Here is a 56,611-nt window from a genome sequence, read left to right as displayed (position 1 = left end):
CTCGCAACCTGCTGCCAAGCGGCATGCGCAGCATGCCCACCTACAAGAAGTTCAACCCGTCCCAGGCACCGATCATGGTGTTGTCGCTGACCTCGGACGTGCTGCAGAAGGGCCAGCTGTACGACCTGGCCGATACCATCCTGGCGCAGAGCCTGGCCCAGGTCATCGGGGTAGGGGAGGTGCAGATCGGTGGCAGCTCGTTGCCGGCGGTGCGCATCGCGGTCGAGCCGCAACTGCTCAACCAGTACAGCCTGTCGCTGGACGAGGTGCGTACGGCTGTGGCCAATGCCAACCAGCGCCGGCCCATGGGCTTCGTCGAAGACAGCGAGCGCAACTGGCAGGTGCGTGCCAATGACCAGCTGGAAACCGCCAAGGACTACGAACCGATCGTGATCCGCCAGCAAAATGGCACGATCCTGCGCCTGTCCGATGTGGCGACCATCACCGACAGCGTCGAGAACCGTTACAACAGCGGCTTCTTCAACGACCAGAGCGCAGTGCTGCTGGTGGTCAACCGCCAGACCGGCGCCAACATCATCGAGACGGTCGACCAGATCAAGGCACAGTTGCCGGCCCTGCAGTCGTTGCTGCCGGCCAACGTCCAGCTGAACGTGGCCATGGACCGCTCGCCCGTGATCAAGGCCACCCTCAAGGAGGCCGAGCACACCCTGCTGATCGCTGTGGTGCTGGTGATCCTGGTGGTCTACCTGTTCCTCGGCAACCTGCGCGCCTCGTTGATCCCGAGCCTGGCCGTGCCGGTCTCGCTGGTCGGCACCTTCGCGGTGATGTACCTGTGTGGTTTTTCATTGAACAACCTGTCGCTGATGGCGCTGATCCTCGCCACCGGCCTGGTGGTGGACGACGCCATCGTGGTGCTGGAGAACATCTCCAGGCATATCGAGAACGGCGAGCCACCGATGCGTGCGGCGTTTCTCGGTGCCAAGGAAGTGGGTTTCACCTTGCTGTCGATGAACGTCTCGCTGGTGGCGGTGTTCGTCTCCATCCTGTTCATGGGTGGCATCGTGCGCAGCCTGTTCCAGGAGTTTTCCATCACCCTGGCGGCGGCGATCATCGTCTCGCTGGTCGTGTCGCTGACCCTCACGCCCATGCTCTGCGCCCGCTGGCTCAAGCCGCAGCGCGCCGAGCCGACCCGCCTGCAGCGTTGGAGCGACCACCTGCACCAGCGCATGGTCGGCGTCTATGACACCAGCCTGGGTTGGGCCCTGCGCCACAAACGCCTGACCCTGTTGAGCCTGCTGGCGACCATTGGCCTGAACATCGCCCTGTACGTGGTGGTACCCAAGACCCTCATGCCGCAGCAGGATACCGGCCAGTTGATGGGCTTCATCCGTGGCGACGACGGCCTGTCGTTCAGCGTGATGCAGCCGAAGATGGAAATCTACCGTCGCGCCTTGCTCGCCGATCGGGCGGTGCAGAGCGTGGCCGGCTTCATTGGCGGTAACAGCGGCACCAACAATGCGATGGTGCTGGTGCGCCTGAAGCCGATCAGCGAGCGCAAGCTCGACGCGCAGAAGGTCATCGAGCGGTTGCGCAGGGATCTGCCCAAGGTCCCTGGTGGGCGCCTGTTCCTGATGGCCGACCAGGACCTGCAACTCGGTGGCGGAGGCCGTGACCAGACCTCCTCGCAATACCTCTACACCCTGCAGAGCGGCGACCTGGCGGCGCTGCGCGAGTGGTTCCCCAAGGTGGTCGCGGCGATGCGCGCACTGCCTGAGCTGACTGCCATCGATGCCCGCGACGGCTCCGGCACCCAGCAGGTGACTTTGGTGGTCGATCGCGACCAGGCCAAGCGCTTGGGCATCGACATGGACATGGTCACCACGGTGTTGAACAACGCTTACAGCCAGCGGCAGATCTCGACCATCTACGACAGCCTCAACCAGTACCAGGTGGTGCTGGAGATCAACCCCAAGTACGCCTGGGACCCAAGCACCCTGGAGCAGGTGCAGGTCATCACCAGTGACGGCGCGCGGGTGCCGCTGTCGACCATCGCCCATTACCAGAACAGCCTGGCCAACGACCGGGTCAGCCACGAGGGCCAGTTCGCCTCGGAAGACATCGCCTTCGATGTCGCCGAGGGCTACAGCACCGACCAGGCCATTGCCGCGGTGGAACGTGCGGTGGCCAAGGTCGGCCTGCCCGAGGAAGTGATCGCCAGGCTCGGCGGCACCGCCAATGCCTTCGCCAAGACCCAGGAAGGGCAGCCGTTCATGATTCTCGGTGCGCTGGTGCTGGTGTACCTGGTGCTGGGCATTCTCTACGAAAGCTACATCCATCCGCTGACGATTCTTTCTACCTTGCCCTCGGCCGGGGTCGGCGCCTTGCTGGCGCTGTACGTCACGGGTGGCGAGTTCAGCCTGATCTCGCTGCTGGGCCTGTTCCTGCTGATTGGCGTGGTGAAGAAGAACGCCATCCTGATGATCGACCTCGCCCTGCAACTGGAGCGCCACCAGGGCATGACGCCGGAAGAGTCGATCCGCCGCGCTTGCCTGTTGCGCCTGCGGCCGATCCTGATGACCACCCTGGCCGCCATCCTCGGCGCCTTGCCGCTGCTGCTCAGTCGCGCCGAGGGCGCGGAGATGCGCCAGCCGCTGGGCCTGACCATCATCGGCGGGCTGGTCGTAAGCCAGGTCCTGACCCTTTACACGACGCCGGTGGTGTACCTGTACCTCGACCGCCTGCGCCACCGTTTCAACCGTTGGCGCGGCGTGCGCACCGACGCCGCCCTGGAAACTCCGCTATGACTTTTGCCCAGACTCCACTTCACCGTGCCCTGCAGCTGCTGACCCGAGGGCGAGGCTCGCGCCTGCTCGGTGCCGGCCTGTGCGTGGCGCTGCTCAGTGCCTGTACCTTGAGCCCGGACTACCAACGCCCCGAACTGAGCACGCCGGCGCAGTTCAAGCAGGCCGAAGGCTGGACCCGGGCCAGCCCGTCCGATGCCATCGCCCGCGGCGCCTGGTGGGAAGTTTATGGGGATGCCCGGCTCAATGCGCTGGTCGATGAGCTCAACCGCAGCAACCAGACGGTCGCCCAGTCCGAAGCCCAGTACCGCCAGGCGCAGGCCCTGGTGCGCAGCAGCCGTGCCTCGTTGTTCCCCACTTTGGACATGAGCGCCGGCAAGACGCGTTCGGCGCAAGGCACCGGCAGTTCCAGCTCGAGCCTGTCGAACAACAGCAGCGGCATCCGCAATACCTACAATGCGCAGCTCGGCGTGAGCTGGGAAATCGACCTGTGGGGCAAGCTGCGCGAAACCCTGAACGCCGACGAAGCCAGCGCCGAGGCCAGCTTTGCCGACCTCGCTGCGATCCGCCTCAGTCAGCAGTCGGAACTGGTGCAGAACTACTTGCAGTTGCGTGTGATCGATGAACAGAAGCGCCTGCTGGAAGCCACCGTGGCGGCTTACCAACGCTCGCTGCGGATGAACGAAAACCAGTACCGTGCCGGTGTTGCCGGCCCGGATGCGGTGGCGCAGGCGCGCACCCAGCTCAAGAGCACCCAGGCCGACCTGATCGACCTGATCTGGCAGCGCGCCCAGTTCGAGAACGCCATCGCCGTGTTGCTGGGCCGGGCGCCCGCCGATTTCGCCCTGGCCGACAGCAAGGACATCCCGGCTTTGCCGCAGATTCCCGTCAGCCTGCCGTCGCAGCTGCTTGAACGGCGACCGGACATCGCCTCGGCCGAGCGCAATGTCATGGCGGCCAACGCCAGTATCGGCGTGGCTCGCGCTGCCTACTTCCCGGACCTGAGCCTGAGCATGAGCGGTGGCTACTCCAGCAGCAGCTTCAGCAACTGGATCGAACTGCCCAACCGCTACTGGTCGGTGGGGCCGCAGTTGGCCTTGACCCTGTTCGATGCCGGCAAGCGCAGCGCCGAGGTGGATCGCACCGTGGCGGTGTATGACCAGACCGTGGCGCAGTACCGCCAGACGGTGCTCGACGGGTTCAAGGAGGTGGAGAACTACCTGGTGCAACTGAAGGTGTACGCCGACGAGGCCGTGGTGCGCCAGGAGGCGCTGGATGCCGCGCGCGAGTCGCTGCGCCTGACCGAGAACCAGTACCGTGCCGGGTTGATCGGCTACCTGGACGTGGTCAACGTGCAGGCCACCGCATTGAGCAACGAACGCAGCGTGCTGAACCTGCTGGAGGGTCGACTTGTGGCCAGCGTACAGCTGATCGCCGCGCTGGGTGGCGGCTGGGATGCCGAACAGGCATTCGCCCAACAGGAGTAGAAACCCCATCGCCGGCAAGCCGGCTCCCATAGGTACACCACAGTTCCCGAGACCTGAGTTGTACCTGTGGGAGCCGCCTTGCCGGCGATGGGGCCGGTGCTGACATCCTGCCGGACCCATTCCCATTCGCAAAAACCCCGTGCGTTTCGCCAAAGCTTGAGTACAATCGTCAGTTTTTCCGGGCCCTCCTGAGCCGACGCTGGAACTCCCCAATGCTGACCGGTAGCTACTCCTTTTCGCTGGTGTTGATTTCGCTGTGCGTGGCCATCCTGGCGTCCTATACCGCCCTTGATCTGACCGGTCGCATCGCCACCGCCAAGGGAAGGGCGGTCTACCTGTGGATGGCCGGTGGCGCCTTGGCGATGGGCATCGGCGTCTGGTCGATGCATTTCATCGGCATGCTTGCCTTCAGCCTGCCCATCGACCTGGGCTACGACATCGGCCTGACCGTGCTGTCGTTGCTGATCGCCGTGTTGTCGTCGGGCTTTGCCCTGTGGCTGGTGAGCCAACCGAGCCTGCCAATGCTGCATCTGGCACTGGGTGCCCTGATCATGGGCGCGGGCATCAGTTGCATGCATTACACCGGCATGGCGGCTTTGCGCATGCTGCCGGGCATCGACTATGACCCGACGCTGTTCGGCGCGTCCCTGGCGATTGCCGTGGGCGCCTCGGCGGCGGCGCTGTGGATCGCCTTCCGCCTGCGTCAGAATACCCCTTACGTGCGTCAGGTCCGCGGCTTGGCGGCCATGCTGATGGGGGTCGCCATCGTCGGCATGCACTACACGGGCATGGCGGCGGCCAATTTCCCGCAAGGCAGTTTCTGCGGCGCCGTGGCCGATGGCTTGCAGGGCGATGGCCTGGTCTACCTGGTGCTGATCACCACCCTGGCGGTGCTCGCGGTGGCGTTGCTGACCTCGGTGCTGGACGCCCGCCTGGAGGCGCGCACCGCGGAGCTGGCCCGTTCGCTGACCCGGGCCAACCAGGAGCTGACACAACTGGCCCTGCATGACACCCTGACCGGTCTGCCCAACCGGACCCTGCTGTCGGACCGCATCGAACAGGCCATCGGCAAGGTAGCGGAGCAGGGCGGCTGTTTTGCCCTGATGTTCATCGACCTGGATGGCTTCAAACCGGTCAACGACGCCTTCGGTCACCATGTCGGCGACTTGTTGCTCAAGGCGGTGGCCGCTCGTTTGCGCGGGCACCTGCACAGCCAGGACACCCTGGCGCGCATCGGCGGTGACGAATTCGTGCTGCTGGTGGAGCTGCAGGAACCGGAAGATGCGATGGACGTGGCGGTCAAGCAGGTCAACCTGGTCTCACGGCCTTACCGCGTGGCCGAGCATGATCTGCAGCTCACCGCCAGCCTGGGGATCGTGCTGTACCCTGGCAATGGCCAGGACCAGCTCGAACTGCTGCGCAACGCCGACGCCGCCATGTATCACGCCAAGAGCGCCGGCAAGAACGGCTACAGCTTCTTCGACGTGTCGATGAACAGCAATGCCCGCCAGCAGCTGCAACTGCTGCAGGACTTGCGCATGGCCCTGGAGCAGCGCCAGTTCCGCCTGCACTACCAGCCCAAGTTCGATGCCCAGGCTTGCCAGCCGATCGGCGCCGAAGCCCTGCTGCGCTGGGAGCATCCGCAGCACGGGCTGCTGCTGCCGGACCGATTCATCACCCTGGCGGAGAAGACTGGGCTGATCATCCCCATCGGCGAATGGGTGCTCGATGAAGCCTGCCGGCAGATGCGCCAATGGCTTGAGCAGGGCCATGAGGACTGGCGCATGGCCGTCAACCTTTCAGCCTTGCAGTTCTGCCATGCCGGCCTGGTCGACAGTGTCGCCCGGGCACTGCGCGACAACGGCCTGCCGGCCAACCGGCTGACCCTGGAGATCACCGAAACCACCGCCATGCACGATGCCGATGCCAGCCTGACCGTGCTCCAGCGCTTGTCCGACATGGGCGTGGACCTGTCGATCGATGACTTTGGCACCGGTTATTCCAGCCTGATGTACCTCAAGCGTCTGCCCGCCAACGAACTGAAGATCGACCGCGGCTTCGTGCGCGACCTGGAGCAGGACAGCGATGATGCCGCGATCGTCTCGGCGATCGTTGCGCTGGGGCAGGCGTTGGGGCTGCGAATCGTGGCCGAAGGGGTCGAGACCGATGGTCAGCAGGACTTCCTGACCCGCCTGGGGTGTGATTCGCTGCAGGGCTATCTGCTGGGGCAGCCGGTGCCGGCGGAGCAGTTCATGAACAAATTGCAGGCGTTACGCCAGGGTAACCAGGCGCTGGCTTAACTGGCGTCGCGCAAGCGCTGAGCCGGCAGGAAGGCGTCCATCTCGGCCTCCACGGCTTCGATGATGCGCTCGACATCCGCAGCGGCCATGATCGTGCTGCAAGGGATGCCGGCGATGGCCAGCAGGGTTTCGCCGGTGGCCCGGTCGAAGAGGCGGGCAATCATGCTGCGCGGTGCATCCATGCTGGCTTCGAAACCCAGTGGGTGGAAATGCCAGCGCATCACCTGGCAGGCGTTGGGGAACGTCATCTTGTTCATGCCAGCCTCCTTGTCCGTACCTGGAAGCGGTGAGCGATTGGCGACGCCGGTGGCCGCCGGGAACCTAACCATAGCACCTGGCACGCTGACACCAAGCAGAAAATACGTCCAGTTCACCAATGCATGATGCCTGTCACACCCCGCTGATGAACGCCGTCTGGCGGCAAATGGCCAGGCAAACGTTTTCCGTGGATGCAGCTGCAATGACTGCCGGCCGGTTCTGCTATTTTTACGACATTCGGCGCACGGCATTTTCGGACAAGCGGTGCGAGCTGGGCAGACAGGGAGACAGTCATGCGCTTTTCCACGCTCACCCAACGCATCGCCGGCGATGCCGCCGCAGCATGGGATATTCACTACCAGGCCCAGGCCTTGCGCCGTGAAGGGAGGGAAATCTTCCTGCTGTCGGTGGGCGACCCCGACTTCGACACGCCACCCGCCATCGTCGATGCTGCGGTCAGCAGCTTGCGCCGGGGCGACACCCATTACAGCGATGTGCGCGGCAGCCTGGCGCTGCGCCAGGCCATCGCCCGTCGCAGCGGCGTGCAGGTCAGTGCCGACCAGGTGATGGTGCTCGCCGGCGCACAGTGCGCGCTTTACGCCGTTTGCCAATGCCTGTTCGATGCGGGCGACGAAGTCATCGTCGCCGAACCGATGTATGTCACCTACCACAGTGTACTCGGCGCCTGCGCGGCCCGGCCGGTGCCGGTGGCGGTCAGCCCGGAGCAAGGGTTTCGGCTCGATCCGCTGGCGGTGGCGCGGGCGATCACGCCACGCACCCGCGCCCTGCTGCTCAATACGCCGCACAACCCGACTGGCACCGCGATTTCGCCAAAGGACATGGCGCAGCTGGCGCAACTGTGCCGGGAACATGACCTCTGGCTGGTGTGCGACCAGGTCTACAGCGGCCTGCTGTACGAAGGTGCAGCGCTCGACCCCGCCAGCCTGCCGGGCATGGCCGAGCGCTGCGTGATCATCGACAGTGTGTCCAAATCCCATGCCATGAGCGGCTGGCGGGTAGGCTGGGTGGTGGCGTCACCTGCGCTGGTCGAGCACCTGTCCAACTTGGCCATGGCCATGCTGTTCGGCTTGCCGGAGTTCATCATGCAGGCCGCCTGCGTCGCGCTGGAGCAGGATTTGCCCGCCGTCCGGGGCATGCGCGACGCCTACCGGCAGCGGCGCGACCGGGTCTGTGCGGCCCTTGCCGACTGCCCCGGCGTGCGTGCCCATCGCCCGGCCGGTGGCATGTTCGTGATGCTCGACATTCGCGCCACGGGTCTTAGCGCCCAGGCATTCGCCCAGCGGCTGTTGATGGAGGAGGGGGTATCGCTGCTGCCTGGCGATGCCTTCGGGCCCAGCGCGGCCGGCCACGTACGCATGGGGCTGGTGCTCGACGCCGAGCAGTTGCAGGTGGTCTGCGAGCGCATTCGCGCCTGTGCAAGGCGCCTGCTAGCCGAGCAGCCCGGCGGCGATATTGATGGTGAAACCGAGAATTGCCGTGTTGAACACGAAACCTACCAGTGAATGGGCCAGTACCACCCGGCGCATGCCGCGACCGCCTACACCGATGTCCGAGGTTTGCACGGCGACATTGATGGTGAACGAGAAGTAGTGGAAGTCCCAGTAATCCGGGTTGCGTTCGCCGTCGGCGAAGCGCAGCGCCGGTTCGTGGCGGTCGCCGCTGTAGAACAGCCGCGCATAGTGCAGGCTGAAAATGCAGCCGATCAGCAACCAGGAGCCGGCAATGGTCAAGCCGGTGTACAGGTAGTGCAGGGCCAGGTCGCTGCCATGCAGGCCAGGGCTGGACGCCAGTTGCAGGGTCACGGCGGCGAGGCTGGCGATGGCTGCGATACAGACGGTGAACAGCACCAGCCCAGCGTTTTCGTCTTCCACGCGGGCGACGGTGCGGACCTTTTCCGGGTTGGCTCGCCAGGTCAGCCACAGCACCAGTAGCAGGTAGAGCCAGACGCCGAGGTTCCAGCCGGCAAGGATGCGCTGCACGCTATCGTTGGCCGGGATCAACCACGCACCGAGGACGCCGACCAGCGCGGCAAGGCTCAGGCGGGGGTGGGTGCGGGTCAGTCGGTGCAGTGCCATGGGGCCTCGGCGACAGGGAGTCATGGCTACCACGATAGCCTATGGGATAACATTTCCCCTCATGTGCGTGCCAGAGCCCTCTGATTTTCAAGGAAATGGCATGACCGCTTCACGCCTGGGGCCGCTTGCTTCGTGCCAGGCATCGCTACAGGATTCACGTTTTGTCCGACCTTTCGCAAAATCCCCTGCTGCAGTACCTGGCCCGCCTGGCGCCCTCCAGCCAGCAGACCATGCGCTACATCCTGCAGGACGCCGCAGACCGGCTTGGTTTCGTCGATTGCAACCTGGCCGAGGTGCCCTGGCACCGGCTCGAGCCTGGCCATGTGATCGGCCTGGTGGCGGCGCTGCGCACCGATGGCTATGCGCCCAACAGCTCGTCGCTGTATGTCAATGCCGTGCGCGGGGTCATGAACGAAGCCTGGCGCCAGGGCCTGATCGACCATGAGCAGCTGCTGCGCATCCGCGAGGTCAAACCGGCCACCGGCAGTCGCCTGCCACCGGGGCGCAACCTTCGGCGCAGCCTGATTCGCGAGCTGATGGAGCTGTGTGCTGCCGACCCTCGCCCGCAGGGCGTACGCGATGCAGCGATCATCGCGTTGCTGTACGGCACTGGCATGCGCAAGTCGGAGTCGGTGGACATCGACCTCGACCAGGTCGATTTCGCCGCGCGCAGCCTGCAGGTGGTGGGCAAGGGCAATCGGCAACTGATCAAGTATGCGCCGGCCTGGGCGTTCGAGAAGCTGCAGGCCTGGCTAGACCTGCGACGTGAGGCGCTGCCCGACGGAGCGCAGGACGACCCGTTCCTGTTCAACCGGATCCGCCGCGGCAACCACATCACCCGGGCGCGCATCACCAAGCATGCGATCTATTACATCGCCCGCCAGCGCGGGGCCCAGGTGGGGGTGAAGATCATGCCCCATGATTTTCGCCGGGCCTTCATCACCCGGGTGATCGAAGAGCATGACCTGTCGATCGCACAGAAGCTGGCGCACCACGCCAACATCCAGACCACAGCCAGTTATGATCGCCGCGATGACAACGAGCGGCGGCGTGCGGTGGATCGGTTCGACTACTGATCGGTGCGAATCAGTGGATGCTCGAAGCCAGTTCGAAGATCGGCATGTACATCAGGATCACGATCAGGCCGATCAGCAGGCCGATGAAGGTCATCAGCAGCGGTTCGAACAGCTTGACGAACCACTCGACCCAGCGCCCGATTTCCTGGTCATGAAAGTCCGCGCAGCGCTCGAGCATTTCCCCGAGGTTGCCGGACTGCTCCCCAGCCCGCAGCAGGCGCAGCGAGACGGGGGTCACCAACTGCCCGGCCTCCAGCGCATCCGACAGCGGCAGGCCTTCGCCCACACGGCCCGTGGCCTGTTCCAGGCCCTGTGCCGCGGCGCTGCCCAACAGCCCGCGGGCCATGCCCATGGCAGTCAGGATGGGAATGCCGCCTTGCAGCAGAATGCCCAGCGATCGATAGAAGCGTGCCAGTTCGTACATCAGCAGCCGCGAGTGCAAGGCGGGCAGGCGTCGCAGCTGACGTGAACCCCAGCGCCGTACCAGCGGGTTGCGGCGCAGCAGCACCAGCACGCCGATGCCGCCCGCTGTTGCCAGTGCCAGGGGCAATTGCTGGGCGTGCAGGAACAAGCCGATCTGCATCAGCACCCGCGACAACCAGGGCAGTTCGCTGCCCATGCCTTCGAATACCAGGCTGAAGCGCGGCACCACATAGCCGAGCAGAAACAGCACCACGCCACCGCCGACCAGCAGCAGCAACAGCGGGTAGACCGAGGCCCCCACCAGCTTCTGTCGAACCAGATCGAGGCGCTGGCGATAGCCGATATAGCGGTGCAGGGCATCGCCAAGGGCGCCGGTGCGTTCACTCGATTGCACCAGGGCCACATACAAGGGCGGGAACACCCGGGGTTGCTGGGCCAGCGCCTGGGACAACGAACGCCCTTCGTAGAGCTGGCGGACCAAGGCCTCCATGACCTTGCGTGCCGAGCCGGTCGGGGCTTTCTCGGCCAGGCTCTCCAGTGCATCGATCAACGGCAGGCCGGCATTGAGCAACGTGGTCAGTTCCTGGCTGAACAACACCAGGTCAAACGCGGCGTCGCGGTGCCAGGGCAGGCTGCTCAGGGCGCTGCCACGGCCGCGCACGCTGACCACCCGCAGACCTTGGTCCTCGGCCCGTCGGCGGGCCTGTTCGGCATCGTCGGCATCGATCTGCAGTTGCACCACGCCCTGTCTGCCCAGGGCCTTGAGGCTGTAGCGCATGGTCGTGCTCCTCACTGCCAGCTGGTGATTTCAGCGTTTTCGCCATCGCCGCCGGGCTGCCCATCCTTGCCCATCGACAACAGGTCGTATTCCCCACCGTTCTCGCCGGGCTGGCGGTAGATGTAGGGACGGCCCCACGGATCCTGCGGCACGGCCTTCTGCAGGTACGGGCCCGACCAGCGCGACTCGCCGCTGGGGGCGGCGACCAGTGCCTGCAGCCCCTGCTCACTGTTGGGGTAATGGCCGACCTCCAGGCGATACAGGTCCAGGGCCTTGCCCAGGCCCTCGATCTGCGCCCGGGCCACCTTGGCTTCCGAACGGCCCAGCTGGCTGAAGTACTTGGGCGCGACGATGCCGGCCAACAGGCCGAGCACCACCAGCACCACCAGCAGTTCGAGCAAGGTGAAGCCACGTTGGCGATTGGGTTTGTGCTGCATGGTGAAGCCCTCCTGCATGGGGACATGCCTTTCCAGGGTTTTGCCGCTCCATGCAACTGTCGTGCACGTCTGCCTCGGGGCCTTGCGCCATGCGCCACGGCAAGCGGCACAGTGCTTGCGTCGTAGCAGAAAAGCCCGGTTTTTCCGGGGCATTTCCCCCACATCGGGGGCACGGCGGGGAGGCGACCGACATGCGTGGACTGATCCTGGGAGTGCTTTGGCTGGCGGCAGGTGTCGCCCAGGCCGATGTGTACATCTCCATCGATGCCAAGGGCGGCTATGTGCTGAGCAACGTCCATCGACCGGGACGCCACTATGAGCGGGTGATCAGCGAATCCATCGCCCAGGCCGGCCCGGCCAATGCCCAGCTGATTACCGGGCGGCCCTATGCCGAGGTGGTAGCGGCCGCGGCGCGCACGCACGATGTGCCACAAGCATTGCTGCATGCGCTGATCAAGGCAGAGTCCGGCTACAACCCCAAGGCCCGCTCGGCGGCCGGTGCGGTCGGCCTGATGCAGTTGATGCCGGATACCGCACGGGAAATGGGGGTGGAAAACGCACTCGATCCCGAGGACAACGTGCAGGGCGGTGCGCGCTATCTCAAGCGCATGCTGACCCTGTTCGACAACGACATCACCCTGGCCGTGGCCGCCTACAATGCCGGCCCCGATGCCGTGATGCGCCGCGGCGCGGTGCCGCCGTTCGCCGAGACCCGGCGCTACGTACCCAATGTGCTGCGCGAGTATCGCAAGCTGCAGGGCCTGGCCGCCGACGCGCCGCTCTGACCCTACAGCGGCTCCTGACGAAAGTTCCCCGACTCTGGGCTATAACCTTTGAAAGAGGTGCCCGGCAATGGAGCCCGCCATGGATATCGCCCCCCGTTGCGAAACGCCCGAAGTCTCCAGCAACATCGAGGCCGTCGTCCCGCGCAAGCCCTTCAACCTGCTGCGCTGGTACGCTTGGGTCAGCCTGGCAATCATCCTTTCGGTGGCGGCGGGTCTGGGGTTGATCTCCAGCCGGTTCATCATCAATGAAAGCGTCGAGCGCGATGCCTTGCTGACGGCCCAGTTCATTACCTCCATCGCCGACGCCGAAGTACGCCATGTGTCGATCCCCAATGTACGCACCATGGGCGAGCTGCTCGACCCACGTACCGATCGCGCGTCCTTGCCCGACGTCGACCCTGAGGCGCGGCGCAAGGCCAGGGGCGAGTTCCTCGACCATATCGCCCATCTGCCGGACATGTTGCTGGCCAATATCTATGCCCCGGACGGCACGGTTATCTGGTCGAGCAACCCGGCCCTGATCGGCAAGCTCATCGAGGGTGACGACGACCTGGACCGGGCGTTCGAGTACAAGATGCGGGTCTCGGCGAGTTACCACGACATCGAGCAGGCGCGTGCCGAGCAGAAGTTCGTGACCCCGCCCGAGCAGTTGTTCATCGAGAACTACATCCCGTTGTTCGATGCCGATGGCGAGCGGGTCACGGCGATGGTGGAAATCTACAAGGAGCCCCACGACCTGATCGTGCGCATAGAGCATGGGCTGATACTCATCTGGCTGGCCATCACCGTCGGCGCCGGGCTGGTCTACGTCGGCCTGTACGGGCTCATGCGCCGGGCCGCGCGGGTCATGGATGTACAGCAGAAGCGCCTGATCAACAACGAGACCTATGTGGCCCTCGGCGAAGTGTCTTCCGCGGTGGCCCACAGCCTGCGCAACCCGCTGGCGAGCATCCGCTCCAGTGCGGAGCTGGCCCAGGCGTTCGACGAGGGGCCGGTGCAGCGCAATGTCAACGACATCATCAGCCAGGTCGACCGCATGTCGCAGTGGATCCGTCAGTTGTTGCAGTCGTTGCGGCCACTCAATGACGACCCCGTACCGGTGGACCTGTCGCACGCCCTGCAGGAAAGCCTGCGGACTTTTGCCGTGCCGCTGGTGCGCTACGGCGTGACGCTGGATGTGCAAGCGTTGCCGGCAGTGACGGTGCTGAGTCAGCCGGCACTGCTCGGGCAGATCTTCAACAGCTTGATCGCCAATGCCCTGGAAGCGATGGAGCAGGGTGGTCGCTTGCGTGTGGAGGTGGTGAAGCAGGACCGGCGCAGCTTGACCTTGCGTCTGTCCGACACGGGCAAAGGCATGAACGAACAGCAGCAACGCATGGCGTTCAGGCCGTTCTTCAGCACCAAGCAAGGTGGGTTGGGCGTGGGGTTGGTATTGGTCAGGCGCATCATGGAACGCTATGGCGGCTCAGTCAGGCTGAGCAGCAGTGAAGGCCACGGCACACGGGTTTCACTCAATTTTCGGCTGGCAGCTACATGACACAGCAGTTGAAGAAAACAACGTAATCCTATGTTTATTAATGAATTAGTAAAAATTGGGTAGAAATACCCCAATAGTGGGGAACTCGATTGAAACTAAAGACATAACGCGTTCATAACTTATTGAAAAATAAGCATTGAAGGTCGCCAGGCGGTAATGGCTGGCTTTTTGCTACGAAATACGCGCGATAACTGGCAGCTGCGGCCGCCTTGGTGAATGCCATCAAATTGCTACCTCGCGTAGCAAGGCGTCGATAGCGTTCTGAACGGAATCCCTGCGCGGGAACACAGCAATGCAGCAGACGCTGGAAAACGAAGTTCCCGACAAGGCCGGAGCCCCCCCTGGCGGCATCACTGCACCGCTCAAGCAGTTCAACCTGCTGCGCTGGTTTTCCCTGATCAGCCTGCTCATCATCGCGTCGGTGGCCGGGGGCCTTGGCTATGTGTCCACGCGCTTCGTGGTGCGCGACAGCGTCGAGCGCGATGCCATGCTCACGGCGCAGTTCATCCAGGCCATGGCCCAGGCCGAAGTACGTCACTCGCAGTTGCCACCGGGTACCACCATGGGCGAGCTGCTCGACCCGCGCCTGGACCAGCAGCACCTGCAGTTCACCCCTGAGCTGGCGCAGTCGACCCGTGTCGAGTTCCTCGACCATGTCGAGCACCTGCCGGACTCCTTGCTGGCCAATGTCTATGCCCGCGACCGTACCATCGTCTGGTCGACCAATCCGGCGCTGGTGGGCAAGCGTATCGGTGCCGACGGTGACCTGGACCGCGCCTTCCGCTCGCGCAAGTCGGTTTCGGCCAGCTATCACAAAGCCGAAGATGATCGCGAGGAGCAGAAGTTCCTGCGTGATCCGGATTACCTGTTCATCGAGAACTACATCCCGCTGTTCGACAGCCAGGGCGAGCAGGTGCTGGCCATGGTCGAGATCTACAAGGAGCCCCAGGACCTTGTTCGGCGCATTCAGCGGGGCTACGTGGTGATCTGGGCCTCGACCCTGGTAGGGGGGGCATTGATCTACTTCGGCCTGTTCTGGATCGTGCGCCGCGCGGCGCAGATGCTCAGCCAGCAGCAAGAGCGCCTGGTGGCCAGCGAAACCTACGTGGCCCTGGGCGAGATGTCTTCGGCAGTGGCCCACAGCCTGCGCAATCCCTTGGCCAATATCCGTTCGAGCGCCGAGCTTGCCCAGGAGATCGCCAACCCGCAGGCGCAGAAAAGCATCAATGACATCATCGGCCAGGTCGACCGCATGTCACGCTGGGTCCGCGAACTGCTGGTGTCGCTGCGCCCGACCAGCGACCAGGCCGAGGCGGTGGACCTGGTGGCTGCGATCGAGGACACCCATCAGGCCTTCGCCCAGCAGATCGCACGCAACGGCGTGCGCTTCAGTTTCGAGGGCCCGCAGTCACAGTGGGTCGCCAGCCAGCCCCTGCAGCTGACGCAGATTCTCAACAGCCTGTTCGCCAATGCCCTGGAAGCCATGCCCAAGGGCGGCGAACTGGGCGCCCAGGTCAGCGTGCAGGAGGGGCAGCGCGTCCAGCTGCTGCTCAGCGACACGGGCAAGGGCATGTCCGAGCAGCAGGAACGGATGGTGTTCAAGCCGTTCTTCACTACCAAACAGGGCGGCCTCGGTGTTGGCCTGGCCCTGGTCAAGCGGATCATGGAACGGTTTGGCGGCTCGGTGAGCCTGAGCAGCCGTGAAGAGGAAGGAACCCGCGTCAGCCTCACTTTCAATATCGCAGCGGGAGGGGACCATGGAGCAGAGCATCCTGGTAGTCGAGGATGATGAAATCCTCGGCGAGAACATTCGCACCTACCTGAGCCTCAAGGGTTATGAGGTAACACTGTGCGACAGCGCAGAGCTTGCGCTCGAGCACATCAAGCGGGCCCAGCCCGATGCGGTACTGACCGACAACTCGCTGCCCGGCATGAGCGGGCATGACCTGTTGCGCACGCTGGTGGGCCAGGCGCCGGACCTCAAGGTGATCATGATGACCGGCTACGGCAATGTCGAAGATGCCGTGCAGGCCATGAAGGAAGGCGCCTTCCACTACCTGACCAAGCCGGTGGTGCTGGCCGAGCTCAAGCTGACCCTCGAGAAGGCCCTGGCCGCCGAGCGGATGGAGCGGACCCTGTCGTTCTACCAGGAGCGGGAGGCGCAGAAATCCGGTCTGCAGGCGCTGATCGGTGAATCGCCAGTCATGCACACCCTCAAGCACACGCTGCACCAGGTGCTCGACGCTGAGCGGCGCATGGCCAGTGACGACCTGCCTCCGGTGCTGATCGAAGGCGAAACCGGTACCGGCAAGGAGCTGGTCGCCCGTGCCTTGCACTTCGACGGTTCGCGCAGCAAGGGGCCGTTCATCGAGTTCAATTGCGCCTCGATCCCCGCCAATCTGCTCGAGGCCGAGCTGTTCGGCCATGAAAAGGGCGCGTTCACCGACGCCAAGGAGCGGCGCGTGGGGCTGGTCGAGGCGGCTGATGGCGGCACGCTGTTCCTCGACGAGATCGGCGAGATGGACCTGGTGCTCCAGGCCAAGCTGCTCAAGTTGCTGGAAGACCGCAGCATCCGCCGCATTGGTGCGGTCAAGGAGCGCAAGGTCGACTTGCGTGTGATCAGCGCCACCAACTGCAACCTGGAACAGATGGTGCAGCAGGGCAAATTCCGCCGCGACCTGTTCTTCCGCTTGCGCATCATCGCCCTGAAGGTGCCTCGGCTGCATGCTCGTGGGCAGGATGTATTGCTGCTGGCGCGGCATTTTCTGACCCACCACGGTCGCCGCTATGGCAAACCGAACCTGCGCTTCAGTGCCGAGGCCGAGAGCCTGATGCTGAGCTACAGCTGGCCGGGCAACGTGCGCGAGTTGCGCAACATGCTGGAGCAGACCGTTCTGCTGGCGCCGAGCGAGCTGGTCCAGGCGCACCAGCTGAACCTGTGCATGACGCTGGTCGACGAGCCGATGGCCATGCCGGCGCCGATGCTTTATGAAGTGCCGCGTCATGAGCCGGAGCCGGGCACCAGCTTGCCGGACATGGAGCGTGACCTGGTGTGCAAGACCCTGGACCGCACCGACTGGAATGTCACCAAGTCGGCGCGGATGCTGGGGTTGTCGCGGGACATGCTGCGTTATCGGATCGAGAAACTGGGGCTTACCCGGCCCGACAAGCGGCAGTGGTGAGCGGGGGCGCCCTGCGCCCCGATCGCCGGCAAGCCGGCTCCCAAAGGTTGACTCTGTGGGAGCCGGCTTGCCGGCGATTGGGCTGCAAAGCAGCCCCTTGGCTCAATTACCGCTGACTACCCTCGCTACTCCCTTGCCCACCCGTACCCTCCGACCCACTGCCATCCATGCCCGGCAGGTCGCGGTTGTCATTTTGCTTGGCCGGCGGGCTTTCCGGATCGTTGCCCTGAATGCGCGGGTCGGTGTCGCGCGGCATCGGCTTCTCGATCGGGTTGAGTGTGCTGTCGACACCCGGCTGTGGCGCCGGGTTATGCGGGTCGTCCGGATAGGTCGGGCCAGTGCCGACCGCCAGGGCCAGCGGAGCGGCGAGCAGGGCGGCCAGCAGCAGGGTCGATCGAATCATGGTGTGGCTCCTTGGCGTTGGTAAGGCACTTACCTCAGTTGGTCCATGCCGGTAACGCCAAGGTGCCATCACCCCGATCAGCGGTTACACCACCGTCGACAGCAACATGATGAAGATGATGCCGACCACCGAAAGGAGGGTCTCCATCATGGTCCAGGTCTTGAACGTTTCGGCCACGGTCATGTTGAAGTACTGCTTCACCAGCCAGAAACCGGCGTCGTTGACGTGGGACAGGATCAGCGAGCCTGCGCCGGTGGCCAGTACCAGCAGTTCCCGGTTGACCCCAGGTACCAGGTCGATCACCGGGGCGACGATGCCGGCACCGGTGATGGTGGCGACCGTGGCCGAGCCCGTGGCGATGCGGATCACCGCGGCCACCAGCCAGGCCAGCAGGATCGGCGAGATCTGTGCCTGCACTGCCATCTGCCCGATCACGTTGCCGACACCCGTGTCCACCAGCATCTGCTTGAAGCCGCCGCCGGCACCCACGATCAGCACGATGGCCGCGGTCGGCGCCAGGCTCTGGTCGAGCATCTTCATGATCTGCTGGCGGCTGAAGCCGCGGGCCGAGCCGAAGGTGTAGAAGGCCAGCAGCAGCGCGGCCAGCAGGGCGGTGATGGGGTGGCCGATCAGGTCCATCCACTGGCGCACGATGTGCTCGGCGGGCAGTACCACATCGGCCAACGTCTTGAGCAGCATCAGCACCACGGGCAGCAGCACGGTGACCAGGGTGATGGTGAAGCTCGGCAGGTTGCTCTGGTCGGACTCCTTGGCGATCTGGTCCATCAACTCCTGCGAAGGGTTGCCGGGGATGTAGCGGGCGATGAAGCTGCCGAACAGCGGGCCGGCGATGATCGCCGTGGGCAGGGCCACCAGCAGGCCATAGAAGATGGTCTTGCCGATGTCGGCGTGGAAGATGCCGATCGCCAGCAACGGACCCGGATGCGGCGGCACCAGGCCGTGGACCACCGAAAGTCCGGCCAGCAGCGGGATGCCGATCTTGATCAGTGACACGCCTGAACGCCGGGCGACGATGAACACCAGTGGTACCAACAGCACGAAGCCGATTTCGAAGAACAGCGGGATGCCGACCAGGAACGCGGCGAACATCATGGCCCAGTGCACATTCTTCACGCCGAAGGCACGGATCAGGGTCTGCGCGATCTGGTCAGCGCCCCCGGAGTCGGCCATCAGCTTGCCGAGCATGGTGCCCAGGGCAAGCACGATGCCGACGAACCCCAACACCCCACCGAAGCCGTCCTGGAACGACTTCATGACCTTGGCCACCGGCATGCCGGAGGTCAGGCCGAGAAAGCCGGCGGCCAGCGTCAGGGCGACGAAGGGGTGCACTTTGAAATGGGTGATCAGCAGGATCAGCCCGACGATGGTTACCAGGGCGTCGAGCAGCAGGTAGGTATCTGTAGCCAGTCCGAACATGGTGGATATGCCTCGGTCTTATCGTTGTTTTTTTGGCGTAGCTTGTTTTCTGAAACTTCGGCGCCTGGAGGCGTCCAGACAGCGCTGTCTTTGGTGAGCCGGATAAACCGCCGGTTCAGGCGGTCCGCGCCCGCTTCCGCTCACCGCAAGGCTTTAGCCAGGCGTCCACGGTCTCGGCCAGGGCCAGGACCTCTCTGGTGGCATCGAGCGGCAGGGTCAACGGTTCGCCATGGGGGGGCTCCAGTGCCGCGAACTGGCTTTCGATCAGGCTCGCCGGCATGAAGTGACCGGGGCGGGCGAGGACGCGTTTCTGGGCCTCGGCCGGGGTGAGTTCGAGGAACACGAAGGCGAGTTCCGGCATCGCTTCACGCAGGGTGTCGCGATAACGGCGCTTGAGTGCGGAGCAGGTGAGGATGGGCCGTTCACCGGCCTTGACCGCGACTTGCAGTTCCTGGCCCAGGCGCACCAGCCAGCCCGCGCGGTCGCTGTCGTCCAGAGGGATGCCGGCGCTCATCTTGCGGATATTCTCGGGCGGGTGAAACGCGTCGCCTTCGATCAGGCGGCCGCCGCTTCTGGCGGCAATGGCGGCACCGACGCTGCTTTTGCCGCATCCGGCCACGCCCATCACCACGATGGCGGACAGGGGAGAGTTCATTCAATACCTCCTGCGGGGCGAGATAGCGCTGTCTCGTCGCAGACGAAACGCCACTCCCCGGTGTTGTTGGTTTTGTCCTTACGCAGTATGGACGCTTGGCAGAGGGCGTGTAGTGGCTGCTACCAAAGATTACATTGCCTGCGTCCTGAGACAGCGCTACCTTAGTGGCCGTTCCCCATCCTTGGCAAGTAGTAAAATTACAACATCCATGTCCCGCACAGGCTCTCGCACCACCGGTCGTCCCACGCTGGCAGAAGTCGCCAGGCTTTCCGGGGTATCCCCGATCACCGCATCGCGCGCCTTGCGCGGCGTCAGCACAGTCGCACCGCAGCTGGTGGAAAAAGTCACCGTCGCCGCCGCGCAACTGGGCTATATCGCCAATCCGGCGGCGCGCGCACTGGCGTCGGCACGCAGCCAATCGGTGGTTGTGCTGATCCCTTCGCTTTCCAACCAGTTGTTCATCGACACCCTGGAGGCCATTCACGAGGTGATGCGCCCGCGCGGGCTCGAGGTGCTGATCGGCAACTATCACTACGACACCGGCGAAGAAGAGAACCTGATCCGCAATTACCTGGCCTACCAGCCCTGTGGCATGTTGCTCACCGGTTTCGACCGCAGTGAAGCCTCGCGGCAGATGCTGGCAGCCAGTGGCGTACCCTGTGTACACATGATGGAACTGGGCGGCGAGGCCGGGGCGCTGTCGGTGGGCTTTTCCCAGCAGCAGGCCGGTCGCGCTGCCGCGCAGCACCTGATCGAGCGAGGGCGGCGACGTCTCGCCTTCATCGCCGCGCAGCTGGACCCACGGGTGATGCAGCGTGCCGAAGGCTTCCGCCAGGCGCTTGCCGAAGCCGGCCTGCAAGCCACCGAGCTGGAAGTTCTGGCACCGCAGCCCTCGTCGATCGGGCTGGGCAGCGAACTGTTCAGCCAGTTGCTGGGCAAGGCGCCTGATGTGGACGGCATCTTCTTCTGCAACGACGATTTGGCCCAAGGCGCAATTTTGCAGGCATTGCGCCAGGGCATCGAGGTGCCGCGCCAGGTGGCGATGGTTGGCTTCAATGACTTGCCGGCATCGGCGCAGATGGTGCCGCGGCTGACCTCCATCCGCACGCCTCGGGCTGCCGTTGGTCGGGGCGCTGCGCAGGCGTTGCTGGCGCTGCTCGATGGCAAGCGGGTAGCGGCCGAACAGCAAGACATGGGCTTCGAGCTGATGGTGCGGGAGAGTACATGAATGGCCTGGCCAAGGTGCACGCATGACTATCACCAAGTGATTAATCATTAGGTAGTGGCATTGTGCTTGCATGCCGCTTGGGCCGATCTATGCTCAGGAAACCCTGCGTACAAAGGACCCTGGCGCCATGTTCGACTTCCATCGCAAGTCCGATCTGATCGAGATTCAACGTACCCGCCACTCCCTCGCAGTATCCCAGGCCAAACTCGCGGCGATCAGCCGCAGCATGGCGATGATCGAGTTTTCACCTGACGGCACCATCCTCGACGCCAACGAACAGTTCTGCCGGGCCATGGGTTATGACGTCGAGGAATTGCGCGGCAAGCACCACCGGTTGTTCTGCGACCCGGTTTACGCCAAAAGCGCCGAATACCAGCAGTTGTGGCGCGAACTGGGCGAGGGCAGCGCCATCAGTGGCACCTTCGAGCGCGTAGACAAGGCGGGCCGCGAGGTCTGGCTGGAGGCCAGCTACATGCCGGTGCTGGATGATCGTCAACAGGTCACCAGTGTCATCAAGGTGGCGACCGATATCAGCCAACGGGTCAAGGACGAACATGAAAGCCAGAGCCTGCTCAAGGCCATCGGCCGTTCCATGGCCGTCGTCGAGTTCACGGCGCAGGGGCGGGTGATCAAGGCCAACCAGAACTTCCTCACCACCATGGGCTATCGCCTGGAAGAAGTGGTCGGCCGCCATCATGGGCTGTTCTGCCAGCCCCACGAGCGTGAGTCGGCCCAGTACCGTGAGTTCTGGGCCTCGCTCAACCGGGGCGAGTACCATTCCCATCGTTTCGAACGGGTCAACAAACAGGGCCAGACGGTGTACCTGGAGGCGTCCTACAATCCGATCTTCGACAGCAAGGGGCGGCTGTACAAGGTGGTCAAGTTCGCCAGTGATATCACTGCCCAGGTCAGCACCCAGCAGAGCGCTGCCGACGCGGCCCACGCCAGTTCGGTGCAGACTGACGCGTGCGCGCGCAAAGGCACCGAGGTGGTACAGCAGACCGTCCAGGTGATCGAGCAGATTTCCCAGGAGCTCAATGACGCCGCGCGCAGCATCGATGCGGTGAGCAAGCAGTCGGACGTGATCGGGCAGATCGTGCAGACCATCCGCGGCATTGCCGACCAGACCAACCTGCTGGCCCTGAACGCCGCCATCGAGGCGGCCCGTGCCGGTGAGCATGGCCGTGGCTTTGCCGTGGTCGCTGACGAGGTGCGCAGCCTGGCTGCGCGCACCAGCAAGGCTACCCTGGAAATCGTCGATGTGGTGCGCCAGAACCATGACCTTTCACAGACGGCGGTGGCCAGCATGCATTCGAGCCTGTCACGCACCGGGCGAGGCGTGGCCCTGGCCAACGAAGCCGGGACCGTGATCATGGAAATTCAGCAGGGCTCGCGCCACGTGGTCGAGGCCATCAGCCAGATCAGCTCGACGCTGCAATTGCACTGAGGGAATCGGCCAGCTCGCGCTGCAGGGTCAGCAAGCTGTTTTCCAGTTGTCGCCTGAGCGCCTGGGTGGGCAGGCCCTGAGCCTGGGCCCGCTCGATGGCCTGGCAATCGCTCACGACCCCACGCACCTTGAGCATCTTGGCGCCGCCTTTGATTCGGTGGGCGAGGCGGCCCAGGCTGTCGTCGTCCGGCGTGGCACCCAGTGCGCGCAGCGCAGCGAGGTCTTCACTGGCACTCTGCGCCAGTTGTTCGAGCAGGTGCCGTGTGAGTGTCGGGTCGTCCTGGGTCAGGTGGCGCAGTTGCCCGAGGTGGAAGCCGCTGGGCGTGGGGGCTGTGCTTGCGTCGATGGGCACCTGTGGCAGGTGCATCTTCAGGGTCCGCAGGCCGATCGGTTTGAACAGGCAGTCGTCCATCCCGCTGGCCAGGCAGCGCGCGCGCTCTTCGGCCAGGGCGTTGGCGGTGACGCCGAGGATCCTGCAGCGTGGCATCTCGCGCGCCTGCTCCAGTTGGCGAATCCTGCGGGTCAGCTCGTGGCCGTCCATCACCGGCATGCTGCAGTCGGTGATGACCAGGTCGAAAGCCCCCTCTTGCCACAAGGCCAGTGCCACTGCGCCATGTTCGGCCAGGGTGACCTGGTGCCCCAGGGTATTGAGCTGCTTTTCCAGCAACATCAGGTTGGCGGGGTAGTCATCGACCACCAGGATGTCGAGTGACTTGCGTTCGTGCGCCTGGTCGGGCACGTCGGCCTCGACGGACGGGGGCGCGACGCTGGCGGGCAGTTGCAGCATGACGTTGACCCGGGTACCCACGCCTTCGACGCTTTGCAGGTGCAGTTCGCCGCCCATCAGCTCGGCCAGGGTTCGGCTGATCACCAAGCCCAGGCCGGCGCCCTGATGCGCCCGTGGGCCTTCGGCCTGGGCGAAGGCACTGAACAGCCGGGCCTGGTCTGCCACGCCAATGCCGATCCCTGTGTCGCGCACGCACAACTGCACCCGCACCTCGTTGTCTTGGGTCGTCAGCTGCAAGTGGGTATGCACTTCGCCGCGGTCAGTGAACTTGATCGCGTTGCTCAGCAGGTTGGACAGGATCTGCTTGATGCGCAGCGGGTCAGCCAGTACCCAGGCGGAGCCGGCCGGCAGCTCGCTGTGCAGGTGGATGCCCTTGCTGCGCGCGTTGCCTTCGAACACCCGCAGGGTGCCGCATACCAGGTCGACCAGGTCGGTGGCCACAGGCTGCAGGGTCATGTGCCCTGATTCGATGCGCGAGATATCCAGGATGTCGCCAATCAGCCCCAGCAGGCCGACCGCCGAGTCATGGGCGGTGCGCAGCGTCTCGGCGTCGCAGCGTCCGGCGCCGCTGTCTTCCATGGCCAGTTCGAGCAAGCCGATCACCGCATTCATGGGCGTGCGGATTTCATGGCTCATGGTGGCCAGGAAGGTACTTTTGGTCTGGCTGGCCAGTTCTGCATCGTCCTTGGCCTGGCGCAGTTGCTCGAGCAGGCCGCGGCTGAGGGCCAGTTGCGCCTGCAAGGCATGCTGGGCTTCGGTGCGCTGATGGATCAACTTGCGCAGGTAGCTGTTCCAGAACACCACGCCGGCCAACAGCAAGGCCGCGAGCACCAGTACCTGCAGGGCCAATGTGCGGTAGTTGCGCCATTGGCTGTCACTGACCAGCGAACTGGTACGCCAGCGGTTGATCAACTGATCCAGTTCTTCCGGCGGGATACTCAGCAGGGCCTTGTCCAGGATGGACTGCAACAGGGGCTGGTCCGGGGCGACGGCGAACGCCGCGATGGCCGGGTCGTCACCCAGGATGCCGGCAATGCGCAATTGGTTCTTGAATACATGGTTGATGTAGTATGTGGCATTGATATGGCTGCTGTAGGCCACATCGGCATCGCCGTTGGCCACAGCTTCCATCAGCGCCAAGGGGTTCGATACCTCGACCACCTGGGCCTTGGGAAACTGGCGCAGCACATCGTCGCGCAATGGTGAGCCGCGTAGCAGGGCGATGCGTTTGCCATCGAGGTCGCGGCCGGTCGATGTCGCCTGGTTGCGCGTCACCAGTACCCTGGGGCTGACCAGGTAGGGTCGGGTAAAGCGCACTTGGTTGGAGCGGTCGGCGCCATAGCCCAGCGCCCCGATCATCTGTGCATCGCCGCGGGACACCTGCTCGACCATGGTCTGCACGGCAGGGCGCTCCATGAACCTGAACTGCAGCCCGGTGCGCAAGGTGATCTGCTTGAGCAGGTCGACGGTGATGCCGCTGGTGCGTTGCTGGGCGTCGTTGAAGGTCAGGGGTGCCAGCGCCGGGTCCACCAGCACGCTGACCGTGGGATGGCGCTCGATCCAGGCTTTTTCTTCATCGGTCAGCGCAGACAGGTGGCGCTCCAGCAAGAGGCTGGTGTTGCCACTGGTCCACCGCCGCAGGATGGTCAGGCGCTCGCTTTCGGTGATCCTGTCCAGGGCCGCATCGATCAGGCGATGCAGGCGTGGGTTGTCGTTGGCCAGGGCGAATGAAAAAGTGCCGGGTTGCGTCTGGCAGAAATGATCGATCTTCACTGTGCCCTGATAGCTCTTGCCGATGAGGAAGTCGGTACTGATGGCATCACCCAGGTAGGCGTCCGCTTCGCCCAGCTCGACGGCGGCCAGGCCTGCCACGGTCGAACGGTACAGACTCAGCTGTGCATTGGGATAAAGCGCGCGGACTGTTTCGCCAGGCAAATAGTGGTCGACCATCGCCAGGCGCAGGCCGGCGAGACCTGGGTTGTTCTTCAAGGGGCGACCTTCACGGGTGACGATCACCGGCAGGTCGTCGGCGTAGGGCAAGCTGAGGCTGAGCTGGGCATCGGCAGCCTCGAAGCCGTTGGAGCTGCCCAGCAGGTCGATCTTGCCCTCGCGCAGGGCGGTGATCGCTTCATGGCGGCTGGAGAATCGCCTGACTTCCACCGCAATCCCCAGCTGCTCGCTGATCAGCCCGGCGAAGTCGGCACTCAGGCCTTCGTAGTCGGCTGGGCTGATGTTGATTTCGAAGGGTGGATAGTCGGGGCGCGAAGTGCCCAGCAACAGGGTTTTACGCTGCTGCAGCCACTGACGGTCCTGGCTGTCCAGGTGCAGGGGCTGGGTGGCGCTGGTGGCACGCGCCAGCAACTGGCGTGGCTCGGCATCGGCGAGCGTTGGCAGAGGGCAGCAGGCCAGGCTCAGGAGCAGGAGCAGGCCGGCCGATAAGCGATTCATGGCGGCGTAGCGCTCAGCTGACGTGGTTGCGCTTGGCCAGGTCGACCATTTCCACCAACGATTCGGTCTTGAGCTTTTCCATGATGCGCCCCCGGTACGTGCTGATGGTCTTGGCGCTGAGGTTCATGCTGCTGCCGATGTGCTTGTTGTTCTCGCCCCGTGCCAGGCGTCGCAGCACTTCCATCTCCCGGTTGGACAGGCTCTCCAGGCGTCTGGGTTCGCTGTCCAGGGTATTGCTGTTGACCGACATCTGCGGAAACGTGGAATAGCCCTTGATCAGTGCCTTGAGCGCGAAGATCAACGCTTCATGGTCCTCATCCTTGGTCACGAACGCGCCAATGCCGGCGTCCAGGCAACGGCGCACGTAGAGGTCGGTCGCCTGGCCGGTCAGGACCATGATCTTGGGCGAAGGCTCCAGCTGCTGAAGGCGTTTGATGACCTCCATGCCATCCAGGCCCGGCAGGCCGATGTCCAGCACCACCACATCGGGGCGCAGGTCGCGTGCCACCTGTGCCACTTCGCTGCCGTTGCCTACCTCGCCAACCACGCGGAAGCGCTCACGCTCCAGCAGCAGGCGCATGGACAGTCTGACGATGGGGTGGTCGTCGACGATCAACACAGTTGTCATGAAGTTAACTCCTGTCGGAATGTGGTCCGTTTCCTGTGAAGAATCAGGAATACGTCTGCAAGTTATTTCTGCAGCGCAGCACGATACGACCATTCCGGTTCCTTGGTAATGGCGAGTATAGAACTGTTGAACAAGTGTGTCGGTGTTGTAGAAAAATCCTACAACACGTCAAGGAAGCCATCGCCAGGCATGGCGATGGCGGGTGATCACTTGCAGGCGGGATGGGGTTTGCGCACGCGATGCGTCGAAGCAGGATTGTCAGTCAACGCAAGGCCAACCCGTGTCGGGCGCGGCAGCAACTGGCCAGAGCAGTTCGGGCAACGGCTTTGCAAGCGCGTTTCGGTACAGTTGCGGCAGAACGTGCATTCGAACGAACAGATGAACGCCTCGCAGCTGTCGCCCGGCAAGTCGGCATCGCAGCATTCGCAATTGGGGCGTAGTTCCAGCATGGGCGCGACTCCGTTATTAAGAGGATAAAGCCCGGAGTCTGCTATGGCTGGCCTGCCATTGGCAATGCTCACTCGCCGGGGCGGTAGAGATGCGCGTGGCCGGCGCGGTACAGAGCCGAGGCGGCAAACGGCGCGTCGCCCAGCACGTGGCCGACGAGGATCAGCGCGGTACGGCGAAAGCCCTTTGCCGCGACCTGCTCGACGATGTCGGCCAAGGTACCGCGAACCCAGTCCTGGTCCGGCCAGGTGGCCCGATGAACCACGGCGACAGGGCAGTCAGCGCCATAGTGGGGGCGCAGTTCCTCGACGATCCGGGGCAGATGCCTGACCCCGAGGTGAATGGCCAGGGTCGCGCGATGGCGCGCCAGGTCGCTCAGTTTTTCGCCCGCCGGCATGGGCGAGCTGTCGCCATAGCGAGTCAGGATGACCGTCTGCGCCACATCCGGCAGGGTCAGCTCGCAACCGAGCAATGCGGCACTGGCGGCTGTCGCGGTGACGCCCGGGACGATCTGGTAGTCGATCCCCAGTTCACGCAGACGCTGGATCTGTTCGCCGATGGCGCCATACAGGCTGGGGTCGCCACTGTGAACACGCGCGACATCCTGGCCCTGCGCATGGGCGGCACGGATCGCATCGATGATCTGTTCCAGATGCAGTTCGGCGCTGTTGATCACGGTCTCGGCGTGGTGGCCTTCGAGTACTGCGGCCGGTACCAGGGAGCCGGCGTAGATGATGACCGGGCACTGCCGGATCAGGCGCTGCCCCTTCACTGTAATCAGTTCCGGGTCGCCAGGGCCGGCACCGATGAAGTAGACCGTCATGGAAGTTCCTTGCAGAAGAATGGTTGAAGCGATTATCCGCCGCAGGCCAGGGCGACGGTAGCCGGCCCCTGGCTTTGCCGCGTGACTCGCAACCTGGCCGAGCCGAGTTCGCGGTGGGCCAGGGCCAGTGCGGTGCTTTCCGCGACACCCCAGCAGCCACTGTGCGAGTAGGCAAGCGGCGAGCGATGGCTCAGCGCGTATTCGAATGCTTGCAGCTGGCTTGCGTCGAACAGCACCAAGGGCAAGCCGAGGCGCCGGGCCAGCTGCTGCAGCCCCGGTTCATCGGCCTTCAGGCTGATGCTGGCAATGCCGTGCAAGGCGGCCAGCGGCAGTCCCTGGCTGGACAGGGACTGGCGCAACAGGCTGTCGAGGACATCGGCCGGGCAGCCGCGACGGCAGCCGAAGCCGGCATACAGCGCCGGCAGCGGTGTATCGAGGGTCATCAGGCGTGTCGGGAGCGGCGGTAGAACCAGGCACTGAGCAGGCCCAGGGCCAGCCAGAACACAGCGTTGGTGACCCACGACGCGATCTTGAACTGGGCTTCCAGCGTTTCGGGCGCCAGGCTTTGGTGGACCTCAGGTTGCGGCGCACCAATGACATGGGGCACCACCAGCAGTGCCGCGCCGGCAACCTTGAGCAGCCAGTGCCGGGCAAACACCAGCATTGCCAGGCCCAGTGCAGTGGCGGCTGCAGTGCCGACCCACCAGCTCTGACGCTGGCCCAGTTCGGCTGCGGCGGTACCTGGCAACTCGGGCGGCAGGCCCAAGGTCGGTGCCAGGCAGAACACCGCGAAACCGGCCAGGCCCCACAGTGCACCGGTGCCGACCCGATTGGGTTCGCGCAGGCTGTACAGGGCAGCCAGGATCAAGGCGAAGCCGACGGCCACCACCAGGTTGCCACCGGTGGTCGAAAGGATGCGCTGCCAGCCATCTTCCGGCGACCAGGCCTCAGCACTGTGTTCATGAGCAGCAACGGCTTCGCCGTCATGGCTGTGATGCTCGGCGGCGGGTGCTGCCGACTCGTAGGTTTCTGCCTGGAGAATCAGCGGTGCGACCCAGAAATTTTGCAGCAGGGTCAGCAGCAAGGCAGCGAGCAGGCCACTGAACCCGGCGGTGCGGGCAATATGCTTGATCATCTGCTGGCCTCAGTGGCAGGGGAATGCGGCGCTGTGGCGGGTATCGTGGGCGGCGTTGTGCACGGCCTCGATGTGCGAGAAACCGGCGAAGTAGACCAGGCACAGGCCCAGCAGGCTGGCGCCAAGGGCAATGACGACGCGCTGGCTGAGGGTGACGGGGGTGGCGATGCTGTGCTTGGCGCTGGTGATGGGCATGACGCGATCCTCTGTTGTCTTGGGTTCAACGGGCAAGCGCGGCAGCCCCGGGCGCGATGCGCCCGAGGGAATGCGACAGCGCCCGCCCACCGCGGGGTGTTCATGTGACGTCAGGCCGGTCTCCGGGCTTGCGAGGAGGAGCAGGGCTCCTTGAAAAGCGTCACCTTCCCATGCCGAACGACGTGGCACAGTGGTCTAGACGCTTCGCTCGCTTACCGTTGCGGGGGCAGCACCGGCCTTGTCCGACCCTGCTCGAGGGACTGTGACTCACCGGTTTCCCGTTTCACCCCCGAAGGGGCACCTGAACGCAGGGGTAAGGAGAGCACGGGGCTGGGCTTGCGTCAATCGGTTGCATTTTGTTACCGGTGATTGGGCTGCACAAAACCCATCCCATCAGTTGACCACCCGCCACCCCCCGCGTAGCCTTGCCGCTTCGAGGTTCTTCGGCCAGGCCGAAGCTAAGACGGGAACGCGGTACAAGCCGCGGCTGCCCCCGCAACTGTAGGCACCGGCAACGGATCGACACAGCCACTGCGCTCACGGCGCGGGAAGGCGTCATCCCGCCAGCCCCGATCGATCGGGGCTGAACGGTGCAAGCCAGGAGACCTGCCTCGTCACGTTTTCGACTTTCAACCGGGCGGGGTGATCCGGTGGCGAACGAGCCCGGCCGACCTGGTCCGCGGCTTTCGTGCCGCATGCCCGCGCCAACCTGCCAAGGGCAACGCGACATGAGAACACTGGCCAAGCTTCCCGTCACCATCGTCACCGGCTTCCTCGGGTCGGGCAAGACCACCTTGCTCCGACATATGCTCGACAACGCCCAGGGCCGCCGCATCGCGGTCATCGTCAACGAATTCGGCGAGCTCGGTATCGATGGCGAGATTCTCAAGCAATGCAGCATCGGCTGCACCGAGGAAGAGGCCGTCGGCCGCGTCTACGAACTGGCCAACGGCTGCTTGTGCTGCACTGTGCAGGAAGAGTTCTTCCCGGTCATGCGCGAACTGGTTGCCCGCCGCGGCGACCTGGACCACATTCTCATCGAAACCAGCGGCCTGGCTTTGCCCAAACCGTTGGTGCAAGCCTTCCAGTGGCCGGAAATCCGCACGGCCTGCACCGTCGACGCGGTGATCACCGTGGTCGACAGCCCGGCCGTGGCCGCCGGCACTTTCGCCGCTTTCCCGGACCAGGTCGACGCCCAGCGCAAGCTCGACCCGAATCTTGACCACGAATCCCCACTGCATGAGCTGTTCGCCGACCAGTTGGCCAGCGCCGACCTTGTGGTGCTGAACAAGGCCGACCTGATCGACGCCGAAGGCCTGGCCAAGGTCCGCGCCGAAGTGGTCGAGGAGCTGCCGCCAGCGGTCAAGGTGATCGAGGCCAGCAGTGGCCGCCTGCCGCTGGACGTCCTGCTGGGCGTGGGCGCCGAGTCCGAGGCGCATATTGACGGCCGCCGCACTCACCACGACTCGCACCACGACGGTGATGATCATGACGACCATGACCACGATGCCTTCGACTCCATCTCCATCGACCTGCCGGAGGCCGACGAGAGCCTTCTGCTCGATGCCCTGACGCAATTGGTGGTGGAATTCGGCGTCCTTCGCGCCAAGGGCTTCGCCGCCATTCCCGGCAAGCCGATGCGCCTGCTGGTACAGGGCGTGGGTACCCGTTTCGACAAACACTTCGACCGTGCCTGGCGCGCCGACGAACCGCGCATCACGCGCCTGGTGCTGATCGGCCAGGACCTCGATGCCGCGCAGCTGGAAGCGCGCCTGCGCCAGGCCCTGGGCGCCTGACCCATGCACTTGCTGCGGACCCAGCCCGGCGGCTTCGTGCCGGACGACAGCATTGCCGACCTCGGCCAGACGCCTGCCGAGCTGGCGATCCTCTGCAGCGGCGATTCGCACCTGGCGTTGCTCGCCGAAACCGCCGAGCAACTGCCGGATGATTTCCCCAGCCTGCGCCTGGCCAATCCGATGCAGGTGCAGAACCATGCCTCGGTCGACCTGTATGTGGAAGAGGTGCTGCGCCACGCCAAGGTGATACTGGTGTCGTTGCATGGCGGCGTCGGCTACTGGCGCTACGGCGTCGAGCAGTTGGTCGCGTTGGCCGAGCGAGGGGTCGAGCTGATCATGGTGCCGGGCGACGACCGCCCGGACCCGGAGCTGACCGGGTTGGGCACGGTGACCGGTGCCGAGGCGGATCGCCTCTGGCACTACCTGCGCCAGGGCGGCAGAGCCAATGCCGTCAACCTGTTCAACTGCCTGGCAGGCCTTTGGCTTGGCCGTGATTACGCCTGGGACGAACCGCAACCCTTGCCACGCACCTCGGTGTATCACCCCAACGAGACCAGCGCCACGCTCGAGCACTGGTTCGCGCAGTGGAACCCCGAGCATCCGGTGGCGCCGCTGCTGTTCTACCGTTCGCACTTGCAGGCGGCCAATACCGCCTTCATCGATGTGTTCTGCCAGCGCTTGCAGGCAGCGGGGCTCAACCCGTTGCCCATTGCGGTCGCCAGCCTCAAGGAAAGTGGCTGCCTGGAGCAGGTGGAGCAGTGGCTGGACGAGGTCGGTGCCGAGGTGATCATCAACACCACCGGTTTTGCCTTGTCCAGCCCCGAGCGCCCCAACCTGCGCCCGTTTCGCCGCGACATTCCGGTGCTCCAGGCCATTTGCGCACAGGACAACCAGCCGGGATGGCAAGCCAGCGAGCAAGGCCTGGGTGCCCGTGACCTGGCCATGCACATTGCCTTGCCGGAGCTGGATGGGCGCATCATCACCCGGCCGGTCAGTTTCAAGGACATGGCCTGGCGCAGCGAGCGCAGCCAGTCCGATGTGGTCTGCTACCGGGCCCACCCCGAGCGCATGGACTTCGTCGCCGAACTGGCACGACGCTGGGTAGAGCTGGCACGCCTGCCCAATGGCCAGAAGCGCGTGGCGCTGGTGCTGGCCAACTATCCGACCCGCGATGGACGCATCGGCAATGGCGTCGGGCTGGACACCCCGGCTGCGGCCCTGAACATTCTCCAGGCCCTGAAAGCCGAGGGCTACCCGCTGGAGCAACTGCCGCACAGCGGCACACAGTTGATCCACCAGTTGCTCGGTGGCGTGACCAACGATCTCGATCACCTCGATCAGCGCCCATGCGCGCAAAGCCTGAGTCTGGCGGAATACCAGGCCGCCTTCGAGCGCTTGCCTGCCAACAACCGCCAGGCTGTGCTAGAACGCTGGGGCGCGCCCGAGCAGGACCCGATGTACCGCAGCGGTCGCATGATGGTGGCCGGCCTTCGTTTCGGCCTGACCTTCGTCGGCATCCAGCCTGCACGCGGTTACCAGGTAGACTCCAGCGCCGTGTACCACGACCCGGACCTGGTGCCGCCACATGGCTACCTGGCGTTTCATTTCTGGCTGCGCCATGCCTTCGCCGCCGACGCCGTGATCCATGTGGGCAAGCACGGCAACCTGGAATGGTTGCCCGGCAAGGGCGTGGGCCTGTCAGCCGAGTGCTGGCCTGACGCCTTGCTCGGGCCGCTGCCCAATATCTATCCGTTCATCGTCAACGACCCGGGCGAGGGCGCCCAGGCCAAGCGCCGTACCCAGGCAGTGATCATCGACCACTTGATGCCGCCGTTGACCCGGGCCGAAACCTACGGCCCGCTGCGCCATCTCGAGCGGCTGGCCGACGAATTCTACGAAGCGCAGTTGCTCGACCCGCGACGCGCCCGCGAGCTTCAGCGCGATATCCTCGAACTGGTCAAGGCCAACCACATCGACCGCGAACTGCAGCTCGAAGGCCAGCTGGAAGATGCTGCGGTGTGGTTGCCACGCCTGGACACCTACCTGTGCGACCTCAAGGAATCGCAGATTCGCGATGGCTTGCACGTGTTTGGCCAATCGCCACAGGCACGGCTGCGGCTCGATACCTTGCTGGCCTTGCTGCGGGTGGAGCGTGGTGACGGGCGAGCGGGCAATGCCAGCCTGTTGCGCACCCTGGCAAAGGCGTTTGCCCTGGGCTTCGATCCGCTTGACTGCGACCTCGGCGAGCCCTGGAGCGGTCCGCATCCGGCCCCATTGCAAGCGATGAGCGAAGAGGCATGGCGTACCTGCGGCGACGCCCGTGAACGGCTCGAACTGTTCGCGTTGAAGCTCATCGAACACGCCCTGGACACGACCTTGCAATTGCCTGACGAGCCGCAGTGGCAACCCGTGCAGGCGGTACTGTGCGCGTTGTGCGAGCAGGTGGCCCCGGATCTCGACGCCTGTGGGCCGGCCGAGATGAACGGGTTGCTCGCTGCGCTGGCGGGCCGTTTCGTGCCGGCCGGCCCCAGCGGCGCACCGAGCCGTGGCCGTCTGGATGTGCTGCCCACAGGCCGCAACTTCTATACCGTGGATGTGCGCAACCTGCCCACCACGACCGCCTGGCGCCTTGGGTTTGCCTCGGCCAACCTGATCCTCGAACGGCACCTGCAGGACCACGGCGACCATCTGCGTCAGCTCGGTGTGTCGGTTTGGGGCACGGCCACCATGCGTACCGGTGGCGACGACATCGCCCAGGCCATGGCACTGATGGGCGTGCGACCTGTGTGGGCCACGGGCAGCCAGCGCGTCGACGATTTCGAGATCTTGCCTTTGAGCCTGCTCGACCGCCCGCGGGTCGACGTGACCTTGCGGGTCTCGGGATTCTTCCGCGATGCCTTCGGCAACCTGATCCGTTTGTTCGATGCGGCGGTGCAAGCGGTAGCAGCGCTGGACGAGCCTGCCGACATGAACCCGCTTGCCGCCCGTGTCCGTCACGAGCGCGACGCCATGCAAGCCCAGGGCATGGCGCCCGAGCAGGCCGCGCGGGAGGCCGGCTGGCGGGTCTTCGGTGCCAAGCCCGGTGCCTATGGCGCCGGCGTGCAGAATGCCATCGAGGGTCGCCTGTGGCACAACCGCGAAGACCTGGCCGAGGTGTACCTCAACCATGGCGGCTACGCCTATGGCGCGAGCGACGAGGGTACCCCGGCACGCGCCCAGTTCGCCCGGCGCCTGGGTCAGGTCCAGGCCGTCCTGCAGAACCAGGACAACCATGAGCACGACCTGCTCGACTCCAATGACTACTACCAGTTCCAGGGTGGCATGCTGGCAGCCTCCGAGACCTTGGGCGGGACGAAGGTGGCGAGTTACCACGGCGATCACAGCCAACTCGACCGTCCGCGCATCCGCACCCTCAAGGAAGAGCTGAACCGCGTGATGCGTGCGCGCGCGCTCAATCCCAAGTGGATCGACGGGGCCAAGCGCCACGGCTACAAGGGCGCGTTCGAACTGGCGGCGACGGTCGACAACCTGTTCGCCTTCGACGCGACCACGCACCTGATCGACGATCATCATTACCAGTCGCTGGCCGATGCCTATGTGCTCGACCCGGCGACCCGCGACTTCATGCGCCAGCACAACCCCGAGGCCTTGCGCGACCTCACCGAGCGTTTGCTGGAAGCCCAGCAGCGTGGGCTCTGGGAACAGCCTGGCGAGTACCGCGAAGCGCTCGAGGAACAACTGCTCGATGGCGAGGAACAGGCTTGAAATGAGTGAACCCGTGCAATTTCCCCTGGCGGCCGTGGTCGCTGCCGACGCGCTGAAGCTGGCGTTGTGCCTGACCGCCATCGATCCCAAGATCGGCGGCGTGCTGATCGAAGGGCCGCGCGGCATGGCCAAGAGTACCCTGGCGCGTGGCCTGGCGGACCTGCTCGGCGAAGGGCCTTTCGTTACCTTGCCGCTGGGCGCCAGCGAAGAACGCCTGGTCGGCACCCTGGACCTGGATGCCGCGCTGGGGCAGGGCAAGGCGCAGTTTTCCCCCGGCGTGCTGGCCCAGGCCGACGGCGGGGTGCTGTATGTCGACGAAGTCAATCTGTTGCCCGATACCCTGGTGGACCTGCTGCTCGACGTTGCCGCCAGTGGCACCAACCGCGTCGAGCGTGACGGCATCTCTCACCGGCACAGTGCGCGTTTCGTCCTGATCGGCACCATGAACCCCGAGGAAGGCGAGTTGCGCCCGCAACTGCTCGACCGCTTCGGGCTCAATGTCGTGCTCGAAGGGCTGCCGGCCCCCGAAGCGCGGCAGCAGATCATTCGCCGGCGCCTGGCCTTCGATAGCGACCCGCAGGCCTTCTGCGAGCAATGGGCCGCAGCCCAGGCGCAACTGCGCGAGCGCTGTCAGGCCGCACGGCAAGGGCTGTCGGCGATTGCCCTGGACGACCAGTCCCTGGCCTGGATCACCGAGCGCTGTTATGCCGCCGGGGTCGACGGCCTGCGTGCCGACCTGGTCTGGTTGCGCGCGGCCCGCGCCCATTGTGCCTGGCGTGGGGGCGAGGCGATCGAAGAAGCCGATGTCGAGGCCGTGGCGGAATTCGCCCTGCGCCACCGGCGTCGCCACACGCCCGAGACCGGCGCCCAGCCCTCGCCGCCCCCAACCAGCGGCCGCGATACGCAAAGCCGGAGCGGACAAGGGGAGTGGGGGGCGTTGCCAGCCCAACCCGTCACCAGTGGTGCCAGGCGCGAGGTGCCTGACTGGGCAAAAAAGCCCTGAGCATCCGCCCACCGGGCAATCAGTTGACGGATGCCATGCCACGTGCCGGAAAACTGTCCGGTGCCAGCCGTGGCCGCGCGCAGGCGGCGAGCAAAGGCCGTGTCGCCTGGTTGGCGACCTTGCTCAAGGGGCGCCCGCTGCAGCGCCGCGACCTGTGTTGGCAGCAGCGTCAGGGTCAGGCCTGCGAGTTGTGGCTGGTGATCGTTGATGCGTCGGCCTCGACCCGCCGCCACCAGGCGCTGGGCCAGGCCAAGGGCCTGCTGGCAGCGCTGTTCGACCAGGCTTATCGCCAGCGAGCTCGGCTGGCGTTGATGACCGCCAGCGGTGGAGCGCCGCAATGGCAACGTCAGGGACTGAAAGCGTCGGCCGCCTTGCAACCTTGGTTGCAAAACCTGGGTGCTGGCGGTGGAACCCCGTTGATTGCAGCGCTGGAGCAGGCTCGTCGCTGGTTGCAAGCGCGGCAGAAAGCCTGCCCGCACGAGTTTCAGCGCTGCCTGGTGTTTACCGATGGTCGGCTGCAACGTTGGAAAGATGTGCAGCCCTTGCCTTGTGCCACCTTGGTAGTGGACATGGAATTGGCGCCGGTTCGCCTGGGGCGCGCGCGGCAACTGGCCGATCAACTGCAGGCCGAGTATCAGCACCTGGAACAGTCCCGGGTCACCGAATGAGGTAATAGGCGCGACACTTTGCCGCAATAGGAAAGTTGCTTGAAGGCGGGTTGGAAAGTTGCACAAGTGCGTGGCGGGCACGCACTTGCAGAGCAAGGGTTGCTATTATTTTGGCATTGACCAGGGCTGCAGGTCATATCCCTTCTCGCACAACTCGGCGCGCACTTCCTCGATCAGGCATGCCCATTGTGCCGGGTCGGAATAGATACGCGACGACACTTGCTTGCTACCGATACGGGTGCTTGTCCGGTCGATCACGGCCAGGCTCAGCTCACCCGTACCGTTGGGCGCATCCCAGGCCACGCACTGGAAGGGTTCGAAGGCGTGGTCGGCAATCAGCAGGGCTTCGTTGACACGGAGCGGTGCATTCATGATTCGGTCTCTCTATGGTCCCAAACAGCGTAATGAAGGTCCGCGTTTACTGCTACGTCGCTTCAGCTCATCGCGATCTGCAGTGCGGGGTTATTCGTACTGATGCTCCAAGTTGGGGGAGGAGTCACACAGCGTGGTTATTTTTTTTCAAATTTGAACGGGGTTTATTGTCCTGTGCCGCCTGTGACGTCAATAAATTTGAAAAATTCCCGCTTGGGTTGTTTTGGCCAGAATCGGGCAGACAGACGGTAGTGGGCACCGTCAAGTTCGTTGCTACTGTTAAATCGGCGCCGCAACTTACTGTTTTCACGTAAAAAACCATAAATTGGCGCCAAGGAACGGTCATGCACGATACCGCCGCGCTGCGTCGTTTGCTCATCGTTGACCCCTGCGATGATTGTCACCGTTTGTTGCCGGGCCTTGAGACTGCAGGCTGGGAGGTCCGCAGCTGTAGCCTGGAGCTGGCGCTGGAGAACCGATGCGACCTCGGCCTGCTGCGTTTGCAGGAATCGCACCTGCGCCACCCGGATGCGGTCAAGGACCTGATCAAGCGCAGCAATACCGAATGGATCGCGGTGCTCAATGCCGAGCAACTGCGCATGCAGAACGTCGGTGATTTTGTCTGCGAGTGGTTCTTCGACTTCCACACCTTGCCATTCGACGTTTCCCGCGTGCTCGTGACCCTGGGACGTGCGTTCGGCATGGCACGCCTGCGGGGCAAGGGGGCGGTGCCGGTCGATGGCCTGGAGCACGAACTGCTGGGTGACAGCCGGCCGATACTCGAGCTGCGAAAATTGCTGGGCAAACTGGCGCCTACCGAATCGCCGGTACTGATCCGAGGCGAGAGCGGCACCGGCAAGGAATTGGTGGCGCGTACGTTGCACCGCCAATCCCAGCGCCGCGAGATGCCGTTCATAGCGATCAACTGCGGGGCGATACCTGAACATCTGATCCAGTCGGAGTTGTTCGGGCACGAGAAGGGCGCGTTCACTGGCGCGCATCAGCGCAAGATAGGGCGGATCGAGGCGGCCCACGGCGGCACGCTTTTCCTCGACGAAATTGGCGACCTGCCGCTGGAGTTGCAGGCCAATCTGCTGCGTTTCCTGCAGGAAAAGCACATCGAGCGGGTCGGTAGCAGCCAGCCGATTCCGGTCGATGTGCGGGTACTGGCCGCCACCCACGTGGACCTCGAAAAGGCCATCGAACAGGGGCGCTTCCGGGAAGACCTGTATTACCGGCTCAATGTGTTGCAGGTGGTGACTGCACCCTTGCGTGACCGGCACGGTGACCTGTCGATGCTGGCCAACCATTTTTCGCATTTCTACAGCCTGGAGACCGGCCGCCGGCCGCGGTCCTTCAGTGACCATGCCCTGGCTGCCATGGGGCGTCACAATTGGCCGGGCAATGTACGGGAGCTGGCCAACCGGGTGCGGCGAGGGCTGGTGCTGGCCGAAGGTCGGCAGATCGAAGCCCAGGACCTGGGCTTGCATGTGCTCGAGCAGGAGGATCAGCCCTTGAGCACGTTGGAGGACTACAAGCACCGTGCAGAGCGCCAGGCGTTGTGCGATGTGCTCGACAGACACAGCAACAACCTGAGCATCGCGGCGAAGGTGTTGGGGGTTTCACGGCCGACGTTCTACCGATTGCTGCACAAGCACCAGATTCGCTGACCTTGCGCGGCCACACACGCTGCAGAAAACCTGTGCAGGCAACCGTCTTGATCAACTTCCAGAAGTTGACTCGACTCCTGTGGGAGCCGGCTTGCCGGCGATGAGGCCAGCACATGCACAAGCTGTCTGGGCCCTATCGCCGGCAAGCCGGCTCCCACATGGGTTTCGCACCAGTTTTCAAGATCATGGGCAAGACAGTTGCTCCCACAATGCTCAGCTCGACTGCGCGACATGCCCGTCCGAGAGTTCATCGATCGTCTCTTCTTCACCTGGCAGCGCGGTAATCACGCTGAAATCGCTGATCTCCACTTCACCGCCGCCATACCCCAGCAAGTGGAAGGAAAATGCCTTGCGCACGGTGGGGTTGTCGAAGCCGAATTCCATCTCCAGCGGTTCATCGGCCGTTACCCGGATCTCTTCGGGCAAGCCCAGCGGCACATCCTGCTCCAGCTCCTTGGCCTTGAGCTGGATGTAGGCAACGTGTTGCCGATCGAGTGCGCGCACCTTGACCCGCACCCGGGTATGCGAGCCTTCGGGCATTTCCAGGTACTGCGCACCAATCAGGTTGTCAGCCCAGTCATCGCGAATGCGCGCCTGCAACGGGATGGCCGAGGGGCCACCGAACTGGTAGCGCAGGTTCAGGTGCGTGTGCAACAGCGACTGGTCGAGCGCCCCGGCCAGGGCGGTCAGCTGTGGGCCGGTGCGATCGTCGGCCGGGCCGAGGTAACGGGCCTGGTCAGCAATGAAACCTTGGCTTGCATAACGGCGGCAGCGTTGCTGGAAGTCGCATTCCGTCAATACGCCTTGGCCATCGTGGTAACGCAACATGCCATTGGTGTAGGAAATCATCTCGCGCCCGCTGTCATAGTCGCGCAGCAGCGAGCGCCCGCCCAGCGCGGCTGGAATCGGCAAGGCGAAGTAGTCGAGCAAGGAAGTGGCAAGGTCGATGTGGCCGTAGGTGCCCTGCTTGAGGCGCGGCAGTTGTGTCTGCTCCGGCGCCAGCATCAGGTTGAAGCCCCACGAGGAGGCCAGGCGCACCCCATCGATACCGTGGGACTCGTCCGAGGTGACGATTACCAGTGTGTCCTTTAGCACGCCCTGGCGTTCGAGGTTGTCGAGAAATGCCCCCAGCGCGTCGTCGAGGTAGGCCACGGCGGCTTGCTTGGCGGTGTCATATCGTGCCAGGTAGTCGGCCGGTGCCGAATATGGCTGGTGGGTGCCCACGGTCAGCAGGGTGAGCATCCACGGGCGATCCTGCTGGCGCAGTTGCCCGACGTAGTCCAGGGCACCTTCGAAGAATGCCCGGTCATCCTTGCCCCAAGGGAACTCCAGGTAGTTTTCGTTGCGGAACCATTCCTGGCCGTGCACCGAGTCGAAGCCGATGTGGGGCATGATCCGGTCCTTGGCCATGAAGCGCAGGCCGGCACCTTGCAGGTAGTGTGTACTGAAGCCTGCCTGGCGCAGCTGGGCCGGCAGGCAGGCCAGGTTGCGCTGCTGCTGGGTGAGCAGTTCCATGCCCTTTGGGGTGCCGTTCGCCAGCTTGTCGTAGTCGCCGCAGAGCATGGCGTACAGGCCGCGAATGGTCTGGTGGGTGTGCAGCACGTAGTCGGGCGTGTTCATGCCGCGCTCGGCCCATCGGCTCAGATTGGGCATCAACTCCTCGTCGAACCGGCTGTTCAGGGCCTGGCGGTTTGGCCGAACGTATGCGCCAGGAATGCCTTCGACGGTGATCATCAGCAGGTTGCGTGCGCTGCCGGGGGCGGTCAGCAGCTTGTGGCCATTGAGGTCGGCAAGGGTCAGGCCGATCGTGGGCATGGGTGTGATCGGTTGTTCGTGCCCGGTCCAGACAAGGGCGCGGCGCTGCAGGTCGCCCACGCCGGCGCTGAGCAACTGGTGGGAGAGGTTGTACTGGCGCCACTGGTCGGCGTCGGAGGGTGCCAGTTGCTGGCTGCCCCAATGCAGCCCGAACAGCAGTGCGGGGATGGCAAGGGCCCAGCGCGGCAAGGGCTGGCCCTGCTTGCCTCGACTGCGCCAGGCGGTCGTTACCCAGCCAAGCAGGGCAACGGCCAGCAGCCAGGGCAACCACGGGTGGGCAAGGCCACCGCAGGTGGAGTTTTCCATGAATTGAGGGTCAACCAGGTAAACCAGGTCGGCACTGGTCGGCAGTCGCCCGACGGCGCTCACCAGCTCTGCCGAAGCTACCCAGAGCAAGGCCCAAACCAGCAGGACTGGCAATGTCAGCCACCACGCGCGGCGGTGCAGCACCAGCGCCAGCAGACTGCCGATGGCCAGGTCCGACAGATAACCGAGAGGATTGGACCAGCCCAGGAGGGCGCGCGCAGCCAGCGGAAGCACCAGCACCAGGATTGCCAGGGCGACGAGCCGGGTACGCGGGTGGCCGAACAGGTTCTTCACGAAAACTTTCCTTAATTGCCATCAAAACGTCACATAGCGATGCGAGATGATAACAGCCCGGTGTCAGGAAAGCGGTTTGGCACAAGGTTGGTTACTAAATCCAGGCCTGCAGGGCAGGCCCGGTACTGCCAGGCATTGATCAGAAGTAGTACGGGAATTTCAGGCTGAAGGAGAAGTCCGGCGCATCGTCGGTCAGGCCAATGGCGAGGTTGGGGACGATGGTCAGGTTGTTGCTGGCGGCGAAAGTCAGGCCGATGTTGAAGTTCGCGGCGTTGTAGTCACTGTTGCTGATCGACTGCCAGTCACTGCCATCAGGTTTGATCTTGCTCTTGCGGGCGAACTGATCGGTGACCGAGAACGACATGCTCATCTTTTCGTTCAGGGCGAAGGCGATACCGCCGCCGATCTGCCACGAATCGCCCAGTTTCACGTCGCCAGGCACCTTGGTGTTGACCGTGGGGCTGATGTCGCTGAACGAGTCTTCCATGTTGTAGGTATATGACAGGCTACCGAACAATACGGCCGGGTCGAAGGTCTTGACCAGCGAGATGCCTGGGGTGATGGCCCACACGCCGTTGCCGGTCGGCAGGTCTTCGGGGATCGCCAGGTTGTCGTTGGCGGTGTCCTGGATCAGCTTGATGCCGTAGGGGTCCTTGCCGGTAGGCGCCTTGACCCGCAGTGTGGCGACCGCGTCCGGCCAGTCTTCGGATTCGTCGAGGAACTTGTAGGCAACGCCCATGTTGACGTCGCCAATCATCGGGTCGCGGGTTACCGTGCCATCGGAACTTACCCCGGCTGCCCCCCCGGCGCCCCCGGAGGAATAGGTCGATTCACGATAGACGATCGGCACGTTGATATCGAACTGCCAACGTTGATCGACGTTGTAGCGGGCTGTCAGGTCCAGTGTCCAGTTGTCGGCCTTGATGCGGTCGATGTTGATGTTGCCCAGGAAGATCGAGTCGAGTGCCAGAAAGCCGTTGAGCGTCAACGCCCGGGTGTCGTAGTGGGTATAGGTGATGCCGGTTTCGACACTGAACTTGCCGCCACCGAAGAAACCACTGGCTTCGTCATACAGGTTGGACACGCTTTGCGCCGGTTCCGAATCCTCCTTGAGCGACTGCCCGTAGGAGCTGCCGCTGGTGCCTGGAGCCCCTGAAGCCACGGTCTGCGCGCCCTTGACGCCTTCTGCAGGCGATTTGGTCAAGCGCTTGGGTGCAGCGGCCGGCGGTGCTTCCTCTACCTGGCGAAGGCGTTGTTCCAGCACCATCAACGCGTTCTGTTGGGCTTCATAGCGTTGTTTCAACGCGATCAGTTCTTGTTTCAATGCTTCGACCTGAGGGTCGGTTGCCGCCTGTAGCAGAGTGGCCGGAGCCAAGGTACTCAAACAAACGATAGCTCTCAACGTCGACAAACGATGCATGGGTTAGCCGTCCCTTCTGACTACTTTGTGCGATGAGACTGAGCGTAGATCAGTATCCGCCGTTACGAAGGCCTTTGAGCTGATCGAGATTGGCGTTCATCGGGCCTGCCGTGGCAGGGCTGTCGCGCAGCACGACATTGAGCTGCGTCAGGTTGCGCACCTGGTTGCCAGCACCGAGCAGGGTGGTGTTCTGCATCAGCCCGCCCTGGCCCAGTCGCTGCAAGGTGCTGCCCTGGTTGTTGCTGGCGACGATGCCGAGCTGCACCCCATTACCGCTGGCGGAAACACTGAGCGAGCCGGCGCCGTTGGCGCCCACCAGCGTGGTGCCTGCCGCCAGGGCCTGGCCCTGGGCCTGGTTGGTGGGCGCCTGGTTGCCCTTGGTGACGGTGATGCCGACGTCGTTGTAGGCCGAGTTGTAATCGCCGGCGGCACGCACCACCTGGGTCACGCCTTCGGTGGTGTTGAGCCCGCTGCCACCGGTTACCGTACCGGTTCCGGGGGGTTGCGATTGCGAGCTGCCGGTACCTTTTTCATTGATCATCGAGACATAGAACTGCGGTTGCACCGTCGTATGCTGGATCTGCATCGTCGATGTGGCACCGATCACCTCGCCATTGGCGTTCTGCCAGGTGCTGGTCATGACCACGCCAAAGCTGACGATACGCCCCGGCAGCACATAACGGCCGCGCAGGTTGGCCAGCTCCTGGTCCTTCAGCTCGATGGGTTTGAACGTCTGTGCCTGGGTCGGCAGGCTGGCGGCCAGGCAAACGAGTGCAAGCCAGCATGAAGTCTTCATGGGGTGCTCCCGGGGCCTCTTGCCCCCAGTCATTAGAAGAAGTCGCTTTGGATGAAGCCGAAGTCCATCAGCTCTGCGTCCTTCACCGGTGCGAAGTGGTTGACGCGGTTCTTGGCGCTGAGCGGCAGCGGCGGGTCCAGCAGTACGTTGGACTTGTCGTACCCTTGGCCGATGACGGCGAAGATGATGCCGTTCCAGCCCTTGATGAAGTCATCGAGCTTGAAACGCTTGTGGCCCAGGACCGGGTCGCCGATGTAGACCCAGCCGCGGTCGACTCTCTGCATCACCACGAAGTGCTTGTAGCCGCGGATGTCCATCAGCACCACCACCGGGATGCGGATGCTGTGCAGGGTGTCGGGCGCTACCCGGTAGCCGCGGGCACGCATGCCCAGGCTTTCCACGTAGCGCTTCATGTCGAGCATCGAGAAGCCCTGGGTACGCACCATGTCATGGTCGGCGTTGGCCAGCATGCCCTCGATCACCTGTTGTTCGTCCACGTCCAGCCAATAGGCCTGACGCAGGATGGTTGCCAGCGATGCCGCGCCGCAACTGAAGTCGGTTTTCTGTTGCACGAGGTCTGCGAACTTGCGCTCGCGGATGCTCTGGATGGGTTTGTAGATCACAGCGCCACCTGGCAGGACGGACAGTGGCATCTGGGCTGCTTCACTGACACTGGCCATGCACAGCAGGAATGCCAAGGCGATAATGCGCATGTTCCATGCCCCCCTGTTGTTTTTATTCTGGAAAAGAGGCCCCCCGAAGGGGGCCTCGAGGTCGCAGTTACATCGAGGTGTTGGAGATGGCCAGCGAGTTGCTCTGCTGGTTGCCCACACCGGCTGCCACGTTGACGCCCAGGTTGCCGCTGCCGCCATTCACCGAGCCACTGAGGGTTGCGGTGTTGGTCACAGGGTTGGCCCAGCCGGTCGGGGTCAGCACTTGGAACGACACGGTGTTGCTCATGGCGTACTCGCTAGCCTCGCTGAAGCTCTTCGAGATGCTGTCGGAAGACTCCGAGGCCTTCTCGCCGGACTTCTCGAAGGCCGAAGCCTGGGCTTTTTCCCATGCAGACTCTTTTGACTTCTCGAAGGAAGTATCGCGAGCCTTGTCATAGGACGAGTCGCGCGTACGGTCATACGAGGAGTCGCGAGAGCGGTCGAACGAGGACTCACGGGTTCTGTCGAAGGACGAGGCCAAGGCGTTGTCGAACGACGAGTTGCTCGACGACTCGTGCGAGGTGTCGACCGATGCGTCAAGCGAAGCGTTGAGCGATGCATCGAAGTCGGCACTGCGCGAGCGCGTGAAGTTGCCGAAGGTTTGCGACGAATTCGCACTGCCGTTGGCGCTGGCATCGAGCGAAGCGTTAACCGAAGCACTGGACGAAGCGCTGTGATCGCTGCTTGCCGTGCCATTGGCTGCCCAGTTGTTGGAACCGCTGGCGCTGCTGCTGTTGCTGCCACTGGCGCTGCTGCTGTTGGTGCCGCTGGCACTGCTGCTGTGGGAGCCGCTTGCGGTCATGCTGGTCGAGCCGCTGGCGCTGCTGCTCTTCGAACCGCTGGCGCTGCTGCTTTGGTTGCCAGCCACGCTGAAGCTCGAGCTGGAGCTCTTGTCGACGCTTGCATCGAACGAGCCGCTACGCGAGGACGAACCGCTCTTGGAGGTGGTGAAGGTCAGCGTGTCGATGGTGTAGGTGCGGTCGGCACGGTTGTCGACGGTCAGGCCAGGGCCGTTCTGGTTGGCCGAGGCAGTGGCAGTGGAGTTACCGATTGGCGCACTGTTGTTGGCAATGGCCATGGTATTTTTCTGCTGGTTCAGGTCGCCGCCAGCAATGTTGATACCCACGTTGCCGCTGCTGCCGTCAGCCGATCCGCTCATGACCGCAGAACTTTGGGTCGACCAGTTCCTGACCGAGTTGCCATTGCTGAACTGACGCACGCTTGCAGTGGCTTCGGAGTTGCCGAAGACGAAGCTGTTGTCGATCGCGGCGTTGTCGGACGAAGTATTGGCAATCGCGGCGGCGTTGTCTTGCTGGTTGCCGTTACCGGCTGCCACGTTGACCCCGACGTTACCACTGGCACCGGTGCCCGAGCTGCTCATTTCGGCTTCGTTGATGGTGCCTTCGTTGCTGATGGTGTTGCCAGTGCTGCGTTGCACATCATTGGCGTGGGCAGTGGCGCTGGTATCCACCTGTTTTGCCGGTGGTGTGTGGTTGTTGTTGTGGCCGTGGCCACGCCGGTCGTCCGCGTTTGCAGCAACAGCCATGACCGCAGCAATTGCGAAAACCAGAGGCTTGATTGCCATCGAGGGTTTCATGGTGTTTCTCCGTCTTTTTTAGGTTAAGTGTTGTTCTTACCTGTTTCGGGTCAATTCGCGACCCGTACGCTCAGGGTGTTTGCCGTCTGGTTGCCCACCCCGGCGCTCTGATTCAGCTGAATGACCCCGCGGCTACCGGTGAATGCCTGGTCACCGGTGGTGACCTGGCGATAGCCTGGGGAGGAATCAGTCGGATCGGAGCTGTTGATCAGCGCCACGTTCTGCTGCAACAGGACGCTGTCGTCGAGACTTTGCGGTTGTGTACTGATGCTGATGCGCAGGGCATTGGCCTGCTGGGTGCTGGCACCTGCGCTCTGGTTCACGCCCAGGGCGCCGCTGCCATGGCTGAAGCTGGCACGGGCATCCATGTTGGGGTCGATGATGGACATCTGGCGCTGTCGGATCTGCGTGTTGGCAGTGGCCGTGGTTCCCGTGGCGAAGGCCCGGGCGTTGGCTTGTTGCTGCAAGTCGCCTGCCGCCTGGTTGACGCTGAAGTTGCCCTGGTACTGCGCGCCGGAACTGTCGATGTCGGCGCTGTTGATCACCGGGACCGGGGATTGGGCGAAGGCCGTTGCGCTGCAGAAGGTGGCGAGGACTAACAGCGTTTGCCTCATCTCATTTGCCTCCGGTCAGGATCTGCAAGGGTGCCAGGCCACGCTGGACACTTGAGTTGACCATGTTGGAGATGCCGTTGCCGGAGCCTGTGCCGCGACCCGCCGCCAAGTTGGGCAGCTGCGTCTGGTTGCCGATGTTGCCGCCCACGTTGTTGGTCTGCTGGGTGATCAGCGAGGAGATCCCGGTTCCGCTGGTGACGTTGGCGAAGTCGCCATCGCTCAACTCGTTGGTCTGCTTGAGCACATAGGCGGAGGGGTTGGCATTGGCCGTGGTCGGGTAGGGGTCGGGCGCCAGTGGGGCGCGGGTTGCGATGCGCGGCTGGACATCACGGGTGATGACGATGATGCCGTTGTCGGCCTGCACCGGCACGCTGAAGCTTGCGCCCAATGCACAGCCGACCAGCAGCAGGCGGCAGATGCCATTGTCCAGTTTTCCCATGACTGCAATTCCTTCTTCAGCGATGGCCTGATTCGGCGTTGCGAGGAGGAGAGCAGAAGGCGTGCCGCTTTTGGTTATTTCTGTTTAATCAATGGCTTGCAGTGACTTGTTGGGGTGGTCGGGAGGATGTTGTATCAGTGCTGAGACAGATTTTGTGCAATCAGGGCTGTTTTCCGGTATGGATGTTGCTCTATCGGCATTTTTGCGCAATGTTTCACCAGCTTGACACTCCAGCCCCCAAAAGCGGGGAACTCCGCAAATACGGGGGTCTAGGCCCACTGGAGTGTGTCGCCGGGTTAACACCGGGCGGGGTAAAGTGCTTTTTTTTCGTCCAGCAGGCCCTGTACGGCGCGCAATGCCGCCGCACTGCGCTGGGGCCAGTCGCCTTCGATCACTTGCACCCTTTGCCGGTGTGCCTGCAGCCACTGGAGGCTGTCGGTGAAGAAGCGGTCGCGGTCGGCCAGGTCTGGCTGGCTGCGTTGCCCATCGGCTACCCAACCCACGTCATGGGGACTGAGCAGCAGGTGCAGGTCATAGCGGCGAACAAGCAAGGCCTGTTCCAGCCATGCGGGGCAATCCTGGAACAGGGCGCGGCTCCAGAGCATGTTGCTCAACAGGTGAGTATCGAGGATCAACAGGTCCGGGGCCTGCTGCCGGGCCTGGTCTTCCCAGGCCAGCTGGCCTTCGGCGATGGGCGTGATATCGGCGTAGCAGGTATCGCGGCATTCCCGATCGATGAAATGGCGGACATACTCGCTCACTACCACGCCACCGAAATGCGCCTGGATTTCGCCGCTGAGCCAGCTCTTGCCGCTGGACTCGGGGCCACACAGTACCAGGACCTTCATGCCTGCAGCGCCGGGTCACGGCGCCACTCCAGCCAACCGCGCACGGCGATCAGGGTCAGGGCGGCGAAGAAGCCGGCAGTGAAGTACAACTGCTGGTGCAGGTACTGTCCGACGTAGACCACGTCCACGACGATCCACAGCGGCCAGCACTGCACGCGCTTCTGTGCCATCCAGAGTTGGGCGACCAGGCTGAAACAGGTCAGCGTGGCGTCCAGCCAGGGCAGGGCGGCATCGGTCCAGAACGCCATGACGGCGCCAAGGGCCAGACTCAGCAACAGGCCGCCCGCGAGGCTGGCGGCCAGGGCCGTGGCTTGCAGGCGCGAAACCTTCCGGCCCGCTTCGGCCCGGCCCGGGCGCTTCCACTGCCACCAGCCATACAGTTGCAGCGCGGCATAGGCCAGTTGCAGCAGCATGCCTGAGTACAGCTTCACCTCGTAGAACAGCCAGCCATATATAAGCACCATTACCAGACCGATCGGCCAGCACCAGGCATTCTGCTTGACGGTAAGCCAGACGGCGGTGACGCCGAGCACGGCGGCGATGAGTTCGAGGCCGGACATCGGCGATCCTTTGAGCGTTTTGGAGGCGCGATTGTATCGTGAAGTACACAAGACGCCAGCGCTAAGTGCAAAGTCTGGAGGAGTGTTCAACCTTAAAACTAGCATTTTTGTCAGTTGTTGATGTTTGCCCACAACTTTAGTCTGCCAGTGAAGTTGTATTAACTCTCACAAAAAAGGCAAATGTCATGAATATCTTGGCAGGTAAAGTTGCGCCCGTAATATGCATGTCGTTAATGGCTTACGCAGCGTCCGTTAGCGCTGATAGTTGCAAAGATGTTGTTGAGAGTATTACCCGCTGGTACGACAGTACGCCATCAGGTTGCGGTTCTGACCCTGCGGTGGACTGCTCCGGCGTGATGATCCGTGCCACCCACCGTTGGGACGAGAGCGGCAACAAGCAGCCCCAACGCTATGATGTTTGGAACCCCAGCCCTGCGTCGCAGAAGTCGGGTGGTGTTTCGGTTTCATGGATGCGCAGTGATGGTATCGGTTATCAAGACCCTGGCATGAACGCCAATAACGGTATCATCTTCACGCCGCGGCAATTTGTGCAAAGCCCACTCGCCAGGCTCAATGTATTTTGTGCTTACCCTATCGATGCCTGGACAGACTATCGTACAGAACGCGGTTGTGGCGATTACGCTGCAACTCCTCAGGTCGAACAAAGTTGCCAGGCACTTGGTATCCGCGACGTGGGGGGTGGGCCCAGCAATATGCAGCGTTGGGGGGCAGCGCCAACCGTCAGGAGCGTCATAGGTGCCAGTGCTCTTTCAGCATGAACGGCAATACGGTTCATGTCGGTGCGTGCATAGCGGTAGTTCCTGCGCCAGTCGTCTGCAGTTTCGATGTTGCTGCTGTCGCAGGTTCCGTAGGCGAACTTTTCGTTACGGTTTGACGGAGACGTCTTGGAATTTTTCATGAAGTCAGCCCTCAGCGGTTTGCCGTAGGGGCCGCATCCGTACCACTTGCGTTCAGGTCCGGTGTAACCGTCGAAACTGAAGATGCAGGTGAACCCGGTCTCCATCACTGGCAGGTCCAGCGCGCGTGAATCCATCGGGGTGCGCAGAATGAAACCGGCTGGGCGAATCATCCGATTGGTGCTCAGGTCTGAGCGAATCCAGCTGAACGAGATGGCACCCGTCTTGATGGCGTAAGGGCTGTAGTCCCAGGGGTTGAACGGGCCGTCATCGACCATCCTCAGGGTTACGCCACTGCAGTAGTAATGGCCGCGGGGGGCTTGGGTGTCCGGCTCCCGGCAGCCATCGGTGACATTGTTGTAGTTGCGGTTGATCCGCTGCAGCGTTTGTATCGGATCGAGCGCGACAGGGACTTGAGCGACCGCGACTACCGGAGAAAGAGCCGCCACGAGTGTGGTAAGAAGATAACGCGCTTCCATGATGCACCTCCCATGTGTGATGGAGGTGTCACGGTGCGTACCGTCCTCGAGGGGCGTCTACTGGCAAAAATATCAGGCTCGGCAGAAAACCCCTCTAGCACAAGGGCTGTAGAGCGGGGCGATGTCAGCGGACGCGGAACTGGCCAAGCAGCTGTTCAAGTTCTGCACTCAGTTGCGCCATGGCCAATCCTGCGTCACTTGACTGGCGCGCAGCTTCGGCCGTCTGTTGCGACAGCCCGGCGGTATCCAGTACGTTACGGTTGATTTCCTCGACCACATGCGATTGCTGCAAGGTCGCGCTGGCGATCGTGGCGTTGAGCGCGGTAAGGCTGTCGAGTGCCTGATTGATGGCGGCCAGGCTGGTGCCAGCCTCGCGGGCCTGTTCGACGGTCTGGCGCGAGGCTTCGCTGCTGGTATCGATCGCCTTGACGGCGGCGTCCGACTGTTTCTGCAGGTGCTCGATCATGGTGTGTATCTCGGCCGTCGATTGTGCCGTGCGCTGGGCCAACAGGCGTACTTCGTCGGCCACCACGGCAAAGCCGCGGCCCTGTTCGCCCGCCCGTGCGGCTTCGATTGCGGCGTTGAGGGCGAGCAGGTTGGTCTGTTCGGCAATCGCGCGAATTACATCCAGCACACCGCCGATCTTCGTGCTGTGTCCTGCCAGGTCGCGGATGACCTGCACGGCCTGGTCGATGGTCAGTGACAGGCGGTTGATCTGCATCAGGCTGCCAGTGATGGCCTGCTGGCCATGCTCGACCTGCTGCTGCGCGGCCTGCATTTCACCGGCCGCCTGTTCGGCAGTCTTGGCCACGTCCTGTACCGCGTAGGTGACTTCATTGACGGCGGTCGCCACCTGGTCCATCTGCAGCGACTGCTGGGCGCTGTGCTGTTGCGCAGCGCCGGCATTGTCGCCGACATGCCCGGCACTCTGGGCCAGCGCATGGGCGGAGTGCTGCAACTGCACGACCACGCCCTGGAGCTTGCCGTTGAACTGGTTGAAATGCTCGCCCAGCCGGGTGATCTCGTCACGGCCGTGGGTGTCGAGGCGGCGGCTCAGGTCGCTCTCGCCGCTGGCAATGTCCGCCATGGCCTGTACCGCTTCGTGCAACGGCCGGGCAATGCTGCGGGCAATGAGCAATACCACCAGGGCCATCAGTACGGCAATGCCCATGCCTACCATTGACGCATCCCGCATCTGCCGCGCGAATTCGGCCTGAACGTCATCCACGTACACGCCCGATCCGATGATCCAGCCCCAGGGCTGGAACAGCTGGATATAGGACGTCTTGGCCACCGGTTCGCTGGCACCGGGCTTGGGCCAGCGGTAGTCGACCGCACCTGCGCCTTGGCTACGGGCCAGGGCGACCATTTCGTTGAACACGGCAAAGCCGTCCGGATCACGGATGGCGGAAAGGTCCTGGCCGTCGAGTTTGGGGTTGGCCGGATGCATGATCATCTTCGGCCCCAGGTCATTGATCCAGAAGTAGTCGCCCTGGTCGTAGCGCAACGCGCGCACCACCTGCAAGGCTTGCTGCTGGGCGGCCTCGCGGCTGAGCGTGCCAGCCGCTTCCAGGCCTTGGTAGTAGGCCAGCACGCCGGCTGCGGTCTGCACCACGTGGCGGGTCTTTTCCGCCTTGGCCTGGTACAGGTCGCCGTGGATCTGGCGCAACATCAGCAGGCCAAGCACCATCAACATGCCTACCGTAACCAGCAAGATCAGCCACAGCCTGCGACTGATCGACATCGACCTCAACGTCTTCATGAACGGCACTCCCGCATTGTTCTTGTTATTCAGGTGCATCCAAGCATGCTTTGACGGCGGCCCACACTCGACTAATGGCTAAGTGCTATTTCGTCGCCTTCCTGCAGCATTTCGCGCAAGCCACAACCAGGCCGCTCTGCTAGGATCTCGGCCGCGCAAGATGAAACCTTTAGGCTGGGTGGACTTTTCCACTGGCGTTTTACCCAACAGTCGCTGTAAAAGAGCCGCGCCGCGAGCGGCAATCACAAGCAAATCAAGAGCAAGGGGCCTGCAAGCTGCAGCGCCCGAACGGGGGAATGATGGATTTTTGGACTGCCTTCCAGGCAATCATCTTAGGCGTGGTCGAAGGACTGACGGAGTTTCTACCGATTTCCAGTACCGGCCACCAGATCATCGTCGCCGACCTGATCGGTTTTGGCGGCGAACGGGCCATGGCGTTCAACATCATCATCCAGCTGGCGGCGATCCTGGCGGTGGTGTGGGAATTCCGACGCAAGATCCTGGATGTGGTGTTCGGCCTGACCAGCCAGCCGACGGCGCGCCACTTCACCGCCAACCTGCTGCTGGCGTTCATGCCGGCCGTGGTACTGGGCGTGCTGTTCGCCGACCTGATTCACCGCTACCTGTTCAACCCGATCACGGTGGCGACTGCCCTGGTCATCGGTGGCGTCATCATGCTCTGGGCGGAGCGTCGTTCGCATCGCGTCGAGGTCGATCACGTCGATGACATGCGCTGGACGCATGCGCTGAAAATCGGCTTTGTCCAGTGCCTGGCGATGATTCCGGGCACATCGCGCTCTGGCTCGACCATCATCGGCGGCCTGCTGTTCGGCCTGTCGCGCAAGGCGGCCACCGAGTTCTCGTTCTTCCTGGCAATGCCGACCATGGTCGGTGCCGCGGTGTACTCCGGCTACAAATACCGCGATCTGTTCCAGCCCAGCGACTTGCCGGTGTTCGCCGTCGGCTTCGTGACCTCGTTCATCTTCGCCATGATCGCAGTGCGCGCACTGCTCAAGTTCATCGCCAATCACAGCTATGCGGCATTTGCCTGGTACCGCATCGTGTTCGGCTTGCTGATCCTGGCGACCTGGCAGTTCGGCTGGGTCGACTGGTCGACGGCGCAAGGCTGAATGCGCTTCAAGCTGCTGGCGCTGGCAGCGCTGTGCCTGTTGCCGCTGGCCGGGGCGACGCAGATGGCCTGGAGCGGGCAATCGTGGTTGCCCTTGGGGTTGTATCCGGCGGCGAGCCTGGTGGCTGTCCTGCTGTACTGGCAGGACAAGCAACAGGCTCGCAGCGGGGTCTGGCGGACCCCGGAAAAAGTGCTGCACGCCAGTGAACTGCTCGGTGGGTGGCCCGGGGCATTGCTGGCGCAACAGCTGTTTCGGCACAAGACGCGCAAGGTTTCCTATCAGGTGGCGTTCTGGGCCATCGTGCTGCTGCACCAGGTGTTCTGGGCCGACTGGTTGTTTCTCGGCAGTCACCTGCTGTCGTAGCGCGTCGTTCACAGCAGCAGGCCCACCTGCAAACGCTTCGGCAGCCGTCGCACCACCAGTTGGTGCGAGCGCTGCAACAGGTCGCACAGCTCTTCGCGGCCCATGGGGTAGGGGGGCTGCATGATGATCCAGCGTGCCCGCGCCAGATAGGGCGCCGGGCGCACCCCAGGGCGGTCGCAGTAGCCCAGGAACAGTTCATCGGCCACCTTGAACGACAAGCCTGTCCCGGTCAGCCCGATGACGGCGAACATCTTGTTGCCTGCCACCGAGAACACGCGGATCCCGCCCCATTTATAGTCTTCCCGAGCCCCCGGCAGATTCAGGCAGAACGCTGCCACCTCTGCCTCGGTCATCTTCTGTCTAGACATAGCGCTCTCCACAGGCTTCGAACGAGGCTGCCAGGTGGTCGATCCATACCCGCACGGCCGGCAGCAGCCCGCGTCGGTGCGGGTACACCGCCTGCAAGTAACCGCCCGGCAGCGACCACTCAGGCAGCAGGCGCACCAACTCGCCGCGTGCCAGCTCCTCTTCGCAGAACATGCTTGGCAGCGCCGTGAACCCCAGCCCGGCGCGTACGGCGGCATTGCGCACCACGAAGTCATCGATGGCCAGGCGCGGCTCCAAGGCAACTTCCTGTTGCTGGCCGTTGGGCCCGAGCAGGCGCAAATGCACCAGCCGGTCGGCTTCGGCAGCGCCCAGCACCGGCAAGGAAGCCAGTTCGGCAGGCGCTCGCACGTGGTCGGCAAAACCCGGAGCGGCCACCAGTTGCATCTGCGCCTGACGCAGGCGGCGGGTGACCAGCGCCGGGTCTTCGTCGCCCAGGTCGCGCACCCGCAGGGCCACGTCGATGCCTTCGGAAATCAGGTCGACCCGGCGATTGAGCAGCACCATGTCCAGTTGCACATGGGGGTATTGCTGCAGAAAGCGGCTGATCACATCCGGCAGGAAGGCGTGGGCCAATGCCACCGGGCACGACACCCGCAAGCGTCCGCGCGGCTCGCTGCTCATGCTGGCAACTACCTCGTCGGCGGCCTCCGCCTCCAGCAGCATGGCCTGGCAATGGTGCAGGTAACGCTCGCCCACCGTGGTCAGCTTCAGCTGGCGCGTGGTGCGCTGCAGCAGGCGTGTGCCGAGGCGTTCCTCCAGCTCGGCAATGCGCCTTGAAAGGCGCGACTTGGGAATGCCCAGCTGGCGCCCGGCGGCAGCGAAACCGCCGGCTTCGACCACCTGGGCGAAATAGAAGAGGTCATTCAAGTCTTGCATGGGGATGTCTCACTGTTCTACCTGTGGGACAAACTAACGCATTTTTACCGGCTTATCAGCCATTCGACGCCTAGGTAGGATTCTTCCGATCGTGATCGCCCACCGCCGCGGTCTTCATTCACAGGAGAGTCCCATGAAACTGTTGCATATCGATTCGAGCATCCTGGGCGACAATTCCGCCTCCCGCCAGCTGAGCCGCGAAGTGGTCGAGGCCTGGAAAGCCGCAGACCCTGGCATCGAAGTGGTGTATCGCGACCTGGCTGCCGACGCCATCGCGCATTTCTCGGCCGCCACCCTGGTGGCTGCAGGCACCCCTGAAGATGTACGCGATGCCGCCCAAGCCTTCGAAGCCAAGCTCAGCGCCGAGACCCTGGAAGAGTTCCTCGCCGCCGACGCCGTGGTGATCGGCGCGCCGATGTACAACTTCACCGTGCCGACCCAGCTCAAGGCCTGGATCGACCGCATCGCTGTTGCCGGCAAGACTTTCCGCTACACCGAAGCCGGCCCGGAAGGCCTTTGCGGTGACAAGAAAGTGGTGCTGGTTTCCACTGCCGGTGGCCTGCATGCCGGCCAGCCGAGCGGTGCCGGCCACGAGGACTTCCTCAAGGTGTTCCTCGGCTTCATCGGTATCACCGACCTGGAGATCGTGCGCGCCCATGGCCTGGCCTACGGCCCGGAACACCGCAGCAAGGCAATCGATGCTGCACAGGCGCAGATCGCCACCGAGCTGTTCGCGGCCGCCTGACCGGCTGATCCGCTGCCTGCACCGGTCTCTTCACGGACCGGTGCAGGCGCATCTTTCATTCAGCTTTCATCTGTCACCTGCGCGACGGGTTCTATCCTGAGCCTATCCCTCGTTCCGCTCGGATAGCCGGCTGATGAACATCCTCCGTTGCTTGCTGGCAGCTTGCCTGTGCTTGGGCCTTTTCACGCATGCCCAGGCCGCCCCCTGGAGCGCCGGTCTGCACCACATGACCCTGGCCGACCCGGTCGATGCCCAGCCGATGCAAGCCTTGGCTTTCTACCCCGCCCAGGGTACGCCCCGCCGCCTGCGTATCGATGGCTACCCCGTCGAGGTTGCCGAAGAAGCCCCGGTTGCAATGGGGCGATACCCGTTGCTGGTGCTGTCTCACGGCAACACCGGCAGCCCCCTCGCACTGCACTATCTGGCGACGTCCCTGGCGCGCCAAGGCTTCGTCGTGGTGGCGGTGGTTCACCCCGGTGACAACGCTCGCGACCATAGCCGCCTCGGTACCTTGAGCAACCTGTATGGCCGACCGTTGCAGATCAGTGCGGCCATCAGCGCCGCACGTGACGATGCGCTGCTGGGGCCTTACCTGAACGATGGCAAGGTCGGCGTGATCGGCTATTCGGCCGGTGGCGAGACTGCGCTGATCCTGTCGGGTGCACGGCCTGACCTGGACCGCCTGCGCCGGTACTGCGTCGAACGCCCCAACGACGCCGACGCCTGCAAGACCCACGGCATACTGATTGCCGACCGTAACGAGCTGGCGCCGGAGGCTGACGCTCGGGTAGGTGCGCTGATGCTGATGGCGCCGCTGAGCCTGATGTTTGGACGGCATGCGCTGGCCAACGTCAAGGTCCCGGCATTGATCTACAGTGGCGACAGCGACCAGTTGCTGGCCGTGGACCGCAATGCCGAGGCGCTGGCGCGCAAGTTGCCCGTCACGCCGGACTATCGTTTGCTGGCCGGGGCCGGGCACTTCGTGTTCATGGCGCGCTGCGACGAGGAGCAGCATGCGCGCATGCCTGTACTGTGCAAGGATGCCGAAGGCGTCGATCGGCGCCATATTCATCATTCCCTGCAGCGGGATACGGCGGCATTTTTCAGTCAGACCCTGGGCGACGCCCCGGCGCATGCAGAGCGTTCAGCCACCACGGCCGCGCCGCGCCAGCAGCAGCGTTAGGCCGACCGCTACGAGGGCGAGCAGGGCTGCCACGCAGAAGATCGAGGCATAACCCAGGTGCATCGCCACCGCGCCCATCACCGGTCCGGCAATGGCCAACGCCATGTCGAAGAACACCGCATAGGCGCCAAGCCCGGCGCCGCGACTGCTGCTCGGCACCTGGCGGATCGCTTCGACGCCCAGGGCCGGGTACACCAGCGACAGCCCGAACCCGGTAAGCCCGGCGCCGATCAGCGCCCAGGCAGGCGAGGGCGCGAGCCACAACAGAGTCAAGCCGAGTACCTCGGTGGCCATGCAGGCAACCGCCACGTTGTAGCCGCCAAAGCGGTTGACCGCGTTGACGAAGAGCAACCGCGAAATGATGAAACAAATGCCAAAGGCACTCAGGCACCAGGCCGCGCCAACCCAGCCACGCTCCAGGTAATACAACGTGACGAAGGTGGTCAGCGTGCCATATCCGATCGACGCCAGGGTCAGTCCCAAGCCACAGGGGGCCACCCGGCTGAACGCCGACCAGAAGGGCAGGCGCTCACCGCGCACCACGATTACCTCTTCCCGCTTGCGCAGCACCAGCAACGCCAGCACGGCCAGCACCAGCAGGGCCGGCCCGAGCACGCTGAAATCGAAGCCATCGACAGCCAGCACGCCCACCGGCGCGCCAATCGCGATGGCGCCGTAGGAGGCGATGCCATTCCAGGAAATCACCCGGGCCGTGTGCTCCGGCCCTACTTGGCTGATGCCCCAGCTCAGGGTTGCGACACCGATCAGCCCTTGGGCCAGTCCGAGCAGCAAGCGGCCGCCCAGGAGCAGAACCAGGCTCAGTAGCGGAATGCTCAGGGTCCAGGCCGACAGCAGCGTCAATATCCCGCAACCGGCGATGCCAAGCAGACCATGACGAATGGCCTTCTTGCCGCCCAGGGTATCGGCCACACGACCGGCGAAAGGGCGGCTGAGCAGGGTGGCGAGGTATTGCAGGCCGATGGTCACCCCGGCGATCACCGCGCCGAAGCCCAGCTGATCGTGCACATAGCCGGGCAGCACGGCAATCGGCAGGCCGATGCAGAGAAAGGTGATGAAGGTGTAGAAGACGATCGACAGGATCTGTAGCGTGATGCTGAAGGTATTGCTGGCGGGGGCGGGTTGTTGCGCGGTCATGGGCTCGTTCGCGGGCGGGCGGTTGGGCGTGCACCCATCATGGCCGTTGCGCGACGGAAATGAAAGCAGGCTAACGATTAATCTGTCGGAATGTGCCTGTCCTCTTCGCCGGCAAGCCGGCTCCCACAGGGTCATGGTTGACCCCTGGACTTGCCCCCCCAAGGGTGGGGCAGTCCGTTCCTGT

49 protein-coding genes, 1 pseudogene and 2 riboswitches (1 of these 52 cut by a window edge) are annotated in these 56,611 nt (G+C 63.8%); of the genes and pseudogenes, 21 read left to right on the top strand and 29 right to left on the bottom strand.

All coding sequences use genetic code 11. The annotated features are described in order from the left end of the window. From PPL01S_RS17500 to PPL01S_RS17490, 3 genes are all read left to right on the top strand, one after another. Positions 1-2,765, top strand: partial view of an efflux RND transporter permease subunit gene (locus PPL01S_RS17500; RefSeq protein ID WP_028625975.1) — the 3' portion only. 343 nt of this gene lie to the left of the window's left edge; the window shows 2,765 of its 3,108 coding nt (coding positions 344-3,108); its start codon lies beyond the left edge, outside the window; it ends in the stop codon at positions 2,763-2,765. Continuing rightward, positions 2,762-4,249 (top strand): efflux transporter outer membrane subunit, encoded by a 1,488-nt coding sequence (locus tag PPL01S_RS17495; RefSeq protein WP_016392570.1) that lies wholly within the window; start codon positions 2,762-2,764, stop codon positions 4,247-4,249. The genes PPL01S_RS17500 and PPL01S_RS17495 overlap by 4 nt, the downstream gene beginning before the upstream one ends. Positions 4,250-4,461: 212 nt before the next feature. After that, the gene (locus PPL01S_RS17490; protein ID WP_028625974.1) at positions 4,462-6,549 is read left to right on the top strand and encodes a putative bifunctional diguanylate cyclase/phosphodiesterase; all 2,088 of its coding nucleotides are present in this window, start codon (positions 4,462-4,464) and stop codon (positions 6,547-6,549) included. Here the strand turns inward: PPL01S_RS17490 and PPL01S_RS17485 are convergent. After that, on the bottom strand, positions 6,546-6,806 hold the full coding sequence (locus tag PPL01S_RS17485; protein WP_016392572.1) for a DUF1652 domain-containing protein: 261 nt from the start codon (positions 6,804-6,806) through the stop codon (positions 6,546-6,548). The two genes, PPL01S_RS17490 and PPL01S_RS17485, sit on opposite strands and share 4 nt — an antisense overlap. A 294-nt stretch (positions 6,807-7,100) precedes the next feature. On the opposite strand from PPL01S_RS17485, the gene PPL01S_RS17480 reads away from it, so the two are divergent. Continuing rightward, positions 7,101-8,330, top strand: a complete 1,230-nt coding sequence (locus PPL01S_RS17480) for a pyridoxal phosphate-dependent aminotransferase (protein ID WP_016392573.1) — start codon at positions 7,101-7,103, stop codon at positions 8,328-8,330. Here PPL01S_RS17480 and PPL01S_RS17475 read toward each other — a convergent pair. Next, positions 8,256-8,903 (bottom strand): DUF1345 domain-containing protein, encoded by a 648-nt coding sequence (locus PPL01S_RS17475; RefSeq protein WP_016392574.1) that lies wholly within the window; start codon positions 8,901-8,903, stop codon positions 8,256-8,258. The genes PPL01S_RS17480 and PPL01S_RS17475 overlap by 75 nt on opposite strands. 161 nt (positions 8,904-9,064) lie before the next feature. Here PPL01S_RS17475 and PPL01S_RS17470 point away from each other — a divergent pair, with 161 nt between their 5' ends. Further along, positions 9,065-9,979 carry a site-specific integrase gene (locus tag PPL01S_RS17470; RefSeq protein WP_016392575.1) on the top strand — a complete coding sequence of 305 codons (915 nt, stop codon included), beginning with the start codon at positions 9,065-9,067 and terminating at the stop codon, positions 9,977-9,979. Between the two features lie 10 nt (positions 9,980-9,989). On the opposite strand, the gene PPL01S_RS17465 is transcribed toward PPL01S_RS17470, so the two are convergent. Together PPL01S_RS17465 and gspG are read right to left on the bottom strand one after the other, a co-directional pair. After that, positions 9,990-11,180 (bottom strand): type II secretion system F family protein, encoded by a 1,191-nt coding sequence (locus tag PPL01S_RS17465; protein WP_016392576.1) that lies wholly within the window; start codon positions 11,178-11,180, stop codon positions 9,990-9,992. A gap of 11 nt (positions 11,181-11,191) precedes the next feature. After that, on the bottom strand, positions 11,192-11,617 hold the full coding sequence (gene gspG, locus PPL01S_RS17460) for a type II secretion system major pseudopilin GspG (protein ID WP_016392577.1): 426 nt from the start codon (positions 11,615-11,617) through the stop codon (positions 11,192-11,194). 191 nt (positions 11,618-11,808) lie between these two features. Here gspG and PPL01S_RS17455 point away from each other — a divergent pair, with 191 nt between their 5' ends. The 4 genes from PPL01S_RS17455 to PPL01S_RS17440 all read left to right on the top strand — a co-directional run bounded on the left by PPL01S_RS17455 (position 11,809) and on the right by PPL01S_RS17440 (position 17,121). Further along, positions 11,809-12,402 carry a lytic transglycosylase domain-containing protein gene (locus tag PPL01S_RS17455; protein WP_016392578.1) on the top strand — a complete coding sequence of 198 codons (594 nt, stop codon included), beginning with the start codon at positions 11,809-11,811 and terminating at the stop codon, positions 12,400-12,402. Between the two features lie 79 nt (positions 12,403-12,481). Next, positions 12,482-13,939, top strand: coding sequence for a sensor histidine kinase (locus PPL01S_RS17450; RefSeq protein WP_016392579.1), 1,458 nt, complete (start codon positions 12,482-12,484; stop codon positions 13,937-13,939). A 292-nt stretch (positions 13,940-14,231) separates the two neighbouring features. Beyond that, positions 14,232-15,728, top strand: coding sequence for a sensor histidine kinase (locus PPL01S_RS17445; protein ID WP_016392580.1), 1,497 nt, complete (start codon positions 14,232-14,234; stop codon positions 15,726-15,728). Then, the gene (locus PPL01S_RS17440; RefSeq protein WP_028625973.1) at positions 15,697-17,121 is read left to right on the top strand and encodes a sigma-54-dependent transcriptional regulator; all 1,425 of its coding nucleotides are present in this window, start codon (positions 15,697-15,699) and stop codon (positions 17,119-17,121) included. Before PPL01S_RS17445 ends, PPL01S_RS17440 begins: the two co-directional genes overlap by 32 nt. A 106-nt stretch (positions 17,122-17,227) precedes the next feature. Here PPL01S_RS17440 and PPL01S_RS17435 read toward each other — a convergent pair whose 3' ends face one another. The 3 genes from PPL01S_RS17435 to PPL01S_RS17425 all read right to left on the bottom strand — a co-directional run bounded on the left by PPL01S_RS17435 (position 17,228) and on the right by PPL01S_RS17425 (position 19,616). After that, positions 17,228-17,524: a hypothetical protein gene (locus tag PPL01S_RS17435; RefSeq protein WP_016392582.1), complete on the bottom strand. Its 297-nt coding sequence runs from the start codon at positions 17,522-17,524 to the stop codon at positions 17,228-17,230. An 84-nt stretch (positions 17,525-17,608) separates the two neighbouring features. Continuing rightward, positions 17,609-18,961 (bottom strand): GntP family permease, encoded by a 1,353-nt coding sequence (locus PPL01S_RS17430; RefSeq protein ID WP_016392583.1) that lies wholly within the window; start codon positions 18,959-18,961, stop codon positions 17,609-17,611. Between the two features lie 115 nt (positions 18,962-19,076). Further along, positions 19,077-19,616 (bottom strand): gluconokinase, encoded by a 540-nt coding sequence (locus PPL01S_RS17425; RefSeq protein ID WP_016392584.1) that lies wholly within the window; start codon positions 19,614-19,616, stop codon positions 19,077-19,079. A gap of 208 nt (positions 19,617-19,824) precedes the next feature. Between PPL01S_RS17425 and gnuR the strand changes: the two genes are divergently transcribed. From gnuR to PPL01S_RS26055, 3 genes and pseudogenes are all read left to right on the top strand, one after another. After that, positions 19,825-20,844 carry a transcriptional regulator GnuR gene (gnuR, locus tag PPL01S_RS17420; protein ID WP_016392585.1) on the top strand — a complete coding sequence of 340 codons (1,020 nt, stop codon included), beginning with the start codon at positions 19,825-19,827 and terminating at the stop codon, positions 20,842-20,844. 70 nt (positions 20,845-20,914) lie between these two features. Then, positions 20,915-21,754, top strand: a pseudogene (locus tag PPL01S_RS26060) (PAS domain-containing protein); the annotation flags it as partial. A 42-nt stretch (positions 21,755-21,796) separates the two neighbouring features. Beyond that, positions 21,797-22,291 (top strand): methyl-accepting chemotaxis protein, encoded by a 495-nt coding sequence (locus PPL01S_RS26055; protein ID WP_373271145.1) that lies wholly within the window; start codon positions 21,797-21,799, stop codon positions 22,289-22,291. Here the strand turns inward: PPL01S_RS26055 and PPL01S_RS17410 are convergent. From PPL01S_RS17410 to PPL01S_RS17380, 7 genes are all read right to left on the bottom strand, one after another. Further along, a complete protein-coding gene (locus PPL01S_RS17410) occupies positions 22,266-25,526 on the bottom strand; it encodes a transporter substrate-binding domain-containing protein (protein WP_016392587.1) in 3,261 nt (1,086 codons plus the stop codon). The two genes, PPL01S_RS26055 and PPL01S_RS17410, sit on opposite strands and share 26 nt — an antisense overlap. A 13-nt stretch (positions 25,527-25,539) precedes the next feature. Then, the gene (locus PPL01S_RS17405) at positions 25,540-26,154 is read right to left on the bottom strand and encodes a response regulator transcription factor (RefSeq protein WP_016392588.1); all 615 of its coding nucleotides are present in this window, start codon (positions 26,152-26,154) and stop codon (positions 25,540-25,542) included. Positions 26,155-26,360: 206 nt separating this feature from the next. After that, the gene (locus PPL01S_RS17400; RefSeq protein ID WP_016392589.1) at positions 26,361-26,603 is read right to left on the bottom strand and encodes a DUF1272 domain-containing protein; all 243 of its coding nucleotides are present in this window, start codon (positions 26,601-26,603) and stop codon (positions 26,361-26,363) included. Positions 26,604-26,671: 68 nt separating this feature from the next. Continuing rightward, positions 26,672-27,424, bottom strand: a complete 753-nt coding sequence (cobM, locus tag PPL01S_RS17395; protein WP_016392590.1) for a precorrin-4 C(11)-methyltransferase — start codon at positions 27,422-27,424, stop codon at positions 26,672-26,674. A 32-nt stretch (positions 27,425-27,456) separates the two neighbouring features. Beyond that, the gene (locus PPL01S_RS17390) at positions 27,457-27,849 is read right to left on the bottom strand and encodes a cobalamin biosynthesis protein (protein WP_028625972.1); all 393 of its coding nucleotides are present in this window, start codon (positions 27,847-27,849) and stop codon (positions 27,457-27,459) included. Between the two features lie 17 nt (positions 27,850-27,866). Beyond that, entirely contained in the window at positions 27,867-28,559 is a 693-nt protein-coding gene (locus tag PPL01S_RS17385; RefSeq protein WP_016392592.1) for a CbtA family protein, read from the bottom strand. A gap of 9 nt (positions 28,560-28,568) precedes the next feature. Then, positions 28,569-28,754, bottom strand: a complete 186-nt coding sequence (locus PPL01S_RS17380; protein WP_016392593.1) for a CbtB domain-containing protein — start codon at positions 28,752-28,754, stop codon at positions 28,569-28,571. A gap of 96 nt (positions 28,755-28,850) precedes the next feature. Further along, a riboswitch (cobalamin riboswitch) is annotated at positions 28,851-29,074 on the bottom strand. A gap of 99 nt (positions 29,075-29,173) precedes the next feature. Continuing rightward, positions 29,174-29,382, top strand: a riboswitch (cobalamin riboswitch). Between the two features lie 100 nt (positions 29,383-29,482). On the opposite strand from PPL01S_RS17380, the gene cobW reads away from it, so the two are divergent. The 4 genes from cobW to PPL01S_RS17360 are packed head-to-tail and all read left to right on the top strand — an operon-like array spanning position 29,483 to position 35,986. Continuing rightward, a complete protein-coding gene (gene cobW / locus PPL01S_RS17375; protein ID WP_016392594.1) occupies positions 29,483-30,550 on the top strand; it encodes a cobalamin biosynthesis protein CobW in 1,068 nt (355 codons plus the stop codon). A gap of 3 nt (positions 30,551-30,553) precedes the next feature. Continuing rightward, positions 30,554-34,315, top strand: coding sequence for a cobaltochelatase subunit CobN (gene cobN, locus PPL01S_RS17370; protein ID WP_028625971.1), 3,762 nt, complete (start codon positions 30,554-30,556; stop codon positions 34,313-34,315). 1 nt (position 34,316) lies between these two features. After that, entirely contained in the window at positions 34,317-35,318 is a 1,002-nt protein-coding gene (locus PPL01S_RS17365; RefSeq protein WP_028625970.1) for a magnesium chelatase ATPase subunit I, read from the top strand. A gap of 35 nt (positions 35,319-35,353) precedes the next feature. Then, positions 35,354-35,986: a vWA domain-containing protein gene (locus PPL01S_RS17360; protein ID WP_042156328.1), complete on the top strand. Its 633-nt coding sequence runs from the start codon at positions 35,354-35,356 to the stop codon at positions 35,984-35,986. Between the two features lie 105 nt (positions 35,987-36,091). On the opposite strand, the gene PPL01S_RS17355 is transcribed toward PPL01S_RS17360, so the two are convergent. Next, positions 36,092-36,358: a hypothetical protein gene (locus PPL01S_RS17355; protein WP_016392598.1), complete on the bottom strand. Its 267-nt coding sequence runs from the start codon at positions 36,356-36,358 to the stop codon at positions 36,092-36,094. Positions 36,359-36,702: 344 nt separating this feature from the next. Here PPL01S_RS17355 and PPL01S_RS17350 point away from each other — a divergent pair, with 344 nt between their 5' ends. After that, positions 36,703-38,028 (top strand): sigma-54 dependent transcriptional regulator, encoded by a 1,326-nt coding sequence (locus PPL01S_RS17350; protein ID WP_016392599.1) that lies wholly within the window; start codon positions 36,703-36,705, stop codon positions 38,026-38,028. A gap of 213 nt (positions 38,029-38,241) precedes the next feature. On the opposite strand, the gene PPL01S_RS17345 is transcribed toward PPL01S_RS17350, so the two are convergent. From PPL01S_RS17345 to PPL01S_RS17295, 11 genes are all read right to left on the bottom strand, one after another. Continuing rightward, complete coding sequence (locus tag PPL01S_RS17345) at positions 38,242-40,443, bottom strand: LTA synthase family protein (protein WP_028625968.1); 2,202 nt, start codon at positions 40,441-40,443, stop codon at positions 38,242-38,244. Between the two features lie 139 nt (positions 40,444-40,582). Further along, complete coding sequence (gene fapF / locus PPL01S_RS17340; RefSeq protein WP_016392601.1) at positions 40,583-41,863, bottom strand: fibril amyloid transporter FapF; 1,281 nt, start codon at positions 41,861-41,863, stop codon at positions 40,583-40,585. 49 nt (positions 41,864-41,912) lie between these two features. Then, positions 41,913-42,659, bottom strand: coding sequence for a fibril amyloid subunit FapE (fapE, locus tag PPL01S_RS17335; protein WP_016392602.1), 747 nt, complete (start codon positions 42,657-42,659; stop codon positions 41,913-41,915). Between the two features lie 32 nt (positions 42,660-42,691). Further along, the gene (gene fapD, locus PPL01S_RS17330; RefSeq protein ID WP_016392603.1) at positions 42,692-43,372 is read right to left on the bottom strand and encodes a fibril amyloid maturation endopeptidase FapD; all 681 of its coding nucleotides are present in this window, start codon (positions 43,370-43,372) and stop codon (positions 42,692-42,694) included. A gap of 67 nt (positions 43,373-43,439) precedes the next feature. After that, positions 43,440-44,969 carry an amyloid-like fimbrin subunit FapC gene (gene fapC / locus PPL01S_RS17325; RefSeq protein WP_016392604.1) on the bottom strand — a complete coding sequence of 510 codons (1,530 nt, stop codon included), beginning with the start codon at positions 44,967-44,969 and terminating at the stop codon, positions 43,440-43,442. 50 nt (positions 44,970-45,019) lie between these two features. Next, complete coding sequence (fapB, locus tag PPL01S_RS17320) at positions 45,020-45,583, bottom strand: fibril amyloid subunit FapB (RefSeq protein ID WP_028625967.1); 564 nt, start codon at positions 45,581-45,583, stop codon at positions 45,020-45,022. A gap of 1 nt (position 45,584) precedes the next feature. After that, entirely contained in the window at positions 45,585-46,022 is a 438-nt protein-coding gene (gene fapA / locus PPL01S_RS17315) for a functional amyloid chaperone FapA (RefSeq protein WP_016392606.1), read from the bottom strand. A 296-nt stretch (positions 46,023-46,318) separates the two neighbouring features. Then, positions 46,319-46,870: an AAA family ATPase gene (locus tag PPL01S_RS17310; protein WP_016392607.1), complete on the bottom strand. Its 552-nt coding sequence runs from the start codon at positions 46,868-46,870 to the stop codon at positions 46,319-46,321. Further along, entirely contained in the window at positions 46,867-47,430 is a 564-nt protein-coding gene (gene pnuC, locus PPL01S_RS17305; RefSeq protein ID WP_016392608.1) for a nicotinamide riboside transporter PnuC, read from the bottom strand. The genes PPL01S_RS17310 and pnuC overlap by 4 nt, the downstream gene beginning before the upstream one ends. 652 nt (positions 47,431-48,082) lie before the next feature. After that, on the bottom strand, positions 48,083-48,826 hold the full coding sequence (locus PPL01S_RS17300; RefSeq protein WP_028625966.1) for a hypothetical protein: 744 nt from the start codon (positions 48,824-48,826) through the stop codon (positions 48,083-48,085). Between the two features lie 124 nt (positions 48,827-48,950). Beyond that, positions 48,951-50,588, bottom strand: a complete 1,638-nt coding sequence (locus PPL01S_RS17295; RefSeq protein WP_016392610.1) for a methyl-accepting chemotaxis protein — start codon at positions 50,586-50,588, stop codon at positions 48,951-48,953. A gap of 299 nt (positions 50,589-50,887) precedes the next feature. Here PPL01S_RS17295 and PPL01S_RS17290 point away from each other — a divergent pair, with 299 nt between their 5' ends. Both PPL01S_RS17290 and PPL01S_RS17285 read left to right on the top strand, forming a co-directional pair. Next, positions 50,888-51,718 carry an undecaprenyl-diphosphate phosphatase gene (locus PPL01S_RS17290; RefSeq protein WP_016392611.1) on the top strand — a complete coding sequence of 277 codons (831 nt, stop codon included), beginning with the start codon at positions 50,888-50,890 and terminating at the stop codon, positions 51,716-51,718. After that, positions 51,719-52,081: a DUF1294 domain-containing protein gene (locus PPL01S_RS17285; protein ID WP_016392612.1), complete on the top strand. Its 363-nt coding sequence runs from the start codon at positions 51,719-51,721 to the stop codon at positions 52,079-52,081. 8 nt (positions 52,082-52,089) lie between these two features. On the opposite strand, the gene PPL01S_RS17280 is transcribed toward PPL01S_RS17285, so the two are convergent. Next, positions 52,090-52,449, bottom strand: coding sequence for an MmcQ/YjbR family DNA-binding protein (locus PPL01S_RS17280; RefSeq protein WP_028625965.1), 360 nt, complete (start codon positions 52,447-52,449; stop codon positions 52,090-52,092). Then, on the bottom strand, positions 52,442-53,344 hold the full coding sequence (locus PPL01S_RS17275) for a LysR substrate-binding domain-containing protein (RefSeq protein ID WP_028625964.1): 903 nt from the start codon (positions 53,342-53,344) through the stop codon (positions 52,442-52,444). The genes PPL01S_RS17280 and PPL01S_RS17275 overlap by 8 nt, the downstream gene beginning before the upstream one ends. A 133-nt stretch (positions 53,345-53,477) precedes the next feature. Between PPL01S_RS17275 and PPL01S_RS17270 the strand changes: the two genes are divergently transcribed. Further along, on the top strand, positions 53,478-54,089 hold the full coding sequence (locus PPL01S_RS17270) for an FMN-dependent NADH-azoreductase (RefSeq protein WP_016392615.1): 612 nt from the start codon (positions 53,478-53,480) through the stop codon (positions 54,087-54,089). A 133-nt stretch (positions 54,090-54,222) separates the two neighbouring features. Further along, on the top strand, positions 54,223-55,272 hold the full coding sequence (locus PPL01S_RS17265) for an alpha/beta hydrolase family protein (RefSeq protein ID WP_016392616.1): 1,050 nt from the start codon (positions 54,223-54,225) through the stop codon (positions 55,270-55,272). On the opposite strand, the gene PPL01S_RS17260 is transcribed toward PPL01S_RS17265, so the two are convergent. Then, complete coding sequence (locus PPL01S_RS17260) at positions 55,234-56,427, bottom strand: MFS transporter (RefSeq protein ID WP_016392617.1); 1,194 nt, start codon at positions 56,425-56,427, stop codon at positions 55,234-55,236. The genes PPL01S_RS17265 and PPL01S_RS17260 overlap by 39 nt on opposite strands. Between the last annotated feature and the right edge of the window lie 184 nt (positions 56,428-56,611).

The sequence above is a fragment of the Pseudomonas plecoglossicida NBRC 103162 = DSM 15088 genome (assembly GCF_000730665.1).
Taxonomy (GTDB): Bacteria; Pseudomonadota; Gammaproteobacteria; order Pseudomonadales; family Pseudomonadaceae; genus Aquipseudomonas; species Aquipseudomonas plecoglossicida.
Note: the sequence above shows the minus strand (reverse complement) of the source record. Positions and strands in the feature narration are given on the sequence as shown.

Excerpts from the sequence above, each read along its gene's own strand:
- PPL01S_RS17495 (WP_016392570.1), top strand. The coding sequence starts at position 2,762 with ATGACTTTTGCCCAGACTCCACTTCACCGTGCCCTGCAGCTGCTGACC.
- PPL01S_RS17490 (WP_028625974.1), top strand. The coding sequence starts at position 4,462 with ATGCTGACCGGTAGCTACTCCTTTTCGCTGGTGTTGATTTCGCTGTGC.
- PPL01S_RS17485 (WP_016392572.1), bottom strand. The coding sequence starts at position 6,806 with ATGAACAAGATGACGTTCCCCAACGCCTGCCAGGTGATGCGCTGGCAT.
- PPL01S_RS17480 (WP_016392573.1), top strand. The coding sequence starts at position 7,101 with ATGCGCTTTTCCACGCTCACCCAACGCATCGCCGGCGATGCCGCCGCA.
- PPL01S_RS17475 (WP_016392574.1), bottom strand. The coding sequence starts at position 8,903 with ATGGCACTGCACCGACTGACCCGCACCCACCCCCGCCTGAGCCTTGCC.
- PPL01S_RS17465 (WP_016392576.1), bottom strand. The coding sequence starts at position 11,180 with ATGCGCTACAGCCTCAAGGCCCTGGGCAGACAGGGCGTGGTGCAACTG.
- gspG (WP_016392577.1), bottom strand. The coding sequence starts at position 11,617 with ATGCAGCACAAACCCAATCGCCAACGTGGCTTCACCTTGCTCGAACTG.
- PPL01S_RS17455 (WP_016392578.1), top strand. The coding sequence starts at position 11,809 with ATGCGTGGACTGATCCTGGGAGTGCTTTGGCTGGCGGCAGGTGTCGCC.
- PPL01S_RS17450 (WP_016392579.1), top strand. The coding sequence starts at position 12,482 with ATGGATATCGCCCCCCGTTGCGAAACGCCCGAAGTCTCCAGCAACATC.
- PPL01S_RS17445 (WP_016392580.1), top strand. The coding sequence starts at position 14,232 with ATGCAGCAGACGCTGGAAAACGAAGTTCCCGACAAGGCCGGAGCCCCC.
- PPL01S_RS17440 (WP_028625973.1), top strand. The coding sequence starts at position 15,697 with ATGGAGCAGAGCATCCTGGTAGTCGAGGATGATGAAATCCTCGGCGAG.
- PPL01S_RS17435 (WP_016392582.1), bottom strand. The coding sequence starts at position 17,524 with ATGATTCGATCGACCCTGCTGCTGGCCGCCCTGCTCGCCGCTCCGCTG.
- PPL01S_RS17430 (WP_016392583.1), bottom strand. The coding sequence starts at position 18,961 with ATGTTCGGACTGGCTACAGATACCTACCTGCTGCTCGACGCCCTGGTA.
- PPL01S_RS17425 (WP_016392584.1), bottom strand. The coding sequence starts at position 19,616 with ATGAACTCTCCCCTGTCCGCCATCGTGGTGATGGGCGTGGCCGGATGC.
- gnuR (WP_016392585.1), top strand. The coding sequence starts at position 19,825 with ATGTCCCGCACAGGCTCTCGCACCACCGGTCGTCCCACGCTGGCAGAA.
- PPL01S_RS17410 (WP_016392587.1), bottom strand. The coding sequence starts at position 25,526 with ATGAATCGCTTATCGGCCGGCCTGCTCCTGCTCCTGAGCCTGGCCTGC.
- PPL01S_RS17405 (WP_016392588.1), bottom strand. The coding sequence starts at position 26,154 with ATGACAACTGTGTTGATCGTCGACGACCACCCCATCGTCAGACTGTCC.
- PPL01S_RS17400 (WP_016392589.1), bottom strand. The coding sequence starts at position 26,603 with ATGCTGGAACTACGCCCCAATTGCGAATGCTGCGATGCCGACTTGCCG.
- cobM (WP_016392590.1), bottom strand. The coding sequence starts at position 27,424 with ATGACGGTCTACTTCATCGGTGCCGGCCCTGGCGACCCGGAACTGATT.
- PPL01S_RS17385 (WP_016392592.1), bottom strand. The coding sequence starts at position 28,559 with ATGATCAAGCATATTGCCCGCACCGCCGGGTTCAGTGGCCTGCTCGCT.
- PPL01S_RS17380 (WP_016392593.1), bottom strand. The coding sequence starts at position 28,754 with ATGCCCATCACCAGCGCCAAGCACAGCATCGCCACCCCCGTCACCCTC.
- cobW (WP_016392594.1), top strand. The coding sequence starts at position 29,483 with ATGAGAACACTGGCCAAGCTTCCCGTCACCATCGTCACCGGCTTCCTC.
- cobN (WP_028625971.1), top strand. The coding sequence starts at position 30,554 with ATGCACTTGCTGCGGACCCAGCCCGGCGGCTTCGTGCCGGACGACAGC.
- PPL01S_RS17365 (WP_028625970.1), top strand. The coding sequence starts at position 34,317 with ATGAGTGAACCCGTGCAATTTCCCCTGGCGGCCGTGGTCGCTGCCGAC.
- PPL01S_RS17360 (WP_042156328.1), top strand. The coding sequence starts at position 35,354 with ATGCCACGTGCCGGAAAACTGTCCGGTGCCAGCCGTGGCCGCGCGCAG.
- PPL01S_RS17355 (WP_016392598.1), bottom strand. The coding sequence starts at position 36,358 with ATGAATGCACCGCTCCGTGTCAACGAAGCCCTGCTGATTGCCGACCAC.
- PPL01S_RS17350 (WP_016392599.1), top strand. The coding sequence starts at position 36,703 with ATGCACGATACCGCCGCGCTGCGTCGTTTGCTCATCGTTGACCCCTGC.
- fapF (WP_016392601.1), bottom strand. The coding sequence starts at position 41,863 with ATGCATCGTTTGTCGACGTTGAGAGCTATCGTTTGTTTGAGTACCTTG.
- fapE (WP_016392602.1), bottom strand. The coding sequence starts at position 42,659 with ATGAAGACTTCATGCTGGCTTGCACTCGTTTGCCTGGCCGCCAGCCTG.
- fapD (WP_016392603.1), bottom strand. The coding sequence starts at position 43,372 with ATGCGCATTATCGCCTTGGCATTCCTGCTGTGCATGGCCAGTGTCAGT.
- fapC (WP_016392604.1), bottom strand. The coding sequence starts at position 44,969 with ATGAAACCCTCGATGGCAATCAAGCCTCTGGTTTTCGCAATTGCTGCG.
- fapB (WP_028625967.1), bottom strand. The coding sequence starts at position 45,583 with ATGAGGCAAACGCTGTTAGTCCTCGCCACCTTCTGCAGCGCAACGGCC.
- fapA (WP_016392606.1), bottom strand. The coding sequence starts at position 46,022 with ATGGGAAAACTGGACAATGGCATCTGCCGCCTGCTGCTGGTCGGCTGT.
- PPL01S_RS17310 (WP_016392607.1), bottom strand. The coding sequence starts at position 46,870 with ATGAAGGTCCTGGTACTGTGTGGCCCCGAGTCCAGCGGCAAGAGCTGG.
- pnuC (WP_016392608.1), bottom strand. The coding sequence starts at position 47,430 with ATGTCCGGCCTCGAACTCATCGCCGCCGTGCTCGGCGTCACCGCCGTC.
- PPL01S_RS17300 (WP_028625966.1), bottom strand. The coding sequence starts at position 48,826 with ATGGAAGCGCGTTATCTTCTTACCACACTCGTGGCGGCTCTTTCTCCG.
- PPL01S_RS17295 (WP_016392610.1), bottom strand. The coding sequence starts at position 50,588 with ATGAAGACGTTGAGGTCGATGTCGATCAGTCGCAGGCTGTGGCTGATC.
- PPL01S_RS17290 (WP_016392611.1), top strand. The coding sequence starts at position 50,888 with ATGGATTTTTGGACTGCCTTCCAGGCAATCATCTTAGGCGTGGTCGAA.
- PPL01S_RS17285 (WP_016392612.1), top strand. The coding sequence starts at position 51,719 with ATGCGCTTCAAGCTGCTGGCGCTGGCAGCGCTGTGCCTGTTGCCGCTG.
- PPL01S_RS17280 (WP_028625965.1), bottom strand. The coding sequence starts at position 52,449 with ATGTCTAGACAGAAGATGACCGAGGCAGAGGTGGCAGCGTTCTGCCTG.
- PPL01S_RS17275 (WP_028625964.1), bottom strand. The coding sequence starts at position 53,344 with ATGCAAGACTTGAATGACCTCTTCTATTTCGCCCAGGTGGTCGAAGCC.
- PPL01S_RS17270 (WP_016392615.1), top strand. The coding sequence starts at position 53,478 with ATGAAACTGTTGCATATCGATTCGAGCATCCTGGGCGACAATTCCGCC.
- PPL01S_RS17265 (WP_016392616.1), top strand. The coding sequence starts at position 54,223 with ATGAACATCCTCCGTTGCTTGCTGGCAGCTTGCCTGTGCTTGGGCCTT.
- PPL01S_RS17260 (WP_016392617.1), bottom strand. The coding sequence starts at position 56,427 with ATGACCGCGCAACAACCCGCCCCCGCCAGCAATACCTTCAGCATCACG.